This window comes from Streptomyces sp. NPDC017520 (assembly GCF_044329855.1).
In the GTDB taxonomy this organism is placed as follows: domain Bacteria; phylum Actinomycetota; class Actinomycetes; order Streptomycetales; family Streptomycetaceae; genus Streptomyces.
This window is the reverse complement of the sequence record NZ_JBIRKB010000027.1, coordinates 1-56374: the sequence shown is the minus strand read 5'-3', so window position 1 is coordinate 56374 and position 56374 is coordinate 1. Positions and strand designations below refer to the sequence as shown.

Sequence of the window (56374 nt, the reverse complement as noted above, 5' to 3'; positions counted from 1 at the left end):
GGGCGGGAACGCGGCGGTCTCCGTGCGGTGCACGACCGGGGTGCGGTCCGGCGCGATGCGGACGACCAGGTGGCTGCGGCCGTGGGCGTCGTCGCGGTCGGGCCGGTCCTCGCGCCAGTGGCAGCCGCGGGTCTCCTCGCGTTCCCGCGCGGCGGCGACCAGGACCCGGGAGACCAGGAGCAGGTTGGTGACCTCCCAGGCGTCGACCCCGGGGACGACCGCCTTGGCGTCTCGCGGCCCCTCCGCGTCGGCGGCGGCGTCGCGGTGCAGGGCCTCCAGCTCCTCGGCGGCGGCGGCCAGGCTGTCGGCGGAGCGCAGGACTCCGGCGCCCCGGGTCATGGCGCGCTGGATCGCCGTACGGGCCTCGGGGGCCAGCAGCGGCACGGGGTCGCCGGCGTCCGGGCTCCCCGCCGGTTCGGTGCGGGGCGGGCGGGCCCCGGCGATGTCGGCGGCGATGCGCTCGGCGAAGACCAGGCCCTCCAGGAGGGAGTTGGACGCGAGGCGGTTGGCCCCGTGCACACCGGTGCAGGCGACCTCGCCGCAGGCGTACAGGCCGGGGACGGTGGTGCGGCCCCGCAGGTCGGTGCGGACGCCGCCGGAGGCGTAGTGCGCGGCCGGGGCGACCGGGACCGGCTCGGTCACCGGGTCGATGCCGTGGGAGCGGCAGGCGGCCAGGATGGTGGGGAAGCGCTGCTCCCACATCCGCGCCCCGAAGTGCCGGGCGTCGAGATACATGTGCTCGGCGCCGTGCTCGTGCATGCGGCGGGTGATGGCCTTGGCGACGATGTCGCGGGGGGCCAGCTCGGCCAGCTCGTGCTGTCCGAGCATGAAGCGGACGCCGTCGCCGTCGACGAGATGCGCGCCCTCGCCGCGTACGGCTTCGGAGACCAGCGGCTGCTGGCCCTCGGAGTCCGCGCCGAGGAACAGGACGGTCGGGTGGAACTGGACGAACTCCAGGTCGGAGACCTCCGCCCCGGCCCGCAGCGCGAGCGCCACCCCGTCGCCGGTGGAGACGGAGGGGTTGGTGGTGGCGGAGAAGACCTGGCCCATGCCGCCGGTGGCCAGGACGACCGAGGGGGCCCGGACCGCGCCGACGCCGTCGTGCTGGCCCTCGCCCATGACGTGCAGCGAGACGCCCGCCGTACGGCCTTCGGCGTCCGTGAGCAGGTCCAGGACCAGGGCGTTCTCGATCGTGTGCAGGGCGGCCTCGCGGACCGCGCCGACCAGGGCGCGGGAGATCTCCGCACCGGTCGCGTCGCCGCCCGCGTGGGCGATGCGGCGGCGGTGGTGGCCGCCCTCGCGGGTCAGCGCGATGTCGCCGCTGTCGGTGGTGTCGAAGTGCGCGCCGGTGGTGATCAGCCTGCGCACGGCGTCGGGGCCCTCGGTGACCAGGGTGCGCACGGCCTCCTCGTCGCAGAGGCCCGCGCCCGCGACGAGGGTGTCGTCGAGATGCTGCTCGGGGGTGTCGCCCTCGCCGAGCGCGGCGGCGATGCCGCCCTGGGCCCAGCGGGTGGAGCCGTCGTCGAGGCGGGCCTTGGTGACGACGACGGTGTCCAGGCCGGCGGCGGCGCAGCGCAGTGCCGTGGTGAGCCCGGCGACACCGGAGCCGACCACCACGACGTCCGCGTCGATGGCCCAGCCGGGGGCGGGGGCGGTCAGCCGTATTCCGGTCACGTCAGGGCTCCGAAGGTGAGGGGGATGTTGTCGATGAGGCGGGTGTCCCCGACCCGGGCCGCGACAGTGAGGACCGCCTCCCCGCTCTCGCGGTCGTCCGGGATCTCGGTGAAGTCCGCCGGGTCCACCAGGGCCAGGTAGTCGAGGGCGAGCGGCGCCCTGTCCCGGGCGGCGGCCTCCTCCAGGATCGTCCGCGCGGCGGCCCGGACGGCGGCGGGCGCCCCGCCCGGCCGGACCAGCGCCACGGCCTGGGCGTCGGCGGCGGCGCGGGCCTCGCCGAGCCTGTTGAGCCCGGCGGCCCGGTCGCCGCCCGGCGCGGTGGCCAGAGCCCGCTCGTGCAGGGCCTGCTGGGCGGCGAGCCGGTCGCGGGCCGCGAACAGGGCGCGGGACAGGGCGAGCGCGGTGTGCCGCTCCTCGGCGGTCAGGAAGCGGTTGCGGCTGGAGAGCGCGAGGCCGTCCGCGTCCCGGACGGTGGGCACGCCGGTGATCCGGACGCCGAAGTTCAGGTCGCGGACCATGCGGCGGATCAGGGCGAGCTGCTGGGCGTCCTTCTGCCCGTAGAACGCCTCGTCGGGGCGGGTGAGGTGGAGGAGCTTGGCGACGACGGTGAGCATTCCGTCGAAGTGCCCGGGGCGGGCCGCGCCTTCGAGTCGCTCGCCCATGGGGCCGGCGGTGATCCGGACCTGGGGTTCCCCGCCGGGGTAGACCTCGTCCACACCGGGGGCGAAGACCGCGTCGGCCCCCGCCGCCGCGGCGGTCTCCACGTCGGCGTCCAGGGTGCGCGGATAGCGGTCCAGGTCGGCGGCCTCGCCGAACTGGAGCGGGTTCACGAAGACGGTGACCACGACCTGGCCGTCCGCGCCGGCCGCCGCGCGGGCGGCCCGGATCAGGGCGGCGTGGCCCTCGTGGAGCGCGCCCATCGTCATGACGACGGCCCGCTCGGCCCCGGCGGGGCGGGACAGCGCGTCCAGCTCGGCGGCGGTGCGCAGGAGGGCGGGCCGGACCATGCGCGTCATCGGGTCACCCCGGATCCTGCACGGCCGGTGGTCGGCGCCGGGGCCGGTCCCGTACCGGCGGTGATCGGCGCCGGGGCCGGTCCCGTACCGGCGGTGATCGGCGCCGGGGCCGGTCCCGTACCGGCGGTGATCGGCGCCGGGGCCGGTCCCGTACGGCTGGTGGTCGTACGGCTGGTGATCGGCGTCATCGGGTCTCCCCCGGTCCGGGGCCGCCGGGGCGGCGTTCCTGGTCGGCCAGGACGACGAGGAGGTCCTCGGCCAGCTCGGCCTTGAGCAGGCCGTGGGCGAGCGCCCGGTCGGCCGTGGCGCGGGCCATCGCGAGGTAACCGGCCACCGCCTGCGGGGCGTGCGCGCGCAGCTCGCGGATGTGGGCGGCGACCGTGCCGGCGTCACCCCGGGCGACCGGACCGGTCAGCGCGGCGTCGCCGGAGCGCAGGGCGTTGTCCAGGGCCGCGCCGAGCAGCGGGCCGAGCATCCGGTCGGGGGCGGCGACCCCGGCCTCGGCCAGCAGCTCCATCGACTGGGCGACCAGGGTGACCAGGTGGTTCGCGCCGAGGGCGAGGGCCGCGTGGTAGAGCGGGCGGGACTCCTCGGCGATCCACTCCGGCTCGCCGCCCATCTCGATGACCAGGGCCTGGGCGGCGAGCCGCAGCTCCTCGGGGGCGGTGACACCGAACGAGCAGCCCGCGAGCCGCTGCACGTCGACGGCGGTGCCCGTGAACGTCATCGCGGGGTGCAGCGCGAGCGGCAGGGCCCCGGCCCGCAGCGCGGGATCCAGCACCCGCGCCCCGTACCGCCCGGAGGTGTGGACGAGCAGCTGGCCCGGCCGTACGGCGCCGGTCTCGGCGAGGCCCTCGACCAGCGTGGGCAGCACGTCGTCGGGGACGGTCAGCAGCACCAGCTCGGCGCGGGCCAGCACCTCGACGGGCTCCACCAGGGGCACGTCGGGGAGCAGCTCGGCGGCGCGGCGCCGGGAGGCGTCGGAGACACCGGACACGGCGACCGGGCGGTGCCCGGCGAGCCGGAGCGATGCGGCGAGGGCCGGTCCGACCCGGCCCGCACCGACGACGCCGACCGTGAGTCGGGCGGGGCGGTCCCTCGCGTCGAGGGGTTCCTTCGAAACTGGTGCGTTCACGCGGCGATGGCCTTCCGTTCCAGTCCGCGGGGGGTACCGGACGATTTCTCTGCATGCTACGCCAGCGTTTCGGCGAAGCCCTCCGGCCGCCCACAGCCTGTGGATAACTTTCCGGACCCAAATCCGGTGGGGCTCCGGGCGGGACTCCGGGCTGACTCCGGGCGGGACTCCGGGCTGGACCCCGGGCTGGACTCCGGACGAGCGGAAACCGGCGGGCGCTCGGTGGGAGGCCCGGGAGGCCCGGGGGCCCGGGTGATGATCGTCCCGTGACTCCTCCCCCTCGTGAACGAGGGGGCTTCTCGCTATGCCTGGTCGGCGTTGCGACGGACCAGCCCGGCCCGTAGGACGTTCAGGGCGCCCACCGTGTCCGCGTGCGCTGAGTGGCCGCACGAGACGCAGTGGAACTTCTCCTGTGTGGGCCGGTTCTCCTTGTCGGTGTGCCCGCATTCGGGACACCGCCGGGAGGTGTTGCGGGGGTCCACGGCAATCACCTCCCGCCCGGCACTCTCAGCCTTCGCGTTCAGGATCGCGAGGAACACCCCCCAACCGGCGTCGGCGATCGAGCGGTTCAGCCCGGCCTTGGACGAGGCCCCGTTGGGCAGGAAGCCGCCCGGCGTCCCGGGGTCGGGCCTCGGCTTGGGGGCCCGGCTCATGCTGCGGATCTTGAGGTCTTCGTGCGCGATGAAGTCGTGGTTGCGCACGAGGTCAAGGGCGGTCTTGTGCGCGTGGTCGAGGCGCTGGCGGCGGACCTTGCCGTGCAGGGCCGCGACCTTCTCCACGGCGCGCTGATGATGACGGGTGCGGTCCTTGGCCTTGCGGCGGGGGAACCGGCTGAGCGCCTGCTGTGCCGCTTCGAGCCTCTTGGCGGCCTTGCGGGCGTGGCGCGGGTTTGGGATGTGCTCGCCGCCCGACGTGGTGAGGAACGAGGCGATGCCCAGGTCGATCCCGACCACACTGCCCGTGGCGGGCAGCGGCTCGGGCTGCTTCTGCTCGGCAGTGAGCACGACGAACCACTTACGTCCCTCACGCTTGACCGACACGGTCTTGACCTTGCCGGCCACCGCACGGTGCTGGTTGACCTTGACGTGCCCGACGCCCTGGAAACGGACGCGGGTGACGGGGTCGTGCGGGGTGGAGTCCCACCGGCAGCCGTCGCCGTCCTTGGGGAAGTCAACCGTGTCGAACCAGTTCACCCCGCGAAAACGCGGGTAGCCCGGGGTGTCACCGGCCTTGATCCGGCGGAAGAACGCGGCGAACGCCTTGTCCAGTCGACGAAGCGTCGCCTGCTGCGAGGAGAAGGACCAGCGGCCTTGACGCTCCGGGTCGAACGCCCGGATCTCCTTGAGCTGCGCGGACTGCGTCCCGTACTTGACGCTCGTCTTCGAGACGTGCCGGTAAGCGTCACGGCGTTCCTGCAAGGCCCCGTTGTACAGCGAGCATTGATCACGGAGCATCTCGCCGAGCGCGATCGTCTGGCCCACGGTGGGCCGCATGAGGAACTTGTATGCACGGATCACCCAGCCCACCCCCTTCGGTCAAGTTCGCTTGATCATAAGCGACTTGGCATATGTCACCACGCTGGGAACCAAACCCCGATATCCGTACCGGCCGTCACGTAGCCCATAACCTCCACGCACACTTGGTGTTCGTTACGAAGTACCGGCGTGATGTGTTCGATGACCACATGCTCAAGCGGTGTGAGGAGATCATGCGGGAGGTATGCGGCAGCTTCGAGACCGAGCTGCGCGAGTTCAACGGCGAAGCCGACCATGTCCACCTGCTGGTGCACTACCCGCCGAAGGTCGCCCTGTCGAAGCTGATCAACTCGCTCAAGGGCGTCAGCTCCAGGTATCTGCGGGCGGAGTACACCGGCCGGATCAACCGGATCGGCATGGGCTCGGTGTTCTGGTCCCGCTCCTACTTCGCCGGGTCCTGCGGCGGCGCACCGCTGACCGTGATCCGCCAGTACATCGAAGGACAGAAACGGCCCGTCTGACCCTCACCCCAGAGGCGCAGAGAACTCCGGCGCTCCGCGCCTCCGGGCCAAGGATGCGTTTCCCTCCCCGACTGAAGCCGGGGATACCCACGCAAGATCAGGGATGGTGACCATGGATGAGCAGGAGCGGCGACGGCGACGGCTGACCGCGTGGCGGGCGTCGCGGCGGACGCTGGCCCGGGTGGGGGCGGACGGAACGCTGGGCGAGCGGCTGGCGGCGCTGGCCGCCGACGCCTCTTCCGTACACGACCTGGAGGACTGGACCGACGTGTACGGGGGCGGGGTCGTCGCCGATCTGGAGCGGCGGGTGGCCGGGCTGCTGGGGATGGAGGCGGCGGCGTTCTTCCCGACCGGGACGATGGCCCAGCAGATCGCGCTGCGGTGCTGGGCGGGGCGTACGGGGAACGCGACGGTGGCGCTGCACCCCCTGTCCCACCCGGAGCTGCACGAGGGCGGGGCGCTGGGCGCGGTGAGCGGGCTGCGCACGGTCCATCCGACGTCCGAGCCGAGGCTGCCGAGCGCCGAGGAGGTCCGGGAGTACCCCGAGCCGTTCGGGACGCTGATGCTGGAGCTGCCGCTGCGGGACGCGGGGTTCGTACTGCCGTCCTGGGAGGAGCTGACGGCGGTGGTGGAGGCGGCCCGGGAGCGGGACGCGGTGATCCACTTCGACGGGGCGCGGCTGTGGGAGTGCGGCCCGCACTTCGGGCGGGAGCCGGCGGAGATCGCCGCCCTCGCGGACAGCGTGTACGTGTCGTTCTACAAGTCCCTGGACGGGCTGTCGGGCGCGGTGCTGGCGGGTCCGGAGACCCTGGTGGAGGAGGCGCGCGTGTGGCGCCACCGGTACGGTGGCCAGCTCTTCCAGCAGTATCCGGCGGCGCTCTCCGCACTGCTGGGCCTGGAGCGGGAGCTGCCTCGCCTCCCGGCGTACGTGGCCCACGCGAAGGTGGTGGCCGGGGCGCTGGCGGAGGGGTTCGCGGCGTCGGGGGTGCCGTGGTTCCGGGTGCGTCCGGAGCCGCCGCACACGCATCAGTTCCAGGTCTGGCTGCCGTACGGGGCCGATGTGCTGGACGAGGCGTCGGTGCGGCAGGCCGAGGAGACGGGCGTGACGCTGTTCCGGCGCTGGTTCGCGGGGTCGGCCGGGACGGGGCTGCCGCCCGGGGTCTCGTGCACCGAGGTGACGGTGGCGGGGGCGGGTCTCGACTGGTCGGCCGAGGATGTGCGGGACGCGGTGGCGGGGTTCGTGGGGTACCTGACGCGGTAGGGGCTTCGTCGGGCGCCCCCCAGCCTCGGGGCCCTGTCGGACGCCCCCCGGCCTCGGGGCCCTGTCGAGTGGCCGCCCCCCGGCGTCGGGGTTCCGTCCTCAAACGCCGGACGGGCTGGGTGTGCCGGGTGTGCCCGGCCCGCTGGGGCCCCCGGCCTCGGGGCCCTGTCGAGTGGCCGCCCCCCGGCCTCAGGGTTCCGTCCTCAAACGCCGGACGGGCTGACTGTGCCGGGCCCGCCGGGTGTGCCGGGTGTGCCCGGCCCGCCGGGTGTGCCGGGTGTGCCCGGCCCGCCGGGTGTGCCGGGTCCTCTGAAGGTGCCGGGTCCGCGGAGGCTCCGGTACAGGTCGCGCAGGACCGAGCGGTCGTGGCGGCCCGGGGGCGGGGGTGCGGGCTGCGACAGCCGGGCCGCGCGGTAGGAGTCGAGCATGTGCTGCTGAAGGGCGTCCATACGCATCAGCCTGCGCAGGTCACGGCTCCACCGCGCGCTGATTGACGGCCCCCGTCAAATGGCACGACGGCCCGCCCGCGTACCCCCACTATGGAGAGGTGAGCGTGCACATAGACATCGCGGGCCTGCCCGCCGACCGCGTCGTTTTCGCGACCTCTCCCCTGGCCGAACTGGGCCTCGCCCTGCACGCGCTCTCCGAGCCCGGACACCATCCGGGGCTGCACGGCTGGGCCACCGCGACCGCGACGGCCCTGGAGCCCGACCTCGCGGACCGGCTGCTGGAGGCGGAGTTCCTCTGGCGGAACACCTTCTCCGACGTGTTCATGCCGTTCTCCGGGATCCGGGGCGGCGACGGCAGGACCGGGGCGACGCTCGCCGAGGACCTGGACCTGCTGGACAAACTGGACGACGAACAGTTCGTCGCCGCGGCCCTGGAGTTCACCTGCGCCAGCCATTACGGGGCCGGGTCGCCGTCACCGCTGAACGACGCGGGGATGCGGGGCCGCGCCCTGGACCTGGCGGCGGCGCGCGGCCCGCAGCAGATGGACTTCACCCGGCGGCTGCTGGCCGACCCCGCCTCCGTACGCGGCTGGGTCCGGCGGCTCTTCGAGGACTGCGACCAGGCGTTCTTCGCCGACACCTGGCGGCGGGTCTCCGTCCAGCTGGTCGCCGACGCCCGGCACAAGACGGAGCTGCTGCGGCGCAAGGGACTGGCCGACGCGGTCGGGGCGGTGTCGGCCGCCGTGACGCTGGACGAGGGCGCGGGCCGGATCAACGTCGACAAGCTGTCCGAGGGCCGGACCACCGCCGTCGACCCGGGCGTCGGCCGGGGCCTGACGCTCATCCCGACCAGCTTCGGCTGGCCGCATCTGATGGTGCTGCACGCCCCGGGCTGGCGGCCGGTGATCCACTACCCGGTCCACCTGCCCGACCTGCCGGCGCCCGCCTCCGTGGAACTGCTCCAGCTGCGCCTGGAGGCGCTGGCCCACCCGATGCGGATGCGGCTCTGCCGCAACCTGGCCCGCTCCCCGTACACCACCGGCGAGCTGGCCGACTCCAACGGCATCACCTCCCCCGAGGTCTCCCGCCATCTCTCCATGCTCAAGAAGGCCGGCCTGGTCACGACGCGCCGCCGCGGCCGCTACGTCCTGCACCAGCTGGACCTGACGGTCGTCGCCCGGCTCGGCAGCGACTTCCTGGAGGGCGTCCTGCGGTGAGCCCGTCAGCTTCCTGGAGGAGCGGCTCTCAGCCCGCGCCGCCGCCGGCCCGGACCAGGCCCGTCTCGTAGGCGAGGACGACGACCTGGACCCGGTCGCGGAGGTTCAGCTTGGTGAGGATCCGGCCGACGTGCGTCTTGACCGTGGCTTCGGAGAGCACGAGCCGGGCGGCGATCTCCCCGTTCGACAGGCCCTGGGCGACCAGGAGCATGACTTCCCGTTCGCGCTCGGTGAGCTTGCTGACGTGCTTGTTCTTCGGCTCCTTGTCGCCGCTGGGCAGCATCGGCGAGAAGCGGTCGAGCAGCCGGCGGGTGGTGGACGGGGCGACGACCGCGTCGCCGCTGTGCACCGAACGGATCGCGGCGAGCAGCTCGGCGGGCGGCACGTCCTTGAGCATGAAGCCGCTGGCCCCCGCCTTCAGCCCGGAGAAGGCGTACTCGTCGAGGTCGAAGGTGGTCAGGATGAGTACCTTCGGCGGGTCCTGCTGCGCACAGATGCGGCGGGTCGCCTCGACGCCGTCCAGCCGGGGCATGCGGACGTCCATCAGCACCACGTCGACGGCGGTGGACCGCAGGATCTCGATCGCCTCCGCCCCGTCCCCGGCCTCGGCCACGACCTCCATGTCGGGCTGGGCCGCGAGCACCATCCGGAAACCGGTCCGCAGCAGCACCTGGTCGTCGACGAGCATCACGCGGATGGCCGTGGTCATGGGGATCGTGTCCTGTCCTGGGGTCGGTCGTTTCCTGGGGTCGGTCGTGGTGGCCGTAGTGGTCGCCGTGGCCGTGAAAGGCGGGTCGACGACCGGGCGGCGCGTCAGCCCGGGGGCTTGAGCGGCAGCAGGGCGCTGATCCGGAACCCGCCGCCGGGCCGGGGCCCCGCGTCCAGAGTGCCGCCGACCATGCCGATCCGCTCCCGCATCCCGATCATCCCGTGCCCGGCGCCGTCCGCGCCGCCGTCCTCGTACAGTTCGTGCGCCGCGCCCCGGCCGTCGTCCTCGATCAGCAGCCCGAGGCCGTCGTCGAAGTAGACCAGCCGGACGCTGGCCCCGGCGTCGGGTCCACCGTGCTTGCGGGTGTTCGTCAGGGCCTCCTGGACGACCCGGTACGCGGTCAGCTCCACGCCGCTGGGCAGCGGGCGGGGGGTGCCCTCCACCTTGAAATCGACCACCAGGCCGGTCTGCCGCACCTGTGCGACCAGGTCCTCGATCTGCTCCACATCGGGCTGGGGGACGTACTCCCCGCTCTCCGGGGCGTCACCGGTCCGCAGCACCCCGAGCAGCCGCCGCATCTCCGCGAGCGCCTGGCGGCCGGTGCTGGAGATGGTCTCCAGGGCCTGCTTGGCCTGGTCGGGGGCGGCGTCCATGACATAGGCGGCGCCGTCGGCCTGGACGACCATCACGGAGACGTTGTGCGCGACGACGTCGTGCAGCTCGCGGGCGATCCGGGCCCGCTCGGCGGCGACCGCGACCTTGGACTGCGCCTCCCGTTCCCGCTCCAGGCGGGCGGCACGCTCCTCCAGCTGGTCGAAGTAGGCCCGCCGGGTCCGCAGCGAGTCCCCGAGCACCCAGGCCAGCACGAACGGCACGGTCATGATGATCGTCACGAAGATCACCTGGACCCAGGAACCCCCGGGCTCGGCCTCCCACCGCAGCTGCGACAGGGCCGCCGCGCTCAGGCTGCACACCAGGGCGAGCCGGGACGCCCAGCGCTCCCCGACCGTGGCCACGGTGTAGGTGATCACCAGCATCGCGAAGTTCCCGATGCCCGGCCGGACGTCGAACACCAGCTGCACGAACCCCACCAGGATGGCGAGCAGCAGCATCCTCTCCGGGGCCCTGCGGCGCAGCGCCACCACCGTGGAGAGCCCCAGCGCCACCGGAACGGCGACGATCTCCTCGCGCCCCGCGTCGTACATGCCCGACACCATCGACATGCCGGAGAGCCCGAGGAGGAAGACGGCCCAGAAGACGTCGACGCCCGTCGGGTGTCTGCGGATGAAGTCGTAGAGGCGCTGCACGTAACCCAGCGTAGGGACAGCGGATCGGTGCCCGGGTCAACCGAAGGGCCGATCCGGGTCCTGGGACCCTACTCCCCAAGGTGGAGACTTGCCCACGTGACGGACGAGTGGCGTGGGTGGCGGGAGGCGGCTCAGGCCGCTCTGTACGGATACGAGGGCTTTTATCGCAGCCGGCTGCGGAGCCCGGAGGGGCCGGCGGGCCACTTCCGTACGTCGGTCCACGCCTCGCCCCTTTTCGCGGCGGCGGTGGCCCGGCTGCTGACCGGGACGGCGCGGGAGCTGGGCACCGGCACGGTCGCGCTGGTCGACGTCGGGGCGGGGCGCGGCGAGCTGCTGACCGGAGTGCTGGCCGCGCTGGCCGGGCTGCCCGGCGGACCGGACGTGACCGCGTACGCCGTCGAGGTCGCGGACCCGCCCCCGGGCCTGGACCCCCGGATCGAGTGGTGCGCGGAGCCGCCCGCCGGGGTCACCGGGCTGCTGTTCGCCAACGAGTGGCTGGACAACGTTCCCGCCGAGGTGGCGGAGGCGGACGCGGACGGCGTCCCCCGGTACGTCGAGGTGCGGACCTCGGACGGCGCGGAGCGCCTCGGCGAGGCGGTGAGCGGGGCGGACGCGGCGTGGCTGGAACGCTGGTGGCCGCTGACCGCGCCGGGCGAGCGGGCCGAGATCGGCCGGACCCGGGACGCGGCCTGGGCGCGGGCGGTCGGCTCCCTCACCGCCGGTCTCGCGGTGGCGGTGGACTACGCGCACGTCCGGGGCGCCCGGCCGCCCTTCGGAACGCTGACCGGCTTCCGCTGCGGGCGCGAGGTGCGCCCGGTGCCGGACGGCTCCCGCGACCTGACCTCGCACGTGGCGCTGGACGCCTGCGCGGCGGCGGTCCCGTACGCGAGCGCGGAGCTGACCGACCAGCGGACGGCGCTGCACCGGCTGGGCGTCGGCGGCGACCGGCCGCCGATCGGCCTGGCGGCGACCGACCCGGCGGGCTACGTCCGGGCGCTGGCGGCTGCGGGCGAGGCGGCGGAGCTGACGGCCCGCGGCGGCCTCGGCGACTTCGGCTGGCTGCTGCACCGGGTGGGGCCGGTGCGGCCGGATCGCGGGTGACCCACGTGGCGGGCCGGCATCAGGGAACCGGCATCAGGGGATCCGGCATCAGGGGATCCGGCATCAGGGAATACTGTCCCGCATGACGGAGACGACGATCGGCATCGGCGGAGCGGCGGAGAGCACCGACATGGTGCTGAACATCGGTCCCCAGCACCCCTCGACGCACGGGGTCCTCCGGCTGCGGATCGTCCTGGACGGCGAGCGCGTACAGCACGCGGAGCCGGTCATCGGCTATATGCACCGGGGCGCGGAGAAGCTCTTCGAGGCGCGCGACTACCGGCAGATCATCATGCTCGCCAACCGCCACGACTGGCTCTCCGCGTTCTCGAACGAGCTGGGCGTGGTGATGGCCGTCGAGCGGATGCTCGGCATGGAGGTCCCCGAGCGCGCCGTGTGGACGCGGACGCTGCTCGCCGAGCTGAACCGGGTCCTCAACCACCTGATGTTCCTCGGCTCCTATCCCCTCGAACTCGGCGGCATCACCCCGGTCTTCCACGCCTTCCGGGAGCGCGAGGAGCTCCAGGCGGTGATGGAGGAGGTCTCCGGCGGGCGGATGCACTACATGTTCAACCGGGTCGGCGGACTCAAGGAGGACGTCCCGGCGGGCTGGGCCGGCCGGGTCCGCGACGCCGTCGCCTCCGTCCGCTCCCGCATGGACGTGTACGAGAACCTCGTCCTCGGCAACGAGATCTTCCGGGGCCGTACGCGCGACGTGGGCGTGCTGTCCGCCGCGGCGGTGCACGCGTACGGGGTGTCGGGGCCGATCGCCCGTGCCTCGGGCGTCGACTTCGACCTGCGGCGCGACGAGCCGTATCTCGCGTACGGGGAGCTCCAGGACACCTTGAGGGTCGTCACCCGGACCGAGGGCGACTGTCTGGCCCGCTTCGAGTGCCTGCTGGAGCAGACCCTCAACTCCCTGGACCTGGCGGACGCCTGCCTGGACCGGATGGCCCACCTGGCGCCGGGGCCGATCAACCAGCGGCTGCCCAAGGTGCTGAAGGCGCCCGAGGGCCACACCTACGCCTGGACGGAGAACCCCCTCGGCGTCAACGGCTACTACCTGGTGTCCAAGGGCGAGAAGACGCCCTACCGGCTGAAGCTGCGCTCCGCCTCGTTCAACAACATCCAGGCGCTCACCGAGCTGCTGCCGGGCACCCTGGTCGCCGACATGGTGGCGATCCTGGGCTCGCTGTTCTTCGTCGTCGGCGACATCGACAAGTAGGGGCGCCGGGGCCTTCTCCCGGGAGGCCGCGCCATCTCAGGAGACCGTGCCCACTCAGGAGACCGCGCCGTCTCAGGAGACCGCGCCGCGCAGTTCCGCCACCTCGATCTGCTCGGTCTCGTCGTGCGCGGTGAGGTCGATGACCTTGCCGACGGCCCGGTCGTCGACGGCTCCGGTGCGGTGGGCGGCGAGCACCTCCTCGCCGACGACGTCCGCGAGGTCCTCGTTCTGCACGGACTCGATCGCGGCGTTCACCTGCTGGGCGTTCGCGGTGCTCCGGGCGTTCTGCGCGCCGAAGAAGTCGAAGTTGCCCTGGGGTGCCAGGCCGCGGCGCGCGGCGTACGGGACGACGGCCGAGGCGGCCGGGATCGCGCGCGGCACGGGCACCGGCGCGACGGAGGCCGGGGCCTTCACGCTCGGGAGCGCCGGGGCGGGCAGGGGGGCGGAGGGGCGGCGGTGCTGGTGGTCCCGGTCCTCGCCCGCCCCGGGGGCCGCCGCGTGCTTCCCCCGCGGGCCTTCCCCCTCCGTGTCCCGATGCCGGTGCGGGCCCTTGCCCTCCGAGTCCTGGTGCCGGTCGTCGACGGCCGCCTGTCGCTGCCGGGCCGCCTCCACCGTCCGGCGGGTCTCCTGGAGCGCCGCGTTGCGTGTGAGGTTCATCAGGGCCTCGTCCGCGCGCCGGTACGACTCGGGGGTCGGCGTGGACCGCGCGGGCAGCAGCTCCTTGGGGGCGGCGGCCTCGATGGCGAGCTGCCTGCGGCCCTCCAGCGCGCTGGCCCGCTCGGTCTCGGCGTTGGCGTAGCGGCGCAGCAGTCCGGCGTGCTCCCCGCGCAGCCCCGCGAGCTCGACGCGCTTGCGGCGGAGCTTGGTCTCCAGACGGGTGCGCAGCTCGCGCGACTCCTCCAGATCCTGCTCCAGCTCGGCTATCCGCTCCTCGGCCCGCCATTCGTCACTGGCGCGGGCCCGGGTCAGCTCGGCGACCCGCAGCCCCGCCGCCCGGTCCCAGCTGCGCATCAGATACGCGCCGGTGACGGCGGCGGCCGCCACGGCGGCCACCAGGCCGCGCAGGACCAGGGGTTCGGCCAGGAGCCAGGCGCCGGCGGCACCGACGACCGACACTCCCGCCACCACGGAGGGCGGCAGGATTCTGTGGAGGGGTGGGGAATGGCGGTGGCGTCCACGTGGCATGGCCTGAAATTTACCGTGTGTACGCGCCACTTGGGGGCCGCTCGGCAATCTGTTCCCCGCCGGTTACCTGGCGGCCCCCGAAATGACCCGTAGCCGAGCCCTACTTCTTGATCAGCCCCTTCGACTCCAGATACTCCTTGGCCACGTCGGCCGGGGTCGCGCGCTCGGCATCGACCTTGCGGTTCAGCTCCGCGAGATCCTCCGTGGTGAGCGCGTCGGTGAGCTTTCCGAGCGCGTCGGCGATCTCCGGGGCGCCCGCGTCCTTGGCATTGAGGACCGGCAGGACGTTGTCGGCGTTCTGAAGCTTCTTGTCGTCCTCCAGGAAGACCAGTCCGTCCATCACCGCGTCCGTCGTGGTCGTCAGGACCAGCTCGACCTTGCCGTCGCGGACGGCCTGCTTGGACTGCGGGGTTCCGACGCCCTTGGGGTCGATACCCGTGACGTCGATGCCGTACGTCTTCTTCAGACCGGGTGCGCAGAACGGCCGCACCTCGCACTCGTCGCCCGCCGCGATCTTCACCTTGAGCTTCGACTTCCCAAGATCGGAAAGGGTGGTGAGCCTGTTCTTCTCGGCGAATTCCTCCGAGACCGCGAAAGCGTTCTGGTCGACGGCCTTCCCGGCCGGGAGCACCTTGAGGCCCAGCGGGGCCGCGAGCTTCTCCAGCGCGGCGACCGTGGCGTCGGCGTCCGGGGAGGCGAGGGGGGCGGCCTGGGCCTTCTCCGCCCCGTTCACCTTGGCGTTGAGGAATTCGGTGATCGTCGCGGCGTATTCGGGGACGACGTCGATCTCACCCTTCTCCAGCGAGGGCTCGTACAGCTCGCGGTTCTTCACCGTGGTGACCGAGGTGTCGTACCCGGCGTCGCCGAGGATCCGCGCGTAGAGCTCGGCGAGCACCTTGGACTCGGTGAAGGAGGCCGAGCCGACGACGAGGGAGCCCTTCCTGCCGTCGCCGCCCGAGGAGCCGGAGCCCTTCTCCTGCTCCAGGCTGTCGCCGCCGCAGGCCGCCAGCGACCCCGCCAGCGCCACCATGCCGATGACCGCTCCGGCTATCCGCGAGGTTCTGCTCATGTCTGTTCTCCGTCCGAACTGAAAAGGGTGACCAAAGGGAAGTTGGGGCCGCCGGGCCCCGTCACGCGGGCCGGCGGCGGCGCAGCGGTGACAGCAGCCGGTCCAGGCCCACGAGCACCCCTTCCACCAGCAGGGCGAGTCCCGCGACCAGGATCGCGCCCGCGAAGACCTGGGCCGTGTCGTAGGTGTTGAACCCGGCGGTGATGATCCGGCCGAGACCGCCGAGGCCGACCATCGCGGCGATCGACGCGGTGGCCACGACCTGGACGGCGGCGGACCGCAGCCCGGTCATGACCATCGGGTAGGCGAGCGGCAGCTCGACCCGGACGAAGAGCTGCCCGCCCGACATCCCCATGCCGCGCGCGGCCTCCACCACGGCCCGGTCCACCTCCCGCATCCCGACGTAGGCGTTGGTCAGCAGGGGCGGCACCGCGAACAGCACCAGCGCGATGATGGTGGGCCAGTAGCCCGAGTTACGCAGGGGCGTGATCATGAACAGGGCGAGCACCGCGAAGACCGGGACGGCCCGCCCCACGTTGGAGATGTTCACCGCGAGCGCGCCGCCCCTGCCGATGTGCCCCAGATACAGGGCGAGCGGCAGGGCTATCGCACAGGCCAGCGCGAGGGCGGCCCCGCTCACGTACAGATGCTCGCCGAGCCGGTGCGCGGCCCCGCCGTCGCCCGACCAGTTGGCCCCGGTCGTCAGCCAGGTCCAGGCATCGCCGATGACTCCCACGGGTCAGCCCGCCTCCACCTTCGCCGGGGCGGGCGGGCCCGCCGGTCCGTCCGGTCCGCCCGGTCCGTCCGGGGTCGTGCGCCTGGCCACGTCCGCCCCGGACCCCCCGGATATCCGGGGGGTCCCGGATATCCGGGTCCAGGGCGTCAGCAGCCGCTGGAGACCGAGCAGCAGCAGGTCCGCCGCCACCGCGAGCAGCACGCACAGGACCGAGGCGGCGAGCACCTGGGCCTTGAAGAAGCTGGGCAGCGCGTCCTCGATGAGATTGCCGAGGCCGCCCTTGCCGACGAGCGAGCCGACCGTGGTCAGCGCGACCGTCGACACGGTGGCTATCCGCAGCCCCGCCATCACCGCGGGCAGCGCCAGCGGGAGCTCCACCTCCCACAGCAGCCGCCCCGGGCCGTATCCCATGCCGCGGGCGGCGTCCCGGGCCTCCTCGGGCACCGCTTCGAGCCCGGCCAGGATGTTGCGTACGAGGATGGTCAGCGAATAGAGCACCAGGCCCGTGACGACGAGCGCGGCCGACAGCCCGAACAGGGGCAGCAGCAGCGAGAACATCGCCAGCGAGGGCACGGTGTAGAGCACGGTCGTCAGCCCGAGCACCGGCCCGGCGAAGCGCCGGCCCCGGCGGGCGAGCAGCGCCAGCGGAAAGGCGACCGCGAGCCCGATCAGCACCGAGACCACCGTGATCCCGATGTGCTGCACGGTCGCGTCGGTCAACTCCTGGCTGCGGGAGCGCAGATACTCCCCGCAGATCCAGTCGTTCGTCACCAGGCAGTTCTGCTCGGCCATCCGCCCCCCACCTCCTGCTTTCGCTCGTCGCCCGGAATCGCTCCCGGATCACGCCCGGATCACGCCGGGTTCTCCCCCGGACCGCCCCGGACCGCCCCGGATCGAACTGATGACTGGCGAGCCTATCCTCGACCACTGACAATCGCGGAGGCTGTCGTATTCCGGCAACATGCCCTTCACAGAACGCCCTCCACAATGGGGAACCATGATCCGCTTCGAGCACGTCACCAAGCGTTACGCAGACGGCACCACCGCCGTCGACGACCTTTCCTTCGAGGTCGCCGAGGGTGAACTGGTCACGCTCGTCGGGCCTTCAGGTTGCGGCAAGACGACCACCATGAAGATGGTGAACCGGCTGATCGAACCGACCGAGGGCGGGATATTCCTCGACGGGGACGACATATCCACCATCGATCCCGTCCGACTGCGCCGCCGAATCGGCTATGTGATCCAGCAGGTGGGGCTCTTCCCGCACAAGACGGTGCTGGAGAACACCGCGACCGTTCCCCATCTGCTGGGCTGGAAGCGCGGAAAGGGACGCGAACGCGCCGCCGAACTCCTCGACCTCGTCGGACTCGACCCTTCCGTTTATGGCGACCGCTATCCGGAACAGCTTTCCGGAGGTCAGCGCCAACGCGTGGGTGTGGCCCGCGCATTGGCCGCCGATCCGCCCGTCCTCCTGATGGACGAGCCTTTCGGTGCGGTCGATCCGGTCGTCCGCGAACGGCTCCAGAACGAATTCCTGAAACTCCAGGCCCAGGTGCGCAAGACGGTGCTGTTCGTCACGCACGACATCGAGGAGGCCGTCCGCCTGGGCGACCGGATCGCCGTCTACGGCCAGGGCCGCATCGAGCAGTTCGACTCCCCCGCCACCGTGCTCGGAGCGCCCGCGACCCCGTACGTGGCCGACTTCGTCGGCGCGGACCGCGGGCTCAAGCGGCTCTCGGTGACTCCCATCGAGGAGAGCGACCTCGACCAGCCGCCGGTCGTCCACCTCGACGACCCGCTGGCCACGGCCACCGAACGGCTCAGGTCCCGGGGCGCGCGCTGGGCCGTCGTCCTGGACGGCCGGGACAACCTCCACGGCTGGATCCCCGCCGACGCGACCGCAGGCGCGGCGACCGGCGGCGCACCGGCCACCGCCGAGGGCACCGTCCGCGAACACGCCCGCCGGATGGAGGCCTGGCTCCCGCTCGGGGCACCCCTCAAGCAGGCCTTCGCCACCATGCTCCAGCACGACGCGGGCTGGATCGCCGTCATCGACAAGGAGAGCGAGGGGCGCTTCCTCGGCGTGCTGACCCCCGCCCGGCTCCACGAGGCCCTGCGCCGCTCCATCGACGCGGACGCCCAGGACGTACCGCGCGCCGAGGTCGCCGTGGAGACGGTCGCGACGATCCCCGCCCCCTAGGCCCTGTCGTGCCGATCCGGCCCTGATCCGCCGGACACGCCCTGAGGGCTGTCCCGCCCGCGTCAGTTCTCGCTGAGCCGGGCGCTCAGCCACTCCAGGGCCGGCGGGATCTCCCGCCGCCAGGTCGTGAAGTTGTGCCCGCCGCTGTCGAGCACGATGGAGGACACCTTCGCGGGCGCCCTCACCTTCTCGATGAACTCCATCGTGCTCCGGAGGTTGTCCTCGCCCTCCCGGGACGTCGTCACCAGGAACGAACCGCCGGACGGCGGCCGGTTCTCCAGGGTCCACATGAGGTCGGCGCGGTCGCGCAGCTCCTGCTTCCCGTGGAACAGGTCGCCCGTCGTCGGGTCCTCGGCCGCCTTGTAGTACGCGGAGAGGCCGGCGCTCGCCGCGTACCGCTCCGGGTGGTGCAGCCCGATCTTCAGCGCGCAGTAGCCGCCGGTCGAGTTGCCGATGATGCCCCAGTTGCGGGCCTTCTCCCCGACCCGGTAGGTCCCCGAGATCGCCTCCGGGAGGTCCTTCGCGAAGAACGTCTCGGTCCGCGGACCCCCGGGCACGTCCACGCACTCGGTGTCCCGGGGCGGCGCGACGGTCGGCCGCAACATGACCAGGATCATCGGCCGCGCCTTCCCCGCCTTCACCCGGTCATGCGCCGTCTGCGGGTAGCGCAGCCCCTTCAGCAGGTTCTCCGCCGTGCCCGGGTAGCCGGTGAGCACCACGGCCGCCGGGAACGTCCGCCCGGCGTACGCCGCCCGGAAGTACTCCGGCGGCAGATAGACGTACGCCGGGGACTCGATGCCCGACGTCCGCCCGGAGACGACCACCTTGTCGATCCGCCCGCCGACCGAGGGCACCCGGCCGCCCGGCACGTCCGGGTGCTGGGTGCCGATCCGCGTCATCTGCCGTGAGCCGGGCCCGTTCCCCGCGTGGTCGGTGACCACACCGAGTTCCTGCTGCCGGCCGAAGAGGTCGGCCCAGGAACCGTAGAAGAGGAAGGCGTTGTTGGCGGCCAGCCCCACCGCCGCGAACAGCGTCAGCTGGGTCGCCAGCAACAACCCGACCCGGCCCGACACCGCTGCGGCCCCGGGGCGGGCCAGCCGCGGCCAGAGCCCGACCGTGGCGGCGAACAGCGCGACGGCGACCGCCGCCACGACCGCCAGAACTGCGGAGCTGGTGAGACCCATGAGCGTGCTTTCTCCGTGATTCCTTACGTGGGCCGGATGCGGGAAATTTCCGGAATGTGGGTGAACCCGCGCTCCACAACCCACGTCCTAGAGGGCGCACATCGTCCGTGGGGCTCCAGCCGGCGGACTCAACGAATCTCTCGCGAAGCCACGGGAAGCGATGTCTGTCACGCTAGATGGGGATAAGTCGGTGTCGGTTCCGCAGCGCGTACGCCGGTTGCTCCGCGGGCCGCGCCCCGCATCCGTACCGGCGCTCGTCGGTACCGCCTGCACCGTCGTCGGGCTGATCGACGTCGCCGCCGGGGTCTTCCCCCGCTTCCGGCACAGCCGGATGCACACCCTCGCCGAGGTGCTCCCCGGGGCGCTCGGCCCGTTCGCCGCCGCGCTCTCGCTCAGCGCGGGCATGCTGCTGCTCCTGCTCGCCCACGGGCTGAAGCGGCACAAGCGGCGGGCCTGGCGCGCGGCGGTGATCCTGCTGCCCGCGGGGGCCGTGGCCCAGTTCGCGTACCGCCACTCGATCGTCGGGGTGCTCGTGTCGCTGGCGCTCTGCTGGCTGCTCGTGCGCCACCGGGACCAGTTCCGGGCGCTGCCCGACCCTCGTAGCCGCTGGCGCGCACTCGTCAACTTCGTGCTGCTCGGAGCCGGTTCGCTGGGGCTCGGGCTGATCATCGTCAGCGTCCACCCCGGCCGGGTCGTCGGCGACCCGTCCATCGCCGACCGTCTCCAGCACGTGCTGTACGGCCTGTTCGGCGTCGAGGGGCCCGTCGGCTACGCCGGGCGCACCAGCTGGACCGTGGCCTACTCGCTGGGGGCGCTCGGCCTGCTCACCGCCGTCACCACCATCTACCTCGCCTTCCGCCCCGAACACCCGGCGGCCCGCCTCACCGAGGACGACGAGAGCCGGCTGCGGGCCCTCCTGGAGCGGCACGGCGGCCGGGACTCGCTCGGCCACTTCGCGCTCCGCCGCGACAAGGGCGTCGTCTTCTCCCCCAGCGGCAAGGCCGCCGTCTGCTACCGGGTCGTCTCCGGGGTGATGCTGGCCGGTGGCGACCCCATCGGCGACGTGGAGGCCTGGCCGGGCGCGATCGAACGCTTCATGGACGAGGCGCGGGCGCACTCCTGGACCCCCGCCGTGATGGGGTGCAGCGAGACCGGCGGCCAGGTCTGGACCCGCGAGACCGGCCTCGCCGCCCTGGAGCTGGGCGACGAGGCGGTGGTGGACGTGGCGGATTTCTCCCTCGCCGGACGGGCCATGCGGAACGTGCGCCAGATGGTCAAGCGCATCAAACGGAACGGCTACGAGACCCGGGTCCGGCGGGCACGTGACATCGGCGACACCGAGCTGGACCGGATCCGCCGCGCCGCCGCCGACTGGCGCGGCACCGACACCGAGCGCGGCTTCTCGATGGCGCTGGGCCGGATCGGCGACCCGGCCGACGGCGACTGCGTGATCGCCACCGCCCACCTGACCGGCTCCGGTACGGAGGACTCCCCGGGCGGCGACCTGAAGGCGGTCCTCCACTTCGTCCCCTGGGGGCCGGACGGCATGTCCCTGGAGCTGATGCGCCGCGACCGCTCGGCCGACCCCGGCATGAACGAGCTGCTGATCGTCGCCTCCCTCCAGGCCGCCGAGGGGCTCGGCGTCGCCCGGGTCTCGCTGAACTTCGCGATGTTCCGCTCCGCGCTGGCCCGCGGCGAGCAACTCGGCGCGGGACCGGTGCTGCGCTGCTGGCGGGGGCTGCTGATCTTCCTGTCCCGCTGGTTCCAGATCGAGTCGCTGTACCGGTTCAACGCCAAGTTCAAGCCCCGCTGGGAGCCCCGCTTCGTGGTCTTCCGCACCAGCCGCGACCTGCCCCGCATCGGGATCGCGGCGATGCGGGCGGAGGGCTTCGTGAACCTCTCGCTGCCCCGCCCGTTCCGCCCCCGCCGCCCGCGCCCGTGCGGCCACGCCCGGCGCACGCCCCCGGAGCAGCACGAGGTGAGCGCGGCGTAGCCACGTCGTGCGGGGCCTAGTCTGGTGGTATGAGTACGACACGCACGCGGGGCACGGTCCGAGGACTGCCGGAGTGGGACCGCTGCGCGGTCATGGGCGTCGTCAACGTGACGCCCGACTCCTTCTCCGACGGCGGCCGCTGGTTCGACACCGCGGCCGCGGTCAAGCACGGTCTGCACCTGGTGTCCGAGGGCGCGGACCTGGTGGACGTGGGCGGTGAGTCGACCCGTCCCGGCGCCAGCCGGGTGGACGAGGCCGAGGAACTGCGCCGGGTCGTCCCGGTCGTGCGGGGGCTGGCCTCCGAGGGCGTCACCGTCTCCGTGGACACCATGCGCGCCCGCGTCGCCGAGCAGGCCGTCGCCGCCGGGGCCGCCCTGGTCAACGACGTCAGCGGCGGCCTCGCCGACCCGGGCATGATCCCGGCCGTCGCCGCCGCCGAGGTGCCGTTCGTCGTGATGCACTGGCGCGGCTTCAGCGAGTCGATGAACAGCCGCGCGGTGTACGAGGACGTGGTCGCCGAGGTCCTCGCCGAGCTGCGGCAGCGGATGGACGCGGTCGTCGCGGGCGGCGTCGACCCCGCGCGCGTCGTGATCGACCCCGGTCTCGGCTTCGCGAAGGACGCCGCCCACGACCTGTCGCTCGTCGCGCACCTGGCCGGCCTGCACACCCTGGGCCGCCCGCTGCTGGTGGCCGCCTCCCGCAAACGCTTCCTCGGGCACGTCCTGGCCGGGCCCGGCTCGGCCCCGCCGCCCGCCCGCGAACGCGACGCGGCGACCGCGGCCGTCTCCGCCCTGGCGGCGTCGGCCGGAGCCTGGGCGGTCCGGGTCCACGAGGTACGGGCCACCGCCGACGCCGTCCGCGTCGCCCGCGCGGTCGAGGGAGCCGCGTGAACGAGGAACACGCACGGGCCGCCGCCGACATCGCGGAGGTCGAGGCCGCCAACACCGCCTTCTACGAGGCGCTGGAACGCGGCGACCACGACGAGCTCTCCGGCCGGTGGCTGCCGGGCGAGGACCTCACCGTCTCCTGCGTCCACCCCGGCTGGCCGGTGCTCACGGGCCGCGGCGAGGTACTGCGCAGCTACGCCCTGATCATGGCGAACACCGAGTACATCCAGTTCTTCCTCACCGACGTCAACATCGCGATGACCGACGACACCGCCCTGGTCACCTGCACCGAGAACATCCTCAGCGGCGGCCCCGCCGAGGAGGGCAACGCGCTGGGACCGCTGGTGGGCCAGCTGGTCGTCGCCACGAACGTGTTCCGGCGCACCGCCGACGGCTGGAAACTCTGGTCCCACCACGGGTCGCCCGTCCTGACCGAATCCGACGAGGACGACGACGAGGAAACGCCTTCCTGAGTGGGTACGGGACCCGTGGGGGTTGGAACCGATGACCACCGGGTATGGGCGGCTACCAGCCCGGAGGCGCTGTCCACGGCCCCCACGGGCGAGCACTGTCGGTGCTCGCAGGTAGATTCGAAAGAAGGCACCTCGCCGCCCGCACGCGGCCGGATGTCTCTCGACCAACGACAGCAGGAGTGATTCGCGTGGATCGTGTCGCGCTGCGCGGCCTCAAGGCCCGTGGGCACCACGGTGTCTTCCCCCGGGAACGGGAAGAGGGCCAGACCTTCATCGTCGACCTGGTGCTCGGCCTCGACACCCGCCCCGCGGCAGCCACCGACGACCTGGCCCGCACCGTGCACTACGGCGTGGTGGCCGAGGAGGTCGTCGACGTGGTGACCGGCGAACCGGTCGATCTGATCGAGACGCTCGCCGAGCGCATCGCCCAGCAGTGCCTGAAGCACGAAGGCGTCCAGGAGGTCGAGGTCGTGGTGCACAAGCCGGACGCACCGATCACCGTCCCCTTCGACGACGTGACCATCACCATCATCCGGAGCCGAGCATGACTGCATTTTCCACCGCAGGGCAGAGCGACCCGACCGTACAGCCGGTTCCGACCGCCGTCGTCCGCCAGGTCGACGATGCCGACATCACGCTCTCCAACCCCAAGATGGCCGTGATCTCCCTCGGCTCCAACCTGGGCAACCGGCTGGAGACCCTCCAGGGGGCCGTCGACGCCCTGGAGGACACCCCGGGCCTGAGGGTCAAGGCCGTCTCCCCGGTGTACGAGACGGAGCCCTGGGGCGTCGAGGCGGATTCCCAGCCCTCGTACTTCAACGCCGTCATCCTCGTGAAGACGACGCTGCCCCCCGCCTCCCTGCTGGAGCGCGGCCAGGCCGTCGAGGAGGCCTTCGACCGGGTCCGCGAGGAGCGCTGGGGGCCGCGCACCATCGACGTCGACATCGTGGCGTACGCCGACGTCCTCTCCGACGACCCGGTGCTCACGCTCCCGCACCCGCGCGCCCACGAGCGGGCCTTCGTCCTCGCCCCCTGGCACGACGTCGACCCCGAGGCGCAGCTGCCCGGCGCCGGCCCGGTGGCCCAGCTCCTCGCCGAGGTCGGCCGCGACAGCGTCCTGCCCCGCGCCGACCTGGAACTGCGCCTGCCGGTGTAATCGTTAGGCTCGACGGACGGTGGTCCGGCGCACGGCCGGACCGGGCACAGGCGGCGCGAAGGGCGGCTCACTCGGTGAAGCAACTACGGCTCGGGGTACTGGCGGGCCTCTTCGCCGCCGCCGGCGTCCTCTCCTGGGGCGGGGCCCGCCTCTGGGACTCCCTCGGCACCCTGCCGAGCGTCCCGCTGGCCGCGTCGATCGTGCTGGCCGTGATCGCGGCGATCCTCCTCGCGACCGCCCTCTCCACCCGCACCCGCCTCCGCGCCCAGCGCGAGCGCCGCCCCGGCGCCAAGGGGGTCGAGCCCCTGTTCGCGGCGCGCGCGGTCGTCTTCGGCCAGGCGAGCGCCCTGGTCGCCGCCCTCGTCGCCGGGATGTACGGCGGCACCGGCGTCTTCCTCCTGAGCTACCTCGACATCCCGCCCCGCCGCGACCAGGCCATCTACGCGGGCGCGGCGGTGGTGGCCGGCATCGCGGTCATCGCGGCCGCGCTCTTCCTGGAACGGGTCTGCCGCCTCCCGGAGGACGGCAACGACCACGACGGCACGGGCGCGGCAGCGGCGTAACGCCGCACGGGCCCGGCCGCCCGATGCACGAGGCCACCGCGCCGGTCACGCCGCCGCGCGGACCAGATGCCCGTTGACCAGGAACGCGGAATGCGGCCGAAGCCGGTATCCGTAGACGGTGAACGGCTTGCCGGGCGCGGGACGCGGCCGCACGGACTCGACGGTCACCCAGCTGGATTCCACGGGATCGGTGGCGTGGTGCTCCGGCCGGAACGTGCCGCGGGCCGCCCACCGGTCCACCAGGATCAGGTGCGACGCCAGACCCTTCCTCGCTGGGGTGAACCGTGCGCCGATGATCTCGGCCAGGTCGACAAGAAAGGGCACGTTGGCGCTGACAAGGGTCCGGCCGGCCCAGCGCTTGGCACGGCACCCGTCACCATCCGCGTATCCGTCGAGGAAGCCGTCGAACACCTCACGGTCCCGGAGTACGACCCGGGGAAACGCCTGCCTCATGTGGTGCGCGTCGCCGCCGGCGTACTGGCGCAGGGCGTCGGCGAGGTAGGAGGACACCACTCGGACGCGGAAGCCCGGAATCTCGCGGCCCAGGTAGCCGGAGGGCCGCGTCACGGGCTGGAGCCGGGCCGCCAGGCCCGTCGCCTCGGTGAGGCTGCGCGCGTACCGGGTGGCGAACGCCTCGTCGTTCACGACAAGCGACACGTAGTTCTTGCCCACCGTGCCGTCCGCACAGGTGGCCCCCACGAAGTAGCCGAACGCGTATCCCATGCGGAACGTGAGCCGTTCGCGGCAGAGCTTGCGCGCATGGGTCCACGCGATGGTTCTGCCCGTCGCGTCCTCGGCCCGGACCCAGCCGCTCGGTGTGGCCAGCAGGAGGTGCCCGGCAACCGTGAAAGCCGCATGACTCGTGACGACGTCCACAACCGCCCTCGCCTTGACGGCCGTGACGTCCGTGACCGTCGTCTGTGCCGCGCGGGACCCGTCCAGCGTCCACAGCCTGGTGCCGACTGCGACCTCGCGGGCCTGGAGACGCCCTCCCACCGCGTTCACGGTCTGCTTGCTCGGTAACCCATCGCTCATGCGGCGCTCCTCGGCCTGTTCACCATCACCGGCCGAGGAGCGTATCGGGCACCACCGACAAAGGGTGTCAGCGCGCCAATATGAGGCTCATCGCCTCGGCGCGGGTCGAGGCATCGCGCAGTTGGCCGCGCACGGCCGACGTCGTGGTCTTCGCCCCGGGCTTGCGGATGCCGCGCACCGACATGCACATGTGCTCGGCCTCGATCACCACGATCGCACCCCGCGCCTCCAGGATCCGCATGAGCGAGTCCGCCACCTGCGTGGTGAGGCGTTCCTGTACCTGGGGCCTGCGGGCGAAGACGTCCACCAGGCGGGCCAGCTTCGACAGACCGGTGATCTTGCCGGAGTCGGCCGGTATGTAGCCGACGTGCGCGACACCGTGGAAGGGCAGGAAGTGGTGTTCGCAGAGCGACATGATCTCGATGTCCTTCACCAGGACCATCTCGTCGTGCCCGAGATCGAAGGTCGTGGTGAGCACGTCCTCGGGTTCCTGCCGCAGACCGGCGAGGATCTCCTTGTACGCCCGCGCCACCCGCCCCGGAGTCTCCCGCAGCCCCTCGCGGTCCGGGTCCTCCCCGACGGCGATCAGCAGTTCGCGTACGGCCGCCTCGGCCCGCTTCTCGTCGAATTCGCCGATCGAACCCTGGCCGTCCAGCGTCACCGGGTCGGTCATCTGTGCCTCGTTCCTCTGTGCTGTCCCGTGCGCGGGTTCGCGCTCAGACCTCGCAGGCATACGGAAAAGCCGCGCCCCCACAGGCTAAAACCTGGGGGGCGCGGCATCCATTCCGGGACCGGGTCGGCCCCCGTGACGGAGGTCTCACCGGAGTCGGTCTGTCACTGGCTCTCGGGACGCTCCTCGGGGATCGCCTCGGTGGACGGGGCGATGTCCTTCGTCAGGTCCTTCGGGGCGATCTCCGGCGGGGTGGCCGAACCGTTGGCGACGGATGCGCCGTTGGTGAGGGCCAGCTCCTTGGGAGAGAGCACCGGGGGCCGCGTCGACGGGGTGCGCCGGGCGGATCCGGTCCAGGCCGGCCGGGCGGGGCGCCGGACGAGCGGGGCGAAGATCTCGGCGATCTCGTCCTTGCCCAGCGTCTCCTTCTCCAGCAGTTCGAGCACCAAGGCGTCGAGGATGTCGCGGTTCTCGACGAGGATCTCCCACGCGTCGTTGTGGGCGGTCTCGATGAGCTTCTTGACCTCCTCGTCGACCAGTGCCGCGACCTCTTCCGAGTAGTCGCGCTGGTGGCCCATCTCGCGGCCCAGGAAGGGCTCCGAGTTGTCGCCGCCGAACTTGATCGCGCCGAGGCGCTCCGTCATGCCGTACTGCGTGACCATCGCGCGGGCCGTCGCCGTGGCCTTCTCGATGTCGTTCGCGGCGCCGGTGGTCGGGTCGTGGAAGACCAGCTCCTCGGCCGCACGTCCGCCCAGCATGTACGCCAGCTGGTCGAGCATCTCGTTGCGGGTCGTGGAGTACTTGTCCTCCTCCGGAAGCACCATCGTGTAACCGAGGGCGCGACCGCGGGAGAGGATCGTGATCTTGTGGACCGGGTCCGACTGGGGGGAGGCCGCCGCGACCAGGGCGTGTCCGCCCTCGTGGTACGCGGTGATCTTCTTTTCCTTCTCGGACATGATCCGGGTCCGCTTCTGCGGGCCCGCCACGACGCGGTCGATGGCCTCGTCGAGGCTCTCGTTGTCGATGAGCTTCTTGTTGCTGCGCGCCGTCAGGAGCGCGGCCTCGTTGAGCACGTTCGACAGGTCGGCGCCGGTGAAGCCGGGCGTGCGCCGGGCGACGGCGCCGAGGTCGACGCCCTCCGCCACGGGCTTGCCCTTCTGGTGCACCTTGAGGATCTCCAGGCGGCCCTGCATGTCCGGGCGGTCGACCGCGATCTGCCGGTCGAAGCGTCCGGGGCGCAGCAGCGCCGGGTCGAGGATGTCCGGGCGGTTCGTGGCGGCGATCAGGATGACGCCGCCCTTCACGTCGAACCCGTCCATCTCGACGAGCAGCTGGTTGAGCGTCTGCTCGCGCTCGTCGTGACCGCCGCCCATGCCGGCGCCGCGGTGGCGGCCGACGGCGTCGATCTCGTCGACGAAGACGATCGCCGGGGCGTTCGCCTTGGCCTGCTCGAAGAGGTCGCGCACCCGGGAGGCACCGACACCGACGAACATCTCGACGAAGTCGGACCCGGAGATCGAGTAGAACGGCACGCCCGCTTCGCCGGCGACGGCGCGTGCGAGCAGCGTCTTGCCCGTACCGGGCGGCCCGTAGAGCAGAACGCCCTTGGGAATCTTGGCGCCGACGGCCTGGAACTTGGCCGGCTCCTGGAGGAACTCCTTGATCTCGTGGAGCTCCTCGACCGCCTCGTCGGAACCCGCCACATCGGAGAAGGTCGTCTTGGGGGTGTCCTTGGTGATCAGCTTGGCCTTGGACTTGCCGAACTGCATGACCTTGGATCCGCCGCCCTGCATCTGATTCATCAGAAACAGGAAGACGACCACGATGAGGACGAAGGGCAGCAGCGAGAGGAGAATCGAGACGAACGGGGACTGCTTCGACGGCGAGACGGTGTAACCCTTCTCGATGTCACCGTCCTCGAACTTCTGCTGCAGCGTGTCGGCGAGCTCGACGCCCTGGTTGCCGATGTAGCTCGCCTGGAACTTGCTGCCGGACTCGCCTTCGAGCTTCTGGCCCTTCTTCAGCTCGATCTTGAGGATTTGTTCGTCACCGGTGGTCAGCTTGGCCTGCTCCACCTGGTTCTTGCTGATCGCCTGGACCACCTTGCCGGTGTCCACCGTCTTGTGGCCGCCGGACGAGCCGACGACCTGCATCAACACGACCACGGCGAGGACGGCCAGCACGATCCACATGACGGGCCCACGGAAGTATCGCTTCACGTCCATCCATACGGAGCGAAGATGCCCCGTCCCTCCTGCCCGTAGGTAAATGCTGCTGTTTGAAAAGACTGTTCTTCGGACGGTACCCCAGCATCGTCACCCGCGACTGCCGGGTACGACGGAGAAACCTGCTTTCGCAGCTTCAACGGCCCGAGGGCGGCGAGGGTTCCCCAGCGGGTCGGCCGGGGTCAGCCGCCGTAGACGTGCGGGGCGAGCGTGCCGACGAAGGGCAGGTTGCGGTACTTCTCCGCGTAGTCCAGCCCGTAGCCGACGACGAACTCGTTGGGGATGTCGAAACCGATCCACTTCACATCGATCGCGACCTTTGCGGCATCCGGCTTGCGCAGCAGGGTGCAGACCTCCAGCGAGGCCGGTTCCCGGGAGCCCAGGTTGGACAGCAGCCAGGACAGCGTCAGACCGGAGTCGATGATGTCCTCGACGATCAGGACGTGCTTGCCCTTGATGTCGGTGTCGAGGTCCTTGAGGATCCGGACGACGCCGGAGGACTGGGTGCCGGCCCCGTACGAGGAGACGGCCATCCAGTCCATCGTGACGGGGGTGGACAGCGCGCGCGCCAGGTCCGCCATGACCATCACCGCGCCCTTGAGGACGCCGACGATCAGCAGGTCCTTGCCCGCGTACTCCGCGTCGATCTCCGCGGCCAGCTCGACGAGCTTCGCGTCGATCTCTTCCTTGGTGAGGAGCACCGACTGAAGGTCGGTACCCATGTCCTTCTCGTTCACCCACGTCTCTTTCTCTGCCTGCCGGCCCGGGAAAGCGCCCGGGCCGGGCCGGCTGTTCGCCTGCACTTCAGCCGCTCGCGCGTCAGCTCTGCCGAATGACCAGTCTGCCACCCTGCCGCATCGCCTCGACGCGGCCGGGCAGGTTGATGGCCCGCTGGCCGCGCCAGCCGGTGATCAGGCGGTCGACTTCTTCGAGGTGCCGGGCGAAGAGGGAGCCGGCGGGCGCCCCGGCCTCGATCAGTGCGCGGCGCAGCACCCGGCGGCGTACCGCGGGCGGCAGGACGCAGAGCTTGGCGCACTCCAGGCGGCCGGTCGCGTCGCGTACGGACAGCTCGGCCTCGGCGGCCCAGGTGTCCAGGGCGTCGGCGTCGTCGCGGGAGAGCTGGGCGGTGCGGGCGAGGGCTTCGACGACGCCTTTGCCGAGCGCCTTCTCCAGCGCGGGCAGGCCTTCGTGGCGGAGCCGGGAGCGGGTGTAGGCGGGGTCGATGTTGTGCGGGTCGTCCCAGACGGGCAGGGACTGGACCAGGCAGGCCTTGCGGACGGCCTGCCGGTCGAGGTGGAGGAAGGGGCGGCGGTAGCGGTCGGCCGGCCCGGAGGCGGCGGCCATGCCGGAGAGCGAGCGGATGCCGGAACCGCGGGCGAGGCCGAGGAGGACCGTCTCGGCCTGGTCGTCGCGGGTGTGGCCGAGCAGGACGGCGGCGGCGCCGTGGCGTTCGGCGGCGGCGTCCAGCGCGGCGTAGCGGGCGTCGCGGGCGGCGGCCTCGGGGCCGCCCTCGCGTCCGACGTGCACGGCGACGGCCTCGACGGGGTCGAGGTCCATGGCGGTGAGCCGGGTGACGACCTCGGCGGCGCGGAGGCCGGACCCCGACTGGAGGTTGTGGTCGATGGTGATGCCGCCGGCCCGGACGGCGAGTTTGCGGGCCTCGAACGCGAGGGCGGAGGCGAGCGCCATGGAGTCGGCGCCGCCGGAGCAGGCGACGAGGACGAGCGGGGTGTCGGGCCGGTCGGGGAGAGCGGTCCTGCCCGCGGCGCCGGCTTCGGCGTAGCGGGAGCGGGCGGCGTGCGCGGGGCGCCTCGCCGCGTCGGCCGGCCGGTCGTGGTCGGCGTGCCGGTGGAATTCGGTGATGACGTCGTGGAGTACGCGGCGGACCGCCAGGCGTATCGCCGCGACCGCAGGATGGGGACCCATGTCCGGTGCCCTTCGTGGAGTTCGGGAGGAGCGTCGAGCGCCGGAACGCGTGAGTCCCGTCACTCAGAGTGCGTCGATGGTGACAGAGGCAAGCTGTTCATCGAGCATTGCACGGCTTCCCATGCCCCTACGGTCCCTCGGATGGGTGATTGGCGGGCCAATATCGGTCCCCGGAAGGCCCGATGGTCAGGATTCGGCCTTACGGTGCACCCGCGCGACCCAGTCGGCGGGCTTGGCGATCTCGGCCTTGGTCGGGAGGGTGTTCGGTGAGGTCCAGACGCGGTTGAAGCCGTCCATGCCGACCTCTTCGACGACCGATCGTACGAACTTCTCGCCGTCCTTGTACTGCCGGAGCTTGGCGTCCAGGCCGAGGAGCTTGCGCAGGGCCTGGTCGAGGCGGCCGGCGCCCTGGGCGCGGCGCTGCTGGAACTTCTCGCGGATCTCGGTGACGGAGCCGACGACGTCGGGGCCCACGCCGTCCATCACGAAGTCCGCGTGCCCTTCGAGGAGGGACATGACGGCGGTGAGGCGGCCGAGCACTTCCCGCTGGGCGGGGGTCTGGACGATGTCGACGAGGCTCCGGCTGTCGCTCTCGCCCTGTTCACCCTCGGGGCGTCCGGCGCCGGAGAGGGACTGGGCGGCCTCGCGGAGGCGTTCCAGGAAGGTCATCGGGTCGACGTCGGTCTCGTCGAGGAACGTCTGGATCTCGCCCTGGAGGTGGTCGCGGAGCCAGGGCACACCGGTGAACTGGGTGCGGTGGGTCTCCTCGTGGAGGGCGACCCAGAGCCGGAAGTCGTGCGGGTCGACGTCCAGTTCGCGTTCGACGTGGACGATGTTGGGGGCGACGAGGAGGAGCCGGCCGCCGCCGTCGGCGGAGGCGGGCAGGTCCCTGGTGGCCGGGGCGAACGTCTCGTACTGGCCGAGGACCCGGGAGGCGAGGAACGAGAGCAGCATGCCCAGCTCGACGCCGGTGACCTTGCCGCCGACCATGCCGACGACGGCGCCGCCGGGTCCGCCGGAGCGGCGGCTCTCCATCTTGGCGAGCAGGGGGCGCAGCAGTTCGCGGAAGCCGGCGACGTTGGCCTTGATCCAGCCGGCCCGGTCGACGACGAGGACGGGGGTGTCCTCGGGCTCGGTCCCCTCGGGGATCATCCGGGTGAAGAGCCGGACGTGTTCCTCCGAGGCCTTGGCATGCCGCCGCAGCTCCGCGACGACGGCGCGGGCCTCCTCGCGGCTGATGTCGGGGCCGGGCCGGACCAGTCGGGTCGCGGTCGCCACCGCGAGATTCCAGTCGACCATCTGGGCACCACCGATGCTCGTCATGCGTCAACCGTACGTGAGCCCGTCGCCCGGTGGTGGGGTCTTGCACCGCTCTTCGGGTGCTGCGGCCTACTCGGCCGCCGGGTGGGCGAGTGCGGTGGCCAGGGCGTCGAGGGCTGGTTCGGCCTCGGTCGCGGAGCGGCTGCCGGAGGCGAGGAAGGCGAAGGCGAGCAGTCGGCCCCGGGGGTCTACCACGGTCCCGGCGAGGGAGTTGACGCGGCTGAGGGTGCCGGTCTTGGCGCGGATCAGGCCGGTGCCTTCGGAGCCGTCCCCGTAGCGGTCGCCGAGGGTGCCGCTGAATCCGGCGATCGGGAGGCCGGTGAGGACCGGGCGCAGTCCGGGGCGGTCGGGGTCGGCGGCGCGGGCGAGGAGGGTGGTGAGGAGGGCCGGGGTGACCCGGCCCGCGCGGTCGAGGCCGCTGCCGTCGGCGAGGTGGGCCCCGGTCACCGGGACTCCGAGCTTCTTCAGTTCGTTGGTGACGGCGCGGCGGGCTCCGGCGAAGTCGGCGCTCTCGCCCTTGGCGATGGCGGTCTGCCGGGCGAGTGCCTCGGCGATGTCGTTGTCGCTGTTGGTGAGGGTGCGCTCGACGAGGGCGGCGAGCGGGGCCGAGTGGTGGGTGGCGACGGTGCGGGCCCTGTCGTCCGGGCCGGCCTCGCGGGGGGCGCCGGTGACCTCGACGCCGGCCTTCCTCAGCTGTGCGGCGAAGGCGCGGGCGGCGTCGCCGGCGGGGTCGTCGGTGCGCTTGGCGGGGCCGCGGTCCGTGTCGTTGAGGCGGCCCTCGTTGACCATGAGGGCGGTGACGGGGGCGATGTTGTCGTTGGGGCTGATCGGGTGGAGTACGGGGCCGGTGTAGCGGGAGATGTCGTACGTGAGGCGTACGGGGCCTGCGTCCTCGCCGCTGTCCTCGCCGTCCTCGCCGTCCTCGCGGAGGGCCTTCGCGGCGTCGGCGGCCATCGAGCGCAGGGCCGCCTTGCTCAGCGTGGGGTCGCCGCCGCCGACGAGGGTGAGGGTGCGCGCGTCGGCGGAGAGCGCGACGGTGGTGGCGATGCGGTGGTCGGGGCCCAGGGCGGAGAGCGCGGCGGCGGTGGTGGCGATCTTGATGGTGGAGGCCGGGGTCATCGGGGCGGTGGCGCCGGTTCCGTACAGCTGCTTGCCGGTGGCGGTGTCGATGACGGACGCGGCGACCCTGTCGCCGAGTCCGGGCGCGCCGATGAGCGGGGCGAGGGTGTCGCGGAGCACGGCGGCGTCCCTCGGGGCGTCGTGGGTGGTGGTGCCGAGGGCCGGGAGGACGGCCGGGGCGCTGGGGGCCGGGCGGGGGCCGTCGGGTGTCGGGCGGCCGTGATGTGCGCCACCTGTTCGGTCCGCGGTGACTGCCAGTGCCCGCTCGGCCTTACGCTGACCGTTGTCCCAGGGGCCGGCGGCGAGGACGGCGCCGGCGGCGACGACCAGGCCGAGCGTCGCGGAGCCTGCGATGACCTGCCAGGTGTACGACCCGTTGTGTCTGTTCTTCAGGACCTTCAGCCTGCCCCACGGGTCCGACGGGCGCATCGACGGTCTTTCCACCGGCTCGGCCACCGTTGACCAGCCCCTTTCGCGAGCACTCTTCTGCGTGGGGGACACTTAATCACCAGTCGTATGTGTTGATCATGGAGGAGCCACCCGTGGAGTTCGACGTCACCATCGAGATCCCGAAGGGTTCGCGGAACAAGTACGAGGTGGACCACGAGACCGGTCGGATCCGCCTGGACCGTCGACTCTTCACCTCGACCAGCTACCCGGCCGACTACGGCTTCGTCGAGAACACCCTCGGCGAGGACGGCGACCCGCTGGACGCGCTGGTCATTCTGGACGAGCCGACCTTCCCCGGTTGCCTCATCAAGTGCCGCGCCATCGGTATGTTCCGGATGACCGACGAGGCGGGCGGCGACGACAAGCTGCTCTGCGTCCCGGCGTCCGACCCGCGGGTGGAGCACCTGCGCGACATCCACCACGTGTCGGAGTTCGACCGCCTGGAGATCCAGCACTTCTTCGAGGTCTACAAGGACCTGGAGCCCGGCAAGTCCGTCGAGGGCGCCGACTGGGTCGGCCGTACCGAGGCGGAGGCCGAGATCGAGGCCTCGTACAAGCGTCTTGAGGCGCAGGGCGGCGCGCACTGACGTCCCTCTTCCGGTTCCGTTTGTGAGCCGGACGGCCGTCTCGGAACGGGCGGTACACCTCCACGGGTGTACCGCCCGTTTCGCTGTCCGCACTTCCGCGCGTGCGGGGCCCATGCCCGTGGCCATACTGGGCAGACGTGCGACGGGACAGACACCCAGGTTGTGCGGTCGAGGAGGAACGAGGTCGAGTGGTGGCGGAATCGGGCGGTCCTGAGGACCAGAAGCCCCAGTCCGACGAGGCGCGGAGCGCTTTCGCCCCGCCCGCGGGGACGAGTCATCCGGCGTCGCCGCCCGAGGAGGACCATCCGACGTCCGAGTTCGCGCTGCCGACCGGTGTGCACCAGGAGCAGGCCGGTCCGGCCGGTCCGGGCGGCGGCTCCGGGGGCGGTACGAACTCCGACACGCTGAGTTCCGCTTTCACCCCGCCGGCCACGTACAGGGCCCAGCAGTCGCCGCCCGCGTTCACCCCGGCGCAGGGCATTCCGATGGTCAGACTGACCAAGGAGGCGCCCTGGCAGGACCGGATGCGCACGATGCTGCGGATGCCGGTGACCGAGCGTCCGGCGACGGAGGCGATCCAGCGGACCGACGACGAGACGGGTCCCGCCGTGCCGCGCGTGCTCGACCTGACGCTGCGTATCGGGGAGCTGTTGCTGGCGGGCGGCGAGGGCGCCGAGGACGTCGAGGCGGCGATGTTCGCGGTGACCCGGTCCTACGGACTCGACCGCAGCGAGCCGACGGTCACGTTCACGCTGCTGTCCATCTCGCACCAGCCGTCGCTGGTCGACGACCCGGTGACGGCGAGCCGTACTGTACGTCGCCGGGGCACCGACTACACCCGTCTGGCGGCCGTGTTCCGGCTGGTCGACGACATCACCAGCACGGACACCGAGATCTCGCTGGAGGAGGCCTACCGGCGGCTCGCGGAGATCCGCCGCAATCGGCACCCGTATCCGGGCTGGGTGCTGACGGCGGCCGCCGGGCTGCTGGCCGGTTCGGCCTCCGTGCTGGTCGGCGGCGGGTTCCTGGTGTTCGTCGTGGCGGCGGCGGGCGCGATGCTCGGCGACCGTCTCGCCTGGCTGTGCGCCGGGCGCGGGCTGCCGGAGTTCTACCAGTTCACGGTGGCCGCGATGCCGCCCGCCGCGATGGGGGTGGCGCTGACGCTGACCCATTCCACGGACGTCCGGCCCTCGGCGGTGATCACCGGTGGGCTGTTCGCGCTGCTGCCGGGGCGGGCGCTGGTGGCGGGGGTGCAGGACGGGCTGACCGGCTACTACATCACCGCGTCGGCCCGGCTGCTGGAGGTCATGTACTTCTTCATCGGGATCGTCGCGGGCGTGCTGATCATTCTGTACCTGGGGGTGCAGCTGGGGGCCCAGCTCAATCCCGAGGCCGAATTCATCCCCAACGACCGTCCGGCGCTGCAGATCCTGGTGTCGATGACGCTGAGCCTGGCCTTCGCGGTGCTGCTCCAGCAGGAGCGGTCGACCGTGCTGGCGGTGACCCTGAACGGGGGCGTGGCCTGGATCGTCTTCGGGGCGATGGCCCGGACCGGAGGCATCTCGCCGGTCGCCGCGACGGCGGTGGCCGCCGGTCTGGTGGGGCTGTTCGGCCAGTTGTTCTCGCGCTACCGGTTCACTTCCTCGCTGCCGTACATCACGGCGGCGATCGGGCCGCTGCTGCCTGGTTCGGCGACGTACTTCGGTCTGCTGGGCGTGGCGCAGAACGAGGTGAACCGGGGCCTGACCTCGTTGTCGACGGCGGTCGCGACGGCGCTGGCCATCGCGATCGGGGTGAACCTCGGGAGTGAGATCTCGCGGCTGTTCATGGGGGTGCCGGGCGCGATCGGCGGGGCGAGCCGCCGGGCGGCGAAGCGGACCCGGGGGTTCTGAGCGGACGACGACGGTCGGCGGCCCTCTCTCGTACGGCCGCGGCGACGCGCCGGGCCCGCGCGGGTCCCGAGCGGACGGGCTACCCGTACCTCGTGCCTCCGTGCCCGTGCCCGTGCCCGTGCCCGTGCCCGTGTCCATGTCCGTGCCCGTGCCCGTGTCCGTGCCCGTGTCCGTGCCCGTACGACGAAGGCGCCCCTCCCCGGATCTGCGGGGAGGGGCGCCTTCGGTGCGTGTGTACGCGGCGCGGGATCAGCGCTTGGCGTGCCGGCCGCGCTGGCCGGTGGAGGGGCCGTTGCCGCCCGCCGGGGGGCGGCCGGAGCCGTCGCCCTCCCGCGCCTCGGCCGCGGCGGCCTTCTTGCCCTGGCTGCGGGCCCGCAGCACCTCGACCACGATCGGCACCACGGAGATGAGCACGATCAGGATGAGGATCATCTCGATGTGCTCGTGCACGAAGTCGATCTTGCCGAGCATCGCGCCGAGCACGGTGACGCCGACGCCCCAGAGGATCGCGCCGACGATGTTGTACGTGATGAAGGAGCGGTAGTTCATCCGGCTGACGCCCGCGATGATCGGCGTGAAGGTGCGCACGATGGGCACGAAGCGCGCCAGGACCAGGGACTTCGGGCCGTGCTTCTCGAAGAACTCGTGGGCCTTCTCCACGTTCTCCTGCTTGAAGAGGCGGGAGTCGGGGCGCTTGAAGAGGGCAGGGCCGACCTTGCGGCCGAAGAGATAGCCCACCTGGTCGCCGACGATCGCGGCGACGGCGACCAGCGTGCAGACGAGCCAGAGCGGGTACTTCAGCTGGCCCGTGGTCACCAGCAGCCCGGTGGTGAACAGCAGCGAGTCGCCGGGCAGGAAGAACCCGATCAGGAGGCCGGACTCGGCGAAGACGATGAGGAGCAGGCCGGGGAGCCCGAACGTGTTGAGCAGATAGTCCGGGTCCAGCCAGCTCGGTCCGAGCGCAAGCGTATTCAAGGGTCCGGGCTCCAGGATGGTGTGCGATGGCGGCTCTGTGGCTGCCCCAAGCTATCAACGCCCGGCCGGCGCCCTTGGTTCCAGTGGCGCACAGCGCACGTGCACATCGTGCGGAGCGGTCCGAAGCTGCTCGCAGGAGGTGCCACAAACATGGGCATTGAGGATTTCGGCGGCGGTCGGGCCGCCCAGGCGGACGTGCTGGTCGTCACCATCCGGCGCAGGCTGAAGTCGATGATCCACGGTGATCAGCAAGCTGTGACGCGTCCGGGGTACGGGAGTGGGCCGGGCGTGACGCGGGGCCGCCGGGCCACCATTAGGGCGTTTTGTCTGATTCCTCCCTCTAGGGTGAGCCGGTGGCCCCCGCACCCCCCGCGCCCCCGCCGACACCCCCGTCCACTCCGGCTCCCCCGCACCCTCCGGCCGCCCCGGCCCGGCTGCTGCTGCCGCTCGTACCGCCCGCGATCGTCGTCGGCGTCGCCTGCGCGTTGATCCTGCTCGGGGTGAGCCTGCTGGCGGAGGGGCTCCAGGACGTGCTCTGGGAGACCCTGCCCGACGCGCTCGGGGTGGGGCGGTTCTCCTCGCTGTGGATGATCGTGATGCTCACCGCGACCGGTCTCGCGGTGGGGCTCGTCCTGCGGGCCGTGCCCGGTCACGGCGGGCCCGATCCGGCCACCACCGGCCTGGTGGACGCGCCGATGAGGCCCGGCGTCGTGCCCGGGCTGCTCCTGGTGACCGCCCTGGCGCTGGCGGGCGGGGTGAGCCTCGGGCCGGAGAACCCGATCACGGCGGCCAACGTCGCGCTGGCCTTCTGGCTCGGCCGGCGGTTCGCGCCCGGGGCGCCCGGCGAGCTGTGGGTGTCGCTCGCCGCGGCCGGCACGGTGGGGGCCCTCTTCGGGACCCCGGTCGCCGCCGCGCTGATCCTCTCCGAGACGCTGGCCTCGCAGCCGGGCCCCGGGGCGTTCTGGGACCGGCTGTTCGCCCCGCTCGCGGCCGGTACGGCGGGTGCGCTGACCATGTCGCTGATCGCCCACCCCAGCTTCGACCTGTCCCTCCCCGCGTACGCGGGACCGCACTGGGGCGATCTGCTCTCCGCCCTGCTGATCGCCTCGGCGGGGGCGCTCCTCGGCCTGCTCGCGGTGTACGCCTTCCCGGTGGCCCACCGGGCCTTCACCGCGCTGCGGTACCCGGTGCTCGCCCTGACCCTGGGCGGGCTGGCGCTGGGGCTGCTCGGCGTACTGGGCGGCCACCTCACGCTCTTCAAGGGGCTCGACGAGGTGAAGGCGCTCGCCGGGGACCCGGACGGCTGGTCGGCCGGGGAGTTCGCGGGGATGGCGGTGGTGAAGACGGCCGCCCTCGTGATCGCGGCGGCCTGCGGCTTCCGGGGCGGGCGGATCTTCCCCGCGGTCTTCGCGGGGGTGTCGCTGGGGCTCTGCGCCCACGCGCTGGTCGACGCGGTCCCGCCGTCGCTCGCGGTGTCCTGTGCGGTGCTGGGCGTGTTGCTGGCCGTCACCCGGCAGGGCTGGGTGAGCCTGTTCACGGCGGCGGTGCTGGTCAGCGACGCGTCCGTGCTGCCGCTGCTGTGCGCCGCCACCCTGCCCGCCTGGCTGCTGGTCACCGGGCGGGCCCAGATGCAGCTGGACGGGGACGGGAAGCCGCTGCGCTGAGGGGGCCGCCGCCACGGTCACGGGGAAGGCCCCGTCCGACGCGCCGGACGCACCGAACCTCCGTATCGTCTGGTTCGTGCGCCTTTGCGCCACCTTGCACTGATCCTGCTTCGACGGAGGTCCCCGCATGCCCACGCCCGTCAACGTCGCCGTCATCTACTACTCCTCCACCGGCACCGTCGCCGCGATCGCGAAGGCCATCGCCGGGGACGCGGAGCGGGCCGGGGCGCAGGTGCGGTTGCGCCGGGCGGCGGAGCTCGCCCCGCAGGCGGCCATCGACTCCAACCCGGCGTGGGCCGAGAACGTGACCGCCACCGCGGACATCCCCGAGGTATCGGCGGACGACATGGCGTGGGCGGACGCGGTGATCTTCGGTTCGCCGACCCGGTACGGGAACGTCACCGCCCAGCTGAAGCAGTTCATCGACACGCTCGGCGGGATGTGGCAGGCGGGGCAGCTCGCCGACAAGGTCTACAGCGGCTTCACCTCCAGCTCCACCACCCACGGCGGCCAGGAGTCCACGCTGCTCGCGCTCTACAACACGATCCACCACTTCGGCGGCATTCTCGTCGCCCCCGGGTACACCGACCCCTCGAAGTTCGTGGACGGCAACCCGTACGGCACCTCCCACGTCTCCGGGCAGGGCGACATCCCGGTCGGCGAGCAGACCCTGACCGCCGCCCGGGTGCAGGCGGAGCGGGTCGTGAAGTTCACCCGGGCGATCAAGGCGGGCCTGGCCGCCGAGAGCTGACCCCGCACCGCGAGTCGACCCCGCACCCCGACCGCTTCGGCCGAGAGAAGGGCCTCCACCATGCCGCTCCACCCCGGCGCCCACCCGGAACAGGACGAACCTTCGAAGGAGCGGCGCAGGCTCGCCCTGAACCCGTTCTTCGGCGAGGCCGACCCGACGGCCGCGATGAACACCGCGCCGCCCCGGCACCGGCTGCCCGACGGGCCGCTGCCGCCCATGACGGCGTACCGGCTGGTCCACGACGAGCTGATGCTCGACGGCAACTCCCGCCTCAACCTGGCCACGTTCGTCACCACGTGGATGGAGCCGCAGGCCGGCGTCCTGATGGGCGAGTGCCGGGACAAGAACATGATCGACAAGGACGAGTACCCGCGCACCGCCGAGTTGGAGCGGCGCTGTGTGGCGATGCTCGCCGACCTGTGGAACGCGCCCGATCCGAGGGCGGCCGTGGGGTGTTCGACCACCGGGTCGAGCGAGGCGTGCATGCTCGCGGGGCTCGCCCTGAAGCGGCGCTGGGCGAAGCGGAACGCGGACCGCTATCCCGCGACGGCCCGGCCCAATCTGGTGATGGGCGTCAACGTGCAGGTCTGCTGGGAGAAGTTCTGCGATTTCTGGGAGGTGGAGGCCCGGCTCGTCCCGATGGAGGGCGAGCGGTTCCATCTCGACCCGGCGGCCGCCGCCGAGCTGTGCGACGAGAACACCATCGGGGTCGTCGGCGTCCTCGGCTCCACCTTCGACGGGTCCTACGAGCCGATCGCCGAACTGTGCGCGGCCCTGGACGCCCTCCAGGAGCGGACCGGCCTCGATATCCCGGTCCATGTGGACGGGGCGTCCGGCGCGATGGTGGCCCCCTTCCTCGACCCGGACCTGGTGTGGGACTTCCGGCTGCCGAGGGTGGCGTCGATCAACACCTCGGGCCACAAGTACGGCCTCGTCTACCCGGGGGTCGGCTGGGCGCTGTGGCGTACGGCGGACGCGCTGCCCGAGGAGCTGGTCTTCCGGGTCAACTACCTGGGCGGCGACATGCCGACGTTCGCGCTGAACTTCTCCCGGCCCGGGGCGCAGGTCGTCGCGCAGTACTACACGTTCCTGCGCCTCGGGCACGAGGGTTACCGCGCGGTCCAGCAGGCCTCCCGGGACGTGGCCCGCGGCCTGGCCCGCGCGGTGGAGGAGCTGGGTGACTTCAGGCTCCTCACCCGGGGCGACGAGCTGCCGGTGTTCGCCTTCACGACGAACACGGACGTCCACGCGTACGACGTGTTCGACGTGTCCCGCCGACTGCGGGAGCACGGCTGGCTGGTGCCCGCGTACACGTTCCCCGCCAACCGGCAGGACCTCTCCGTGCTGCGGGTGGTGTGCCGCAACGGGTTCTCCTCCGACCTGGCCGAGCTGCTGATCGAGGACCTGAAGCTGCTGCTTCCCGAACTGCGGGCCCAGAAGCACCCGTTGACCCAGGACCGGGCGGCCTCGACGGCCTTCCACCACTGAGCGCGGCTCGCAGCGCCACCCGGGGCACGGCTACCTGCTGAGGCGCGCGAACTTGGCCACCGCCAGCGGGAAGAACACCGCGATGATGACCACCGGCCAGAGCACGGCCAGGAGTTGGGCGTGCTCGGCCGCCCAGGAGCCGGTCGCGCCGCCCGGATTGCCGAACAACTCCCGTACGGCGGTGGCCGTGGCGGACATCGGGTTCCACTCGACCACCGCGCCCAGCCAGCCCGGCATCGACTCGGGGGCGGCGAAGACGTTGGAGAGGAAGCCGACCGGCCAGACCAGGATCTGGACCGCCGCGACCATCTCCGGCCGCCCCGCCACCATGGCCAGCAGGATCCCGACCCAGAGCATCGCGAACCGCAGCAGGAGCAGCAGTCCGAACGCCCCCAGCGCGGCGGCGGCCCCGTGGTGCCAGCGCCAGCCGACCGCGTAACCGACCCCGGTCATCACCGCGAGCGCGGCCGTCGACTGGAGCATGTCCGCGGCGCTGCGGCCGACCAGGACGGCGCCGGGGACCATCGGCATCGAACGGAAGCGGTCGATGACGCCCTTGCCGAGGTCCTGGGTGACCGCGAGCATCGTGCTCTCCAGGCCGAAGGCCATGGTCAGCGCGAGCATCCCGGGGACCAGGAACTCCGTGGGGTCGCCGTCCACGCCCCGGCCGCCGCCGACCAGATACGTGAACATCAGCAGCAGCATCACCGGGAAGACCAGGTTGACCAGGACCGCGACGGGCTGCCGGGCCCAGTGCGCCAGTTCGCGGCGGGTCATCGTCCAGGAGTCGGCCAGGGCCCAGCCGAGGCGGGAGGCCGCCCCGCCCGGCCCGGGCGCCGCCGTCGTCGTCGCGCTCATGCCGCCACCTCCGCGTTCTTGTGCGCCTTCTGCGCCTTCTGCGTCTCCTGCGCCTTCTCGTCACGCTGTTCGCCGGCGGGCTGTCCGGTCAGCGACAGGAACACCTCGTCCAGGGTGGGGCGGCGCACCGCGATGTCCTCCGCCTCGATCCCCGCCTCCTCCAGCACCCGCACCGTCCGGGCCAGGGCCGCCATCCGGTCCGGGGCGGGCGCGCCGATCCGCCGCCGGTCGGCGTCCAGCACCAGGTCCGCGCCGCCGAGCAGGGCGCCCGCCTCCACGAGCCGGGACGCGTCGCGCACGACGATGTCGATCCGGTCGCCGCCGACGAGGGCCTTCAGCTCGTCGGGGGTGCCCTCGGCGACCGCCCGGCCGTCGTCGATGAGGGAGATCCGGTCGGCCAGCTGGTCCGCCTCCTCCAGATACTGCGTGGTCAGCAGCACCGTGGTGCCGCCGCCGACCAGGGACCGCACCGCGTCCCACACCTCGGTCCGGCCGCGCGGGTCGAGGCCGGTCGTCGGCTCGTCCAGGAACAGCACGTCCGGGTCGGTGATCAGCGACGCGGCCAGGTCGAGGCGCCTGCGCATGCCGCCGCTGTACCGCTTGACGGGCTTGCGCCCGGTGTCCGCGAGGCCGAACCGCTCCAGCAGCTCGTCCGCCCGGCTGCCCGCCCGGCGTGCGCCCAGGTGGTACAGCCGCCCGAACATCTCCAGGTTCTGCCGCCCGCCGAGCTGCTCGTCCACCGCCGCGTGCTGGCCGAGCAGCCCGATCCTGCGCCGCACCTCGCCCGCCCGTGCGCGGACGTCGAGGCCGGCCACGGTCACCCGGCCCGCGTCGTGGCGCAGCAGCGTCGACATGATCCGTACGGCGGTGGTCTTGCCCGCCCCGTTGGGGCCGAGCACTCCGTGCACGGTGCCGCTGCCGACGGCCAGGTCCAGTCCGCCCAGGGCGCTCTTCTCCCCGTACCGCTTGTGCACGCCGTCCATGACGATCGCTTCGGTCACGTTTCCCGCCCCTCCTGTAGTCAAACTTGACTAGAAGGTCGAAGGTAAACCCCGGTCCAGCATTCGTCAAACTTGATTAGTCGCGATCGCCAGGGTGGGGTACACCCGTGGCGTAGGGGTTCTCCTCGTCATCGGCGAGCAGCCCGACGAACGGGTCGCCCTCGTCGGCGAAGATGTACGCGCCGCCCTCGATGCGGGCGACCAGACCCCGGGTCCACTCCGCGCCGGTGTCGGCCGAGTGCACCCAGAGGTTCATGATCTCGCCGATGTGGCCGAGGGATTCGGGGCCTTCCTCGGGGGTGTAGTACTCGGTGACCGACCTGCGCCACTCCTCGATGCCCTTGATCCGCTCCTTGAGCAGCGCGACCGCCTCCGCCCGGGGCAGGTCGACGATGAAGCCGATGGCCGCCGAGAGGACGTCCATGTTCTGGTCGTAGGAGCGGATGGCGTCGCGCAGCAGGCGGCGGCACTCCGCCAGCCCCTCGTCCGTGAGCTCGTACTCGGTGCGCGGCGGGCCGCCCGCCGTGGAGGGGGCCGTCTCGTGCGCGAGGAGCAGCCCCTGCTTCGCCATCTGCTTCAGGGCGTGGTAGATCGACCCGGGCTTGGCGTTGGACCACTCGTGGGCGCCCCAGTACTCCAGGTCGTTGCGGACCTGGTAGCCGTGCGCGCGGCCGTGCATGCGCACGGCGCCGAGGACCAGCAGTCGGATCGCGGACATGACACCCAACACCCATCTTCCTATTCAACTTTGACTAGGGTAGCCCGCCCGCTTGCGTTCGGCCGGTGGGTGTGCCCTCACGCGTACGGCCGGCGCCAGCACCGCGGCGACGAGGCAGCCGGCCGCCAGCGCGGCCCACACCACGTCGTACGTGCCGAAAACGTCCCGCGCGGTGGCCCCGAGGAACGCCGAGGCGCCCGCCCCCAGCTGGTGGGCGGCGTTCGTCCAGCCGAAGACGACGGGGCCGTCGTCCCCGTACACACGGCGGGCGAGCTCGATGACGGGCGGCACGGTCGCGACGTCGACGAGTCCGTAGACCGCCACGAACAGGAGCATCGGGGCCGTGACCGTGGAGGTGAACACCAGGGGCAGCGCGAGCAGGGTGAGCGCGCGGACGGCGAAGCAGACGGCCAGCAGCCGGCGCGGGTCGAACCGGTCGGTCAGCCAGCCGGCCAGCAGCGCTCCGAGGACGGAGAAGACCCCGACGAGGGACAGCAGCGAGGCCGCCGCCGTGGCCCGCATGCCGTGATCATGTGCGGCGGGCGCCCAGTTGGACCACATGATGCCGTTGGTCGACGCCCCGCAGAGGGCGAACACCCCGGCGAGCAGCCAGAACGGACCGGTGCGCGCCGCACGCAGCAGCACCCTCAGTGCCCGCCCGGCCGCCCCGGGGACCGGCGGTGGCCGGGGAACGAACTCCGTTACCCCGTACGGCTTTACGCCCACGTCCGCCGGGTGGTCGCGCAGCAGCAGGAACACCAGGGCGGCGACCACCAGGGCCACGAGCGCCAGCGTCACCACCGGCGGGCGCCAGCCGAAGCGGCCGACGGACCAGGCCAGCAGGGGCAGGAAGAGCAGCTGGCCCAGGTGGCTGGAGGAGCTGAGCGCACCGGTCACCAGGCCGCGCCGCCGGTCGAACCAACGGGCGGTGATCCCGGCGGCGAACGTCATGGTCAGGCAGCCGCTGCCGAGGCCGATCAGCACGCCCCAGTACGCGACCAGCTGCCACGGCCGCGTCATGACGCCGGTGAGCAGCGCCCCCGCCGCGACCAGGAGCAGCGCGCCCATGACGACGCGGCGGGCCCCGATCCGGTCCATCAGCGCCGCCGCGAACGGGGCGGTGAGGCCGAACAGCACCATGTTCACCGAGGCGGCGAGAGCGATCTGCCCGCGCTCCCAGGCGTACTCCTCGTGCAGGGGCGTCACCAGCAGGCCCGGCACGGTAGTGAACGCCCCGGCCGTGACGATGGCCGCGCCCGCGACGGCGGCCATCAGCCAGGCACGGTGAATCCGGGAGGGCCGACGGGAGGGCGGGGTGTACGGGGATACCGAGGTCGAAGGGGCCATGGGTTCAGCGTCGCGAGCGGGGCGTTGTCCCCACGAGTGTCCAGATGGACCGGGTGCGCAAGGATATGGCCATGACAGTCTTCACCCACCCCGGGCGGCACCGCGTCGCCGTGCTCGCCCGCGCGGTCCTGCTCCCCATCGAGCTGGGCATCGTGCACCAGCTCTTCGGCCAGGCCAGGCAGGGGGCCTCGGCGGACGGCGAGCCGCTGTACGAGGTCGCCACCTGCTCCCTGTCGCCCGGGGACGTGCGCACGGACGGCGACTTCACCGTGGCCGTCCCGCACGGCCCCGAGGCACTGGCCGAGGCCGACACCGTGATCGTCCTGTCCTCGTACGAGGACTACGTCCAGGAGACGCCGGCCCTCCCGGCCCCGCTGGCGGAGGCCTTCGCGCTGATCCGGCCCGGCGTCCGGGTGGCCTCGATCTGCACCGGAGCGTTCGTGCTGGCCTCGGCCGGGCTGCTCGACGGCCACACGGCGACCACCCACTGGCGGTACACGGAGCTGTTCGCCCGGCTCTTCCCCCGGGTCGAGCTGGACCCGGACGTGCTCTACACCGACGGGGGGACCGTGCTGACCTCGGCGGGCTGCGCCTCCGGGATCGACCTCTGCCTGCACATGATCCGCCGCGACCACGGGAGCGCCGTCGCGAACGACGTGGCCCGGCGCACGGTCGTGCCGCCCCACCGCGAGGGCGGGCAGGTCCAGTACATCCGCCGGCCCGTGCCGGAACGGTCGGTTCCGGGGACCTCGGCCGCCCGTGCGTGGGCGCTGCGGCGGCTCCAGGACCCGATCACACTGGGGCAGCTGGCGGCCAGGGAGTCGATGAGCGTGCGGCACTTCACCCGGCGGTTCCGGGACGAGGTCGGCCTGACGCCCATGAACTGGCTGACCCGGCAACGTATCGAACTGGCCCGGGAGTTGCTGGAGGAGTCGGACGTGCCCGTCGAGCAGGTGGCCGCGCGCGCCGGGCTCGGCACGGCGGCCAATCTGCGTCACCACTTCCACGCGGCGCTGGGCGTCTCGCCGAGCGCCTACCGCACCACGTTCCGGGGGCCGGGGAACTGACGAGGGCGCACGCCCCCGTCAGAACGGGAAGACCGAGCGGCCGTGCTGGATCGACATCCACCGCTGGGTGGTGAACGCCTCGACCACCGCCTCGCCGTTCAGGCGCCCCACCCCGGACGTCTTCTCGCCGCCGAACGCGACCAGCGGATCGTCCTGCACCGTGGAGTCGTTGACATGGAACATCCCGCTGACGATCCGCCGCGCGAACTTCACGCCGCGCTCCGCGTCCCGGGTGTGCACCGCGCCGCTGAGCCCGTACGGGCTCTCGTTGACGATCCGCACGGCCTCCTCCTCGCCGTCGAACGTCATCAGCAGGGCCACCGGGCCGAGGATCTCCTGCCGAAGCAGCGGGGAGTCCTCCGCGAGACCGGTCAGGACGGTCGGGCCGACGACGTTGCCGACGGTCCGGCCGCGCACGAGCGCCGTCGCGCCGTCCGCGACCGCCCGGGCCACCAAGGCGTCCAGCGCGTCGGCCTGGAAGGCGTTGATGACGGGTCCGATCCGGGTCTCCGGGTCCCTCGGGTCCCCGGCCTTCAGGGCGGCCACCTCGGCGGTGAACCGTTCGGTGAACTCCGCCGCCACCGACCGGTCCACCAGGATCCGGTTGGCCGCCATGCTGACCTGCCCCTGGTGCAGGAAGCGGCTGAAGACGGCGGCCCGGACCGCGTAGTCGACGTCGGCGTCCTCCAGCACCACCAGGGCGCTGTTCCCGCTCAGTTCGAGGATGGTCCGTTTGAAGGCGCCCGCCGCGGTGGCGGCGACGTGCCGGCCGACCCGGTCCGATCCGGTGAACGAGATCACCCTGGGCACGGGGTGCTCGATGAACGCGTCGCCGATCTCGGCGCTGTCGGTGATCACCACGTTGAGCAGCCCGGCCGGCAGCCCGGCGTCCTCGAATATCTTCGCGATCAGACCGCCGCCCACGACGGGCGCGTTCTGATGGGGTTTCACGACGACCGCGTTGCCGAGCGCCAGGGCGGGGGCCACGGACTTCATCGTGACCAGGAAGGGGAAGTTGAAGGCGCTGATGACACCCACGACACCGACGGGCAGCCGGTACAGCCGGTTCTCCCGGCCGTCCCCCACGGCGGGCAGCAGCCGCCCGGTGGGCCGCAGCGCCTGACGGATCGCCTCGCGCAGGAACTCGGTGGCGCCCCGGACCTCGTACTGGGCCCGCAGCCGGGTACCGCCCAGTTCGTCGATGATCGCCTCGACGATCTCCTCCGCGCGTTCACCGGTGACGCGGAGCGCGCGTTCGAGGACGGCGCGACGCTCGTAGGGATTGACGGCGGCCCATTCCCGCTGGGCCCGCTCGGCGGCCCGGTAGGCCCGGTCGACCTCCAGCGCGGTGGCCACGGTGACGACGGCGAGTTTCTCACCGTTGTAGGGATTGAAATCGATGATGTCCCACGAGCCGCTACCGGTCAGCCACTCGCCGTCGATGTACTGGTGGGCCAGTTCATGGAAGAAGGACATGCAATCCCTTACTGCAGGCGTTCGCAGACTCCTGATGCGACGTCATCGTACTGAGATATTAAGCCAGTTGAAGTAGACCGCGCAGAAGATCCCGGCTGTCTTCCGATGTGGGGCTGTCCTGGGCGAGACCCGCCATGGCCTTTTCGTACTGCGCGACTTCCTCGGGCTTGTCCAGATAGAGCGCACTCGTCAGCTGCTCCAAATAGACAATGTCCGACAGATCGGATTCCGGGAAGCGCAGCATCGTGAACGCTCCGCTCTCGCCGGCGTGACCGCCATGGCTGAAGGGCATGACCTGGAGCGTGATGTTCGGCTGCTCCGACATATCGATCAGATGCCGCAATTGGGCACGCATGACGTCACGATCGCCGTACGGACGGCGCAGCGCCGCCTCGTCGAGAACGGCGTGGAACGTCGGGGCGCGTTCCGAGACGAGGGCCTTCTGGCGCTCCAGCCGGAGGGCCACCCGGCGGTCGACCTCGGCGGGCGAGGCTCCGCGCATGCCGCGCGAGACGACGGCGTGGGCATACGCCTCGGTCTGCAACAGCCCGTGCACGAACTGCACTTCATAGACACGGATGAGGGAGGCGGCACCCTCCAGGCCGATGTACGTCTGGAACCAGCCGGGCAGCACGTCTCCGTAACTGTGCCACCAACCGGCCACGTTGGCCTCACGGGCCAGGCCGAGGAGGGAGTCGCGCTCCGCCTCGTCCGCGACTCCGTAGAGCGTGAGCAGGTCCTCGACGTCCCTGGCCTTGAAGCTCACCCGTCCCAACTCCATGCGGCTGATCTTCGATTCGGAGGCCCGGATCGAGTAGCCGGCCGCCTCACGGGTGATTCCGCGCGACTCCCGCAGTCTCCTGAGCTGAGAGCCCAGGAGGATGCGCCGCACCACCGATCCACTCGACTCGCCTGCCGACACTGGCCCGACCCTCCCCATCGCTTCCCCTGGCAACCGGAGCCCCCCAACCCCGACTGCCGGATTCTGCCACCAAAACGCTTCAGCCCGTACTCATTCGATTACGGAAATGGGAAGACGTTTAGGAAGCGCCCGAAACTGGCCCTGGGAAGAAATACCCCGGAACCACCACGGTATCGGGCAGGTCCGGCGCGTGCACGTGCATCTGCCCTTGCATCTGCCCTGCGCATTCGGAACCATGGTCCTCGCGCACCTGCGTGCTCGTGTTGTGCCGCTGTACCCCCCGCAGTACCGCTACAGGCAGTGCCGCTACAGCCGCGAATCCCGGGAGTGCCTCGTATGGGGACGAATGGATCGACGATGCTCGAGCCGTTACGGCAGGGGCTTCCCCCCACCGACCCCTCGGGGGTTGCCGGATCGGCGTCCTGTGCTCTGCCCGCACGGTACGAAGCGGTCGGCGGGGCAAGGAAGTTCACCCGGTCGACGCTGGAGCGATGGGAGCTGGGCGACCGTTTCGACGACGTCGCCCTGGTGGTGTCCGAACTCGTCACCAACGCCCTGCGCCACGCGCTGCCCGGCGATCCGCCCCGGGAATTCCAGGACCCGCCGGTGCGACTGCATCTGATGCGCTGGACCTCGCGACTGGTGTGCGCCGTGCGCGACCCCAGCCGGGAGAGCCCGGTGGCGGGCCAGGCGGCGGATTCGGCCGAATCCGGCCGCGGACTCTTCCTGGTGGAATGCGTCAGCGACAGCTGGGGCTGGCACCCCTCTCCCGTACAGCTCGGAGAACTGCCTTCGGGCCCGTTGTACGGCAAGGTCGTCTGGGCCCTTTTCCGGCTCCAGGAGAACGCGAAGCCGGGTTCGTGAGTACGCCGGTCCGGCCCGTCACGGGCCGGACCCCGCGTCAGGCGCCTGCGGCGAGGTGGTCGAACTCGCCGTCCTTGACGCCGAGCAGCAGCGCCTCTATCTCCGCGGGCGTATAGACGAGGGCGGGCCCGTCGGGGTGACGGGAGTTCCGCATCGCCACATTCCCTCCGGGCAGCCGCGCGAACTCCACACAGGATCCCTGGGAGTTGCTGTGCCTGCTCTTCTGCCAGACGACTCCGCGAAGCTCTGTGGCCGCCATGCCGTTGTACACGTGGTGCACAGGACGCTCCCCGAGTTGCAAGGTGCAAGTGTCAACTAGCTCGGATCATAGCTCTGTTCATATGCCAATGCATGAGCAGATGCACGTGCACACGGGGTGTTCCTTTGATTACAGGCTTTTCCGCCCCGGCCGCGCCCTCCGGGAAGAGAGACGAACGGCACGCCTATTTCGCTCCCGTTCAAGGGAGTTGATCGTTGCGGACCTTGGTAACGTGGCGCGGTCTTTCGACCGGAGAACAGCAAGGGGGAACTCCACGTGACCAGGTCTCTACGCACCGGCGCCGTCGCGGTCGCCGCTCTGGCCGCCGCACTGGCGCTCACAGCGTGCGGCGGCGACGGAGCGAGCAAGGATTCCGGCGCGGATTCCGCGGCGAGCGCGACGCCCGGGAGCGGCGGCGGCAACGGTTCCGGGGAGTCCACCGGCAGCGGCGCCGTGGACGCCGCGGCGCTGGAGGGCACCTGGGTGGGGCTGACGGACGGCAAGAACGTCACGGCGTCCATCAGCGCCCGCAAGGTCGCCCTGGTCGCCGATCAGTCCGTGTGCCAGGGCGATGTGAAGGACATGGGCGGCGAACCGATGCTGGCGCTGAAGTGCACCGGCGGCTCCACCGACCGCACGATGGGCGCGATCGACTCCGTGGACGGCACGAAGCTGGTGCTCTCGTGGGACGGCGGCGTCAAGGACACCCTCACCAAGGCCGACCCGGGCAAGCTGCCGAGCGGCATGCCCTCGCTCCCCGGCCTCGGGGACCTGCCCGGGATTCCCGCGCCCTGACGCCCGCCCGAGGGGCGGTCAGCCCTCGGCCAGCGTGCTGCTGACCCGGGTGGAGCCGCCCCGCTCGTCCAGGGCCCGGGTGAACTCCTCCAGCGCGTCCAGGAGCAGCGCCGCGCCCCGGCGCACGACCGGGTCGCCGATCGGCGTCGTGCCGTCGTCCGTCGGGGTGGGCATGTCCCAGTGGGCCACCGCGTCCACCACCGGCTGCCAGTCGGGCAGCCGCCGCTCCCGTACCGCCCTGGCGCCCTTCTCGGTGGCCCGGCGCAACGCCTCGGCCAGCTGGGCGGCGCCGGGCACCGGGTCGGCCGACCGGGCCGGCAGATGGGCCTCCAGAACCATCGCGGACCGGCCCAGCTGGGCCAGCGCGTGCTGGGCGTCGGTCGCGGCGGCCCGGGAGATGCCCCGGTGGCGTACGGGTTCGTGCTGGGCGGTCGCCAGCGCCTCCTGCCACGCCACACGCGCCTCCCGGGTGGCGATCAGGGTGTCCCGGACGTCCTCGGCGTCCCGGGAGGCGGGGTCCGCGTACCGGTCGACGACCGCGGCCGCGTACCGCCCGTCCGCCACCAGCCAGTCGGCCAGCCGGTCGCGCAGCCGCGGGGTCTCCCAGGCCGGGTAGACGGCGTACGAGATCATCGCCAGGAGTCCGCCGACGAGCGTCAGGACGATGCGCTCGGTGACGGTCTGGGACCAGTCGCCGCCGGCCATGCCGAGCAGGAAGACGACGTACGCGGCGACGCAGACCTGGCCGACCGCGTAACCGGTGCGCATCAGCAGGTACATCAGCCAGGCGCAGATCACCGCGAGGAGGGCGGAGAGCCGGGCGTCGGGACTGGTGGTCTGCACGACGGCGGTGGCGAGTCCGACGCCGACGAGGGTGCCGCCGAAGCGTCCCGCCGCGCGGGAGTACGTCTGCGAGAACTCGGGCCGCATCACCATGACGGCGGTCATCGGGGCCCAGTAGCCGTGGCCGAGCGGCACGGCCTCGCCGACGAAGTACCCGCAGACGGCGACCACCGCGACCCGGACGGCGTGGCGCAAAATCGGCGAGTTGTGGTGCAGCTCGCGGCGCATCGCGGCCAGCACCACCGGGACCAGCTTCAGCAGCGTGGGCCGGTGCCGGGTGTCCGGGGCGAGGTCGGTGGGGACCCCGCTGTCGGTCCCGGTGCCCTCGGCGATCTCCAGGACGTCGTCGAGCAGGGCCGAGAGCCGGTCGGCGGCGCGGCGGGCGGGTCCGACGAGGATCACATCGTTGTCGGGGGTCTTCAGGACGCCCAGGTCGGTGGCGGAGAGATGGACGGGTTCGCCGTGCCGGACGGCCCGCGCGGCAGCGTCCAGGACCGATCCGGCCGCGCCCAGCAGCTCGTTCACCCAGAGCCGCTCCAGGCCCTCGCCGGGCACCCCCATCGCCGGGTCCGCGAGCGAGGCGAGCACCGGGCGCAGCCGCTCGGCGACCCCCCGGGCCCCGTGGAGTTCGGCGGGGCGGCGGCGGGCCTGGCGCGGGGTGACGGCGGCGGCGCTGCGGGCGGTCATCAGGGGCAGCGGGTCGAAGGGGGCGACCGGGTCGAACCGCAGCCGCCGGGCGTAGTCGGCCTCGGCGGCCAGGGCGTCGGCGAGCGCGTCGCGCTGGGCGCCCCATCTGCGGACCGGGAGGAGGACGATGAGCGCCGCCTGCACGACCCCGCCGGCGACGATCATCACGGCGTGGGCGGCGGCGTCCACGACCGAGGTGGGCAGGGTGATCGTCACCAGCATGATCGCGACGTTGGACGCGGCGATGATGCCGCCCGTGGGGCCCGCCGCCCAGGCCAGTCCGGCGAGGAAGGTCCAGGCGCCGAGGAGGCACAGGAAGAGCACGACGTGCGCGCCGCTGACGTAGCCGACGAACGTCGAGACGGCGAGGCTCGCGCCGGAGACGAGGGCGAGGACGGGGCGGGGCCGCCAGCTGCGCTGGAAGGTGGCGAGGGCCGCCTGGAACGCGCCGAACGCGGAGCTCGCCGCGATCTCCGGCCCGAACAGCACGAGGCCGGCCCCGACGACGAGGGCGAGACCGGCCGCACCGCGCAGGGCGATGAGGGGTTCCAGCCTCTGCCGCTCGATCTCCAGCCCCGAGCGGGCGGTCTCCTTCAGCGCCCGGAGCCAGCTCATGGACCGAGCCTAGCCGCAATCCGGAACAAGCCCGACTTACGCCATGATTTCGCCGTCGGGTCCCCGGGGTGTGCCGCCCGTGTGGGCCCGGTCGGCGGCCTCGGTGCCGTGCGTCCAGCCGTCCAGGTCGGTGACGCCGCGGACCCGGGATGTCGTGGTCCTCGGGAACATCCGCCCGGCGGTCTCGGTGACCGCGACGTCCCGGGCGGCCAGCACCGGCAGCAGCTCGCCGGCCGGGACCGCGTCAGCGCCGTCCGCCGCCGCGGTGACCCGCTCGGCGCCGTCGGCGAGCCGGCGGCCGAGCCGCTGGGCGTATCCCATCAGGAACGCCTGCCGGAAGGTCTTGGTCCGCTTGCGTCCTCCGGCGCGCTGACCGGCCTCCGCCCGGGTCATCGCGGCCGTCCCCTGGACGAGCAGGGAGGTGAACAGCAGCTCGACGGCCTCCAGGTCCGGCTCGAAGCCGACGACCGTGGTGAAGCCGAGATCGTCGTTCCACACGGCCCGGCAGCGGTTCGCGGAGGCGACGGCGTCGAGCAGGATCGCCTTGGCGCTCTCGTACGGGGGCTCCACCCCGATCCGGCAGGCGCCCGGCGTCTCGCGGCTGTGCGTCCGGGCGGCGAGGAGGGCCTCGTCGATGCTGTGCCGGGCCATCAGCTCCTGCGCCTTGGTGGTCAGCGCCTCGGCCTCCTCCGGGAAGCCGGTCGCCTCCGCCTTCGCCAGCAGCGCCCGGATCCGGGTGAGCATGCGGGGCTCGTCGGCGGCGGGCGGCCGGTGCAGGTGGTCGGCGGCGGCGCCGGGCGGGGGTCCCACGGGCTCGATGGCGGGCAGCCGCAGCAGCAGCCGGTACAGCTCCAGCAGGTCACCCGCGTAGCGGAACCGGTCCGGGCGGTTGCGCGGCACGGGGGCGGGCAGCTCGGCGAGCTGCTGCCGCCAGCGGGGCGGCAGCTCCGCGTACCGGGCGGTCTCGGCGGCGATGAGGGTCGCGGCCAGCGCCGCCCGCCGCTCGTCCAGCTCGTGACGGACGAACCGGACCAGGTCGGCCGGGTGCCAGCCCCGGTCCCACGCCCGGCGCACGAACTCCTCGCCGCGCCGGTGCGCCTCCGCGTCCGCCTCCGGGGCGGCGGCGAGCAGGGAGGCCCCGGTGTCGAGGGCGGCGTCGCCCTCCGCGTAGAGGGCCGCCGCGCACGCCCGGTCGATCACCGATTCCATCCGGCCAAGGGTAGGCGCACCGCTCGCACCGCTCGCACCGCTCGCACGGCCCGCACGGCCCACACGGCCCGCACGGCCCACACGCCCCTTTTACGGGAGCCACGGAAGCCGGAGCCCTCACGGCCCACCGCCCTGCGCCGCCCGCCAGGCGCCACGGCGCGCCGTGCCGCCCGCACCGCCCGCGGGCGCCACGGCGCGCTTCGCCTCCGGGGCACTGTCAGTGGCGGGTGCCAGACTCGCACCCATGACCGAACGGTGGGCGGTGGCGGCTGCGGACGGGGGCGGGGCGCTGCTCGCGCCGCTGGCCCGGGACGGCATGCCCGCCGGGCCGGTCCTCGCCGAGCCCGACCTCGTCGAGGCGGTCCGTTCCCGGCCCGACGTGGTGCGCTGGGTGTGGCGGTCGACCGCCGAGATCTACCCCAGGCTGCTGGCCGCCGGGGTCCGGGTCGAGCGGTGCTACGACATCGAGTGCGCCGAGCTGCTGCTGCTCGGGCACGCCGGGCGGCTCGGCGAGCCGCGTTCCGCCGCCGCCGCGCTGGCCCGGCTCGACAACGCTCCGGTGCCGCCCGACCCGCCCGCCCGGTCGGCCGAACCGGGCGCGCAGTCCCCCCTCTTCGAGCCGCCGTCGGGCCCCGGGGTGCCGTTCGAGGGGCTCCTGCGGGTCTACGCGGACCAGGTGCGCCGTCACGACGCGGCGGAGCACCCGGACCGGATGCGCCTGCTGACCGCGTCGGAGTCGGCGGGGATGCTCGTGGCCGCCGAGATGCACCGGACCGGGCTGCCCTGGCGCGCCGACGTCCACCGGGAGCTGCTGAACGGGCTGCTCGGCGAGCGGTACGCGGGCGGCGGCGAGCCCCGCAGACTCGCCGAGCTGGCGGACGAGGTGTCGGCGGCGTTCGGCCGAAGGGTCCGCCCCGACCTGCCGGCCGATGTGGTGAAGGCGTTCGCGCAGGCGGGCATCCGCGTGAAGTCGACCCGGCGGTGGGAGCTGGAGGAGCTGGACCATCCGGCGGTCGAGCCGCTGATCGCGTACAAGAAGCTGTACCGGATCTGGACGGCGCACGGCTGGTCCTGGCTCCAGGACTGGGTGCGCGACGGCCGTTTCCGCCCGGAGTACCAGCCGGGCGGCACGGTCAGCGGCCGCTGGACGACCAACGGCGGCGGGGCCCTCCAGATCCCCAAGGTGATCCGGCAGGCCGTCGTCGCCGACGCGGGGTGGCGGCTCGTCGTCGCGGACGCCGACCAGATGGAGCCCCGGGTGCTGGCGGCGATCTCCCGCGACCGGGGCCTGATGGAGGTGGCCGGTCATGACGGCGACCTCTACAAGGCCCTGTCCGACCGGGCGTTCTCCGGCGACCGCGACCACGCCAAGCTGGCACTGCTCGGGGCGATCTACGGCCAGACGTCCGGGGACGGCCTGAAGAACCTGGCCGCGCTGCGCCGCCGCTTCCCGCTCGCCGTCGCCTATGTCGACGACGCGGCGCGGGCGGGCGAGGAGGGGCGGGTGGTGCGGACCTGGCTGGGCCGGACCAGCCCGCCGGTCGCACTGGCGGGGCAGGACGAGGAGGCGGGCCTTCCCCAGGAGGGTCCCGAGGGGTCCGGGGCCGGGGCGGGCGGCGGGGCGGCGCGGGGCCCGGGGGGGGTGACCCCGCATTTGTTGGGGGGGGGGGCCCCGGCCCCCCGGGGGGCCCCCCGGGCCGGGGTCACGGGGGGTCCCGCCCCCCCGTCGTCCTCGCTACACCGCCGGCAGCGCGTAGATCTCGTGGCCGTGCGTCGCCATCAGGCGGTGGCCCGCGACGGCGAGCCGCCAGGGCTCGCCGACGGCCTTGCTGTCGGTGTACGTCCAGCGGAGCCTGCCCGTCCGTGTCTCCAGGGCCACGATGCCGCCGTCGAGGGAGCCGGTGGCGCCGTACAGGGTCGAGCCCACGCGCTGGAACGTCTCGGGGCCCGCGACGTCGAGTTCGTCGCAGAGCCAGTTCCGCTTGCCGGTCTTGACGCCGACGGCCCATACGCCGTCGTCGTGGTCGCTGACGTAGAGCACGCCGTCGACGGCCGTCGGGTTGCCGAAGCCGCGGCGGCCGGCCGGGGCGAGTGTCCAGACGGTGCTGCCCTTCTCCACGTCGAGGGCCTTGAGTTCGTCGCCCGGGAGGAAGACGAGGCCGCCGGCGACGGTAGGCCGCCAGGACCACTCCTCGCCGATCTTCCGGGTCCACACCTGGCCGCCGGTGGCGGTGTCGCGGACGGTCAGGTTGAGGTTCGAGTCGGCGTAGACCAGGTACGTGCCCGAGGCGGTGCCCTGGACGTCGTAGTCCCTGGTGCCCCAGTCCCGGTGCTGGACCCACGCGGTCCTTCCCGTGGTGTGGCTGACGGCCGCGACGGCCGTGCGGTACTCGGTGGCGCTCTTCGACTGACCGTGGTCCTTCGCCGTGACGTAGACGTTCCTGTCGTCGATGGCGATCGTGTCCTCGACGGACAGTTGCTTGCCGAGACGGCTGCGCCAGGTCTCTTCGCCGGTCCTGACGTCGTAGGCGACCAGGGCGCCCTCGTAGTCGCCGTCGGCGAGGAACACCTTGCCGTCGTGGAAGAGGAGCTGGGCTCCGGGCCGGCAGATGCCCGGCTTGCTCCAGCGGGCCTTGCCGGTGCGGACGTCGTAGGCGACGAGCGGGTCGCCGCTGACCAGGAGCAGTCCGTCGTGGGTGAGCAGCGGTACGCCCGGGCTGGTGCCGTCCTCCTTCGCCGACTTGTGCCACAGCGGCTGCGGGGCCACCGCGGCGGGCGGCGTCGTGAACGTCCCGTCCACGGGCTCGGCCGAACGGCCCTTGCCCGGGGCGTCCGTCGCCCCGTCCGAGCCGCCGTCCCCGGAGGCGAGCACCCAAGCGGTGCCCCCCCCGGCCCCCGCCACGGCCGCCGCGCCCCCGAGCGCCAAGCCCAGCACCCCGCGCCGGGGGCGGACCGGCGCGGGGGGGCCCCCCGCCCCCCCCACCCCGCGGGGGGGCCCGGCGCGGGGGGGCCGGCCGGCCCCCGCTCCGTGATGCTCACGTTGCGATGCGCTTCGGGGTACTGCGCGCTGCGACT

Annotated in this window: 51 protein-coding genes and 1 pseudogene (1 of these 52 cut by a window edge); 21 read left to right on the top strand and 31 right to left on the bottom strand. The window is 72.5% G+C overall.

Annotation, left to right across the window (positions count from 1 at the left end):
• The 5 genes from ACH4KB_RS36340 to ACH4KB_RS36320 form a co-directional block, all read right to left on the bottom strand.
• Positions 1–1674, bottom strand: partial view of an L-aspartate oxidase gene (locus ACH4KB_RS36340; protein WP_398071127.1) — the 5' portion only. Its footprint begins 18 nt before the window's first position; 1674 of the gene's 1692 nt are visible here — the first part of the coding sequence; the start codon lies at positions 1672–1674; its stop codon lies off the left edge, out of view.
• A complete protein-coding gene (gene panC, locus ACH4KB_RS36335) occupies positions 1671–2690 on the bottom strand; it encodes a pantoate--beta-alanine ligase (protein WP_398071125.1) in 1020 nt (339 codons plus the stop codon). The genes ACH4KB_RS36340 and panC overlap by 4 nt, the downstream gene beginning before the upstream one ends.
• On the bottom strand, positions 2687–2878 hold the full coding sequence (locus ACH4KB_RS36330) for a hypothetical protein (RefSeq protein ID WP_398071124.1): 192 nt from the start codon (positions 2876–2878) through the stop codon (positions 2687–2689). Before ACH4KB_RS36330 ends, panC begins: the two co-directional genes overlap by 4 nt.
• Positions 2875–3825: a Rossmann-like and DUF2520 domain-containing protein gene (locus ACH4KB_RS36325; RefSeq protein WP_398071122.1), complete on the bottom strand. Its 951-nt coding sequence runs from the start codon at positions 3823–3825 to the stop codon at positions 2875–2877. Before ACH4KB_RS36325 ends, ACH4KB_RS36330 begins: the two co-directional genes overlap by 4 nt.
• A gap of 302 nt (positions 3826–4127) precedes the next feature.
• The gene (locus tag ACH4KB_RS36320; protein ID WP_398071120.1) at positions 4128–5342 is read right to left on the bottom strand and encodes an RNA-guided endonuclease InsQ/TnpB family protein; all 1215 of its coding nucleotides are present in this window, start codon (positions 5340–5342) and stop codon (positions 4128–4130) included.
• Between the two features lie 50 nt (positions 5343–5392).
• On the opposite strand from ACH4KB_RS36320, the gene tnpA reads away from it, so the two are divergent.
• Both tnpA and ACH4KB_RS36310 read left to right on the top strand, forming a co-directional pair.
• Entirely contained in the window at positions 5393–5821 is a 429-nt protein-coding gene (gene tnpA / locus ACH4KB_RS36315) for an IS200/IS605 family transposase (protein ID WP_398071118.1), read from the top strand.
• Positions 5822–5924: 103 nt separating this feature from the next.
• Positions 5925–7082 carry a threonine aldolase family protein gene (locus tag ACH4KB_RS36310; protein ID WP_398071116.1) on the top strand — a complete coding sequence of 386 codons (1158 nt, stop codon included), beginning with the start codon at positions 5925–5927 and terminating at the stop codon, positions 7080–7082.
• 203 nt (positions 7083–7285) lie between these two features.
• Here the strand turns inward: ACH4KB_RS36310 and ACH4KB_RS36305 are convergent, their stop codons facing one another.
• The gene (locus tag ACH4KB_RS36305; RefSeq protein WP_398071114.1) at positions 7286–7531 is read right to left on the bottom strand and encodes a hypothetical protein; all 246 of its coding nucleotides are present in this window, start codon (positions 7529–7531) and stop codon (positions 7286–7288) included.
• Between the two features lie 104 nt (positions 7532–7635).
• On the opposite strand from ACH4KB_RS36305, the gene ACH4KB_RS36300 reads away from it, so the two are divergent.
• Positions 7636–8748: a DUF5937 family protein gene (locus tag ACH4KB_RS36300; RefSeq protein WP_398071165.1), complete on the top strand. Its 1113-nt coding sequence runs from the start codon at positions 7636–7638 to the stop codon at positions 8746–8748.
• Between the two features lie 28 nt (positions 8749–8776).
• Here the strand turns inward: ACH4KB_RS36300 and ACH4KB_RS36295 are convergent, their stop codons facing one another.
• Positions 8777–9457 (bottom strand): response regulator, encoded by a 681-nt coding sequence (locus ACH4KB_RS36295; RefSeq protein WP_398071112.1) that lies wholly within the window; start codon positions 9455–9457, stop codon positions 8777–8779.
• A gap of 104 nt (positions 9458–9561) precedes the next feature.
• Positions 9562–10764, bottom strand: coding sequence for a sensor histidine kinase (locus ACH4KB_RS36290; RefSeq protein WP_398071110.1), 1203 nt, complete (start codon positions 10762–10764; stop codon positions 9562–9564).
• Positions 10765–10860: 96 nt separating this feature from the next.
• Here ACH4KB_RS36290 and ACH4KB_RS36285 point away from each other — a divergent pair, with 96 nt between their 5' ends.
• Both ACH4KB_RS36285 and ACH4KB_RS36280 read left to right on the top strand, forming a co-directional pair.
• Positions 10861–11865 carry an SAM-dependent methyltransferase gene (locus ACH4KB_RS36285; protein ID WP_398071108.1) on the top strand — a complete coding sequence of 335 codons (1005 nt, stop codon included), beginning with the start codon at positions 10861–10863 and terminating at the stop codon, positions 11863–11865.
• A gap of 82 nt (positions 11866–11947) precedes the next feature.
• Positions 11948–13090, top strand: coding sequence for an NADH-quinone oxidoreductase subunit D (locus ACH4KB_RS36280; protein ID WP_359683172.1), 1143 nt, complete (start codon positions 11948–11950; stop codon positions 13088–13090).
• 72 nt (positions 13091–13162) lie between these two features.
• Here ACH4KB_RS36280 and ACH4KB_RS36275 read toward each other — a convergent pair whose 3' ends face one another.
• The 4 genes from ACH4KB_RS36275 to ACH4KB_RS36260 all read right to left on the bottom strand — a co-directional run bounded on the left by ACH4KB_RS36275 (position 13163) and on the right by ACH4KB_RS36260 (position 16872).
• Positions 13163–14275: a hypothetical protein gene (locus tag ACH4KB_RS36275; RefSeq protein ID WP_398071107.1), complete on the bottom strand. Its 1113-nt coding sequence runs from the start codon at positions 14273–14275 to the stop codon at positions 13163–13165.
• Between the two features lie 100 nt (positions 14276–14375).
• Entirely contained in the window at positions 14376–15344 is a 969-nt protein-coding gene (locus ACH4KB_RS36270; protein ID WP_398071105.1) for an ABC transporter substrate-binding protein, read from the bottom strand.
• A 61-nt stretch (positions 15345–15405) separates the two neighbouring features.
• Positions 15406–16080, bottom strand: coding sequence for an ABC transporter permease (locus ACH4KB_RS36265; protein WP_398071103.1), 675 nt, complete (start codon positions 16078–16080; stop codon positions 15406–15408).
• Positions 16081–16083: 3 nt separating this feature from the next.
• Positions 16084–16872, bottom strand: a complete 789-nt coding sequence (locus tag ACH4KB_RS36260) for an ABC transporter permease (protein ID WP_398071101.1) — start codon at positions 16870–16872, stop codon at positions 16084–16086.
• 205 nt (positions 16873–17077) lie between these two features.
• Between ACH4KB_RS36260 and ACH4KB_RS36255 the strand changes: the two genes are divergently transcribed.
• Positions 17078–18280, top strand: coding sequence for an ABC transporter ATP-binding protein (locus tag ACH4KB_RS36255; protein ID WP_398071099.1), 1203 nt, complete (start codon positions 17078–17080; stop codon positions 18278–18280).
• 62 nt (positions 18281–18342) lie between these two features.
• Here ACH4KB_RS36255 and ACH4KB_RS36250 read toward each other — a convergent pair whose 3' ends face one another.
• A complete protein-coding gene (locus ACH4KB_RS36250) occupies positions 18343–19464 on the bottom strand; it encodes an alpha/beta hydrolase (protein ID WP_398071097.1) in 1122 nt (373 codons plus the stop codon).
• A 160-nt stretch (positions 19465–19624) separates the two neighbouring features.
• Here ACH4KB_RS36250 and ACH4KB_RS36245 point away from each other — a divergent pair, with 160 nt between their 5' ends.
• The 6 genes from ACH4KB_RS36245 (at position 19625) to ACH4KB_RS36220 (ending at position 24536) form a co-directional block, all read left to right on the top strand.
• On the top strand, positions 19625–21457 hold the full coding sequence (locus ACH4KB_RS36245; protein WP_398071095.1) for a phosphatidylglycerol lysyltransferase domain-containing protein: 1833 nt from the start codon (positions 19625–19627) through the stop codon (positions 21455–21457).
• A 92-nt stretch (positions 21458–21549) separates the two neighbouring features.
• On the top strand, positions 21550–22347 hold the full coding sequence (gene folP / locus ACH4KB_RS36240; RefSeq protein ID WP_398071163.1) for a dihydropteroate synthase: 798 nt from the start codon (positions 21550–21552) through the stop codon (positions 22345–22347).
• On the top strand, positions 22344–22817 hold the full coding sequence (locus ACH4KB_RS36235) for a nuclear transport factor 2 family protein (RefSeq protein ID WP_398071093.1): 474 nt from the start codon (positions 22344–22346) through the stop codon (positions 22815–22817). Before folP ends, ACH4KB_RS36235 begins: the two co-directional genes overlap by 4 nt.
• A gap of 188 nt (positions 22818–23005) precedes the next feature.
• Positions 23006–23365 (top strand): dihydroneopterin aldolase, encoded by a 360-nt coding sequence (gene folB, locus ACH4KB_RS36230; RefSeq protein WP_018959729.1) that lies wholly within the window; start codon positions 23006–23008, stop codon positions 23363–23365.
• Entirely contained in the window at positions 23362–23973 is a 612-nt protein-coding gene (gene folK / locus ACH4KB_RS36225; protein WP_398071091.1) for a 2-amino-4-hydroxy-6-hydroxymethyldihydropteridine diphosphokinase, read from the top strand. Before folB ends, folK begins: the two co-directional genes overlap by 4 nt.
• Before the next feature lie 74 nt (positions 23974–24047).
• Positions 24048–24536 (top strand): DUF3180 domain-containing protein, encoded by a 489-nt coding sequence (locus ACH4KB_RS36220; protein ID WP_361331180.1) that lies wholly within the window; start codon positions 24048–24050, stop codon positions 24534–24536.
• Positions 24537–24581: 45 nt separating this feature from the next.
• Here the strand turns inward: ACH4KB_RS36220 and ACH4KB_RS36215 are convergent, their stop codons facing one another.
• The 7 genes from ACH4KB_RS36215 to dacB form a co-directional block, all read right to left on the bottom strand.
• Positions 24582–25571 (bottom strand): hypothetical protein, encoded by a 990-nt coding sequence (locus tag ACH4KB_RS36215; protein ID WP_398071089.1) that lies wholly within the window; start codon positions 25569–25571, stop codon positions 24582–24584.
• 67 nt (positions 25572–25638) lie between these two features.
• A complete protein-coding gene (gene folE, locus ACH4KB_RS36210) occupies positions 25639–26244 on the bottom strand; it encodes a GTP cyclohydrolase I FolE (protein ID WP_398071087.1) in 606 nt (201 codons plus the stop codon).
• A 161-nt stretch (positions 26245–26405) separates the two neighbouring features.
• Positions 26406–28466, bottom strand: a complete 2061-nt coding sequence (gene ftsH / locus ACH4KB_RS36205) for an ATP-dependent zinc metalloprotease FtsH (RefSeq protein WP_398071085.1) — start codon at positions 28464–28466, stop codon at positions 26406–26408.
• Between the two features lie 182 nt (positions 28467–28648).
• Positions 28649–29188, bottom strand: a complete 540-nt coding sequence (hpt, locus tag ACH4KB_RS36200) for a hypoxanthine phosphoribosyltransferase (protein WP_032752963.1) — start codon at positions 29186–29188, stop codon at positions 28649–28651.
• A 97-nt stretch (positions 29189–29285) separates the two neighbouring features.
• Positions 29286–30392 carry a tRNA lysidine(34) synthetase TilS gene (tilS, locus tag ACH4KB_RS36195; RefSeq protein ID WP_398071083.1) on the bottom strand — a complete coding sequence of 369 codons (1107 nt, stop codon included), beginning with the start codon at positions 30390–30392 and terminating at the stop codon, positions 29286–29288.
• Between the two features lie 186 nt (positions 30393–30578).
• Positions 30579–31715 carry a zinc-dependent metalloprotease gene (locus ACH4KB_RS36190; protein WP_398071081.1) on the bottom strand — a complete coding sequence of 379 codons (1137 nt, stop codon included), beginning with the start codon at positions 31713–31715 and terminating at the stop codon, positions 30579–30581.
• Positions 31716–31781: 66 nt separating this feature from the next.
• Complete coding sequence (gene dacB, locus ACH4KB_RS36185; RefSeq protein ID WP_398071079.1) at positions 31782–33260, bottom strand: D-alanyl-D-alanine carboxypeptidase/D-alanyl-D-alanine-endopeptidase; 1479 nt, start codon at positions 33258–33260, stop codon at positions 31782–31784.
• A gap of 113 nt (positions 33261–33373) precedes the next feature.
• On the opposite strand from dacB, the gene ACH4KB_RS36180 reads away from it, so the two are divergent.
• On the top strand, positions 33374–33868 hold the full coding sequence (locus ACH4KB_RS36180; protein WP_018959738.1) for an inorganic diphosphatase: 495 nt from the start codon (positions 33374–33376) through the stop codon (positions 33866–33868).
• 188 nt (positions 33869–34056) lie between these two features.
• A complete protein-coding gene (locus ACH4KB_RS36175) occupies positions 34057–35760 on the top strand; it encodes a threonine/serine exporter ThrE family protein (RefSeq protein ID WP_398071077.1) in 1704 nt (567 codons plus the stop codon).
• Positions 35761–36009: 249 nt separating this feature from the next.
• On the opposite strand, the gene ACH4KB_RS36170 is transcribed toward ACH4KB_RS36175, so the two are convergent.
• Positions 36010–36735 carry a DedA family protein gene (locus ACH4KB_RS36170; RefSeq protein ID WP_398071075.1) on the bottom strand — a complete coding sequence of 242 codons (726 nt, stop codon included), beginning with the start codon at positions 36733–36735 and terminating at the stop codon, positions 36010–36012.
• A gap of 353 nt (positions 36736–37088) precedes the next feature.
• On the opposite strand from ACH4KB_RS36170, the gene ACH4KB_RS36165 reads away from it, so the two are divergent.
• From ACH4KB_RS36165 to ACH4KB_RS36155, 3 genes are all read left to right on the top strand, one after another.
• Complete coding sequence (locus ACH4KB_RS36165; RefSeq protein WP_398071073.1) at positions 37089–38399, top strand: ion channel protein; 1311 nt, start codon at positions 37089–37091, stop codon at positions 38397–38399.
• A 127-nt stretch (positions 38400–38526) separates the two neighbouring features.
• Entirely contained in the window at positions 38527–39150 is a 624-nt protein-coding gene (gene wrbA, locus ACH4KB_RS36160) for an NAD(P)H:quinone oxidoreductase (protein WP_398071071.1), read from the top strand.
• Positions 39151–39210: 60 nt separating this feature from the next.
• A complete protein-coding gene (locus ACH4KB_RS36155; RefSeq protein WP_398071069.1) occupies positions 39211–40638 on the top strand; it encodes a glutamate decarboxylase in 1428 nt (475 codons plus the stop codon).
• A 30-nt stretch (positions 40639–40668) separates the two neighbouring features.
• Here ACH4KB_RS36155 and ACH4KB_RS36150 read toward each other — a convergent pair whose 3' ends face one another.
• The 4 genes from ACH4KB_RS36150 to ACH4KB_RS36135 form a co-directional block, all read right to left on the bottom strand.
• Entirely contained in the window at positions 40669–41496 is an 828-nt protein-coding gene (locus tag ACH4KB_RS36150; protein ID WP_398071068.1) for an ABC transporter permease, read from the bottom strand.
• Positions 41493–42497 carry an ATP-binding cassette domain-containing protein gene (locus ACH4KB_RS36145; protein WP_398071066.1) on the bottom strand — a complete coding sequence of 335 codons (1005 nt, stop codon included), beginning with the start codon at positions 42495–42497 and terminating at the stop codon, positions 41493–41495. Before ACH4KB_RS36145 ends, ACH4KB_RS36150 begins: the two co-directional genes overlap by 4 nt.
• Positions 42498–42573: 76 nt before the next feature.
• The gene (locus ACH4KB_RS36140) at positions 42574–43215 is read right to left on the bottom strand and encodes a PadR family transcriptional regulator (RefSeq protein WP_398071064.1); all 642 of its coding nucleotides are present in this window, start codon (positions 43213–43215) and stop codon (positions 42574–42576) included.
• Between the two features lie 24 nt (positions 43216–43239).
• Entirely contained in the window at positions 43240–44562 is a 1323-nt protein-coding gene (locus ACH4KB_RS36135; protein ID WP_398071062.1) for an MFS transporter, read from the bottom strand.
• Between the two features lie 65 nt (positions 44563–44627).
• Between ACH4KB_RS36135 and ACH4KB_RS36130 the strand changes: the two genes are divergently transcribed.
• Complete coding sequence (locus ACH4KB_RS36130; RefSeq protein WP_398071060.1) at positions 44628–45629, top strand: GlxA family transcriptional regulator; 1002 nt, start codon at positions 44628–44630, stop codon at positions 45627–45629.
• A gap of 18 nt (positions 45630–45647) precedes the next feature.
• On the opposite strand, the gene ACH4KB_RS36125 is transcribed toward ACH4KB_RS36130, so the two are convergent.
• Both ACH4KB_RS36125 and ACH4KB_RS36120 read right to left on the bottom strand, forming a co-directional pair.
• Positions 45648–47105, bottom strand: coding sequence for an aldehyde dehydrogenase family protein (locus ACH4KB_RS36125; RefSeq protein ID WP_398071058.1), 1458 nt, complete (start codon positions 47103–47105; stop codon positions 45648–45650).
• 58 nt (positions 47106–47163) lie between these two features.
• Positions 47164–48027 carry a helix-turn-helix domain-containing protein gene (locus tag ACH4KB_RS36120; RefSeq protein ID WP_398071056.1) on the bottom strand — a complete coding sequence of 288 codons (864 nt, stop codon included), beginning with the start codon at positions 48025–48027 and terminating at the stop codon, positions 47164–47166.
• A gap of 357 nt (positions 48028–48384) precedes the next feature.
• Here ACH4KB_RS36120 and ACH4KB_RS36115 point away from each other — a divergent pair, with 357 nt between their 5' ends.
• Positions 48385–48891, top strand: coding sequence for an ATP-binding protein (locus ACH4KB_RS36115; RefSeq protein WP_398071054.1), 507 nt, complete (start codon positions 48385–48387; stop codon positions 48889–48891).
• A gap of 37 nt (positions 48892–48928) precedes the next feature.
• Here ACH4KB_RS36115 and ACH4KB_RS36110 read toward each other — a convergent pair whose 3' ends face one another.
• Positions 48929–49171, bottom strand: coding sequence for a DUF397 domain-containing protein (locus ACH4KB_RS36110; RefSeq protein ID WP_003968242.1), 243 nt, complete (start codon positions 49169–49171; stop codon positions 48929–48931).
• A 255-nt stretch (positions 49172–49426) separates the two neighbouring features.
• On the opposite strand from ACH4KB_RS36110, the gene ACH4KB_RS36105 reads away from it, so the two are divergent.
• Positions 49427–49945 carry a hypothetical protein gene (locus ACH4KB_RS36105; protein ID WP_398071053.1) on the top strand — a complete coding sequence of 173 codons (519 nt, stop codon included), beginning with the start codon at positions 49427–49429 and terminating at the stop codon, positions 49943–49945.
• An 18-nt stretch (positions 49946–49963) separates the two neighbouring features.
• On the opposite strand, the gene ACH4KB_RS36100 is transcribed toward ACH4KB_RS36105, so the two are convergent.
• Both ACH4KB_RS36100 and ACH4KB_RS36095 read right to left on the bottom strand, forming a co-directional pair.
• Positions 49964–52090 carry an FUSC family protein gene (locus ACH4KB_RS36100; protein WP_398071052.1) on the bottom strand — a complete coding sequence of 709 codons (2127 nt, stop codon included), beginning with the start codon at positions 52088–52090 and terminating at the stop codon, positions 49964–49966.
• A 36-nt stretch (positions 52091–52126) separates the two neighbouring features.
• Positions 52127–53299 carry a DUF2786 domain-containing protein gene (locus ACH4KB_RS36095; RefSeq protein WP_398071051.1) on the bottom strand — a complete coding sequence of 391 codons (1173 nt, stop codon included), beginning with the start codon at positions 53297–53299 and terminating at the stop codon, positions 52127–52129.
• 244 nt (positions 53300–53543) lie between these two features.
• Between ACH4KB_RS36095 and ACH4KB_RS36090 the strand changes: the two are divergent.
• Positions 53544–54977: pseudogene (locus ACH4KB_RS36090) on the top strand (bifunctional 3'-5' exonuclease/DNA polymerase); the annotation flags it as partial.
• A gap of 57 nt (positions 54978–55034) precedes the next feature.
• Here the strand turns inward: ACH4KB_RS36090 and ACH4KB_RS36085 are convergent.
• Complete coding sequence (locus ACH4KB_RS36085; RefSeq protein WP_398071049.1) at positions 55035–56225, bottom strand: PQQ-binding-like beta-propeller repeat protein; 1191 nt, start codon at positions 56223–56225, stop codon at positions 55035–55037.
• Positions 56226–56374 lie beyond the last annotated feature (149 nt).

Excerpts from the sequence above, each read along its gene's own strand:
- ACH4KB_RS36095 (WP_398071051.1), bottom strand. The coding sequence starts at position 53,299 with ATGGAATCGGTGATCGACCGGGCGTGCGCGGCGGCCCTCTACGCGGAG.
- hpt (WP_032752963.1), bottom strand. The coding sequence starts at position 29,188 with ATGGGTACCGACCTTCAGTCGGTGCTCCTCACCAAGGAAGAGATCGAC.
- ACH4KB_RS36150 (WP_398071068.1), bottom strand. The coding sequence starts at position 41,496 with ATGAGCGCGACGACGACGGCGGCGCCCGGGCCGGGCGGGGCGGCCTCC.
- ACH4KB_RS36125 (WP_398071058.1), bottom strand. The coding sequence starts at position 47,105 with ATGTCCTTCTTCCATGAACTGGCCCACCAGTACATCGACGGCGAGTGG.
- ACH4KB_RS36245 (WP_398071095.1), top strand. The coding sequence starts at position 19,625 with ATGTCTGTCACGCTAGATGGGGATAAGTCGGTGTCGGTTCCGCAGCGC.
- ACH4KB_RS36115 (WP_398071054.1), top strand. The coding sequence starts at position 48,385 with ATGCTCGAGCCGTTACGGCAGGGGCTTCCCCCCACCGACCCCTCGGGG.
- ACH4KB_RS36135 (WP_398071062.1), bottom strand. The coding sequence starts at position 44,562 with ATGGCCCCTTCGACCTCGGTATCCCCGTACACCCCGCCCTCCCGTCGG.
- ACH4KB_RS36305 (WP_398071114.1), bottom strand. The coding sequence starts at position 7,531 with ATGGACGCCCTTCAGCAGCACATGCTCGACTCCTACCGCGCGGCCCGG.
- ACH4KB_RS36155 (WP_398071069.1), top strand. The coding sequence starts at position 39,211 with ATGCCGCTCCACCCCGGCGCCCACCCGGAACAGGACGAACCTTCGAAG.
- ACH4KB_RS36270 (WP_398071105.1), bottom strand. The coding sequence starts at position 15,344 with ATGAGCAGAACCTCGCGGATAGCCGGAGCGGTCATCGGCATGGTGGCG.
- folE (WP_398071087.1), bottom strand. The coding sequence starts at position 26,244 with ATGACCGACCCGGTGACGCTGGACGGCCAGGGTTCGATCGGCGAATTC.
- wrbA (WP_398071071.1), top strand. The coding sequence starts at position 38,527 with ATGCCCACGCCCGTCAACGTCGCCGTCATCTACTACTCCTCCACCGGC.
- tnpA (WP_398071118.1), top strand. The coding sequence starts at position 5,393 with ATGTCACCACGCTGGGAACCAAACCCCGATATCCGTACCGGCCGTCAC.
- dacB (WP_398071079.1), bottom strand. The coding sequence starts at position 33,260 with ATGCGCCCGTCGGACCCGTGGGGCAGGCTGAAGGTCCTGAAGAACAGA.
- ACH4KB_RS36330 (WP_398071124.1), bottom strand. The coding sequence starts at position 2,878 with ATGACGCCGATCACCAGCCGTACGACCACCAGCCGTACGGGACCGGCC.
- ACH4KB_RS36250 (WP_398071097.1), bottom strand. The coding sequence starts at position 19,464 with ATGGGTCTCACCAGCTCCGCAGTTCTGGCGGTCGTGGCGGCGGTCGCC.
- panC (WP_398071125.1), bottom strand. The coding sequence starts at position 2,690 with ATGACGCGCATGGTCCGGCCCGCCCTCCTGCGCACCGCCGCCGAGCTG.
- ACH4KB_RS36260 (WP_398071101.1), bottom strand. The coding sequence starts at position 16,872 with ATGGCCGAGCAGAACTGCCTGGTGACGAACGACTGGATCTGCGGGGAG.
- ACH4KB_RS36255 (WP_398071099.1), top strand. The coding sequence starts at position 17,078 with ATGATCCGCTTCGAGCACGTCACCAAGCGTTACGCAGACGGCACCACC.
- folK (WP_398071091.1), top strand. The coding sequence starts at position 23,362 with ATGACTGCATTTTCCACCGCAGGGCAGAGCGACCCGACCGTACAGCCG.
- ACH4KB_RS36130 (WP_398071060.1), top strand. The coding sequence starts at position 44,628 with ATGGCCATGACAGTCTTCACCCACCCCGGGCGGCACCGCGTCGCCGTG.
- folP (WP_398071163.1), top strand. The coding sequence starts at position 21,550 with ATGGGCGTCGTCAACGTGACGCCCGACTCCTTCTCCGACGGCGGCCGC.
- tilS (WP_398071083.1), bottom strand. The coding sequence starts at position 30,392 with ATGGGTCCCCATCCTGCGGTCGCGGCGATACGCCTGGCGGTCCGCCGC.
- ACH4KB_RS36295 (WP_398071112.1), bottom strand. The coding sequence starts at position 9,457 with ATGACCACGGCCATCCGCGTGATGCTCGTCGACGACCAGGTGCTGCTG.
- ftsH (WP_398071085.1), bottom strand. The coding sequence starts at position 28,466 with ATGGACGTGAAGCGATACTTCCGTGGGCCCGTCATGTGGATCGTGCTG.
- ACH4KB_RS36275 (WP_398071107.1), bottom strand. The coding sequence starts at position 14,275 with ATGCCACGTGGACGCCACCGCCATTCCCCACCCCTCCACAGAATCCTG.
- ACH4KB_RS36190 (WP_398071081.1), bottom strand. The coding sequence starts at position 31,715 with ATGACGAGCATCGGTGGTGCCCAGATGGTCGACTGGAATCTCGCGGTG.
- ACH4KB_RS36215 (WP_398071089.1), bottom strand. The coding sequence starts at position 25,571 with ATGAGCGATGGGTTACCGAGCAAGCAGACCGTGAACGCGGTGGGAGGG.
- ACH4KB_RS36280 (WP_359683172.1), top strand. The coding sequence starts at position 11,948 with ATGACGGAGACGACGATCGGCATCGGCGGAGCGGCGGAGAGCACCGAC.
- ACH4KB_RS36100 (WP_398071052.1), bottom strand. The coding sequence starts at position 52,090 with ATGAGCTGGCTCCGGGCGCTGAAGGAGACCGCCCGCTCGGGGCTGGAG.
- ACH4KB_RS36140 (WP_398071064.1), bottom strand. The coding sequence starts at position 43,215 with ATGTCCGCGATCCGACTGCTGGTCCTCGGCGCCGTGCGCATGCACGGC.
- ACH4KB_RS36310 (WP_398071116.1), top strand. The coding sequence starts at position 5,925 with ATGGTGACCATGGATGAGCAGGAGCGGCGACGGCGACGGCTGACCGCG.